Raw genomic sequence first — 57671 nt, forward strand, 5'->3', positions numbered from 1 at the left:
CGGGCAGGAATAAAACAGGAACATACAGGATCTGCTCTCCGCCCATATGCAGGAAGACCTAGCCAAGTACAGCGCAGGTGTGTCATACCTGTCTTGACTGTAGGGGCTCAATCTCGCTTAGGCAGTTGTTGTCGGCTTTGAGGATGGTTTAGCAATGAGAGCTGCTGGAGGACATGAGTAACAAGCTCCTCTTTGTCAGCTTCCGCATTAACCCGGAGCAAATGCTTTAAAGGTACTTCTTCCGGCTCCTGATACATATGCCGGAGCAAATCAAAGTTCTCCAGGCGTGCATCAGACACAACCTCTTTCTCTTTGTCTCTTTGCTTCAGCCTTTTTTTAATAGCCTCGTCTGAAGCTATCAGCTCCACGAAAAGGTAAGGGACACCTAATCTGGACAAGGCCTCCACAAAGTGCGTGCGGTGCCTGGCTTGCCCGAAGGTGGCATCCACCAGTACAGGCCGCTGGCTGCTTATTTGGGAAAGGGTGTTGCTGAGCAAAACCTGATAAACCTGGTCCGTGACCCGCTCGGTATATAGCCCTTGCCTTATCTCTGAAGGAGTGCGGTGGTATATGGGTAGTTGGAAGCTTTCTTTCCGGGTAAAATCGCTGTTTACATATTTCCACCCCAGTAGGTCGGCTAAGCTATGCGCCAGGGTGCTCTTACCGCTGCCGCTCCTGCCGCACAAAAGGAGGACAGCGGGGCCTGAGCCAAAGAGCGCATACTGCAACGCAAGGCGAAGGTATTTGCTTACCATTTCTTGGCTCTTAAGGCGCTCAGAAGCTGGCACTTCCCGCTCCTGGGACCTGATATATTCCACCTTGGCGCGTACACAAGCCCGGTAACACATATAGAAGTCAGCCAGCAGGTTCATATCAGGGTCCTGCAGCAAGGCAGCCATATGGCCCATGACAAAGGAAGCAAGGTCCGGGCGGCCATGAAATCCAAAATCCATAGCCAGAAAGGCAATGTCGGAGGCTACATCTATATACCGAAAACGGTCGTTGAACTCAACGCAGTCATAGATACAAATCTTGCCCTGTTGGACGTGTACGTGGTCCAGGCGAAGATCACCATGGCAATCCCGTATCTTTTGCTCCCGAACACGTCTCTGGAATAGATTCAGGCTTTGCTCAAGAAAAAGCCTGAAATAATTTTGAATAGCATCCAGCGCCGCCGCATGCGCTGCGTCACCAGCGTGTTGTCGCAAGACGGTTATATTATCCTCAATGCTCTCCCTTATTACCTCCAGACTTCCGTAAGAAGATACAAAAGGTTCTGGGGGATGCTTTTCATAAAACTCCTTTAGAATAGCCAGGATAGTATCCAGGGTTAAGGTTGTTACCTGATTGGCCTCCAGCAACTGGTCCAAAAAATAGCCATCCTGCAAACATTTCATTTTCAAAGCATACTCCACAATCACTCCATCTGCCCCAAAGGAGAGTTGGTCCTGCTTCTGCGCGATGGGCAAGACCTCCAGGTAAAGGTCAGGGCATAAGCGGCCGTTGAGTTGAAGCTCTTTTTCACAGTTGCTTTTTCTTTCTTCTAAGCAAGTAAAGTCCAGAAACCCCAGGTCCACATGCTTTTTAACTTTATAGACATACGGAGGCACGATGGCCAGCACAGAAGCATGCGTCTGGCGAATCTCCACTTCAGTCGGATGGTGGGGATAGGAAAGAGGGTGGCGCAAGAACGAGATAATCTTTTCCTGTAACGCTTTAGATGCTGCCATTCTTTGCCATTTAAGTAAGGCAGGGAGACTTAGACCCGGCGAAAACACTTAGCCGACACACTGCCGGAAACATGGCTAAGGCAATCAAAAAATGCATTGTTTTAATTTCGCATTTTTTGCAGTCGCTGCTTGTTGACGATCAGTATTTTACCATCCGCCATATCGATCAGCCGCTCTTTTTTGAAGTCGCTCAGGGTGCGAATCAGGGATTCTGTGGAGGCGCCAACTATGCCGGCTATGTCATGACGGCTGATTTGGATAGCGCCACTCCCTTCCCCTTCCGTCTTGTACTTAGCATCTAAAAAGAGCAAGGAATCCGCCGTACGTTTGCGCAGGGAATCGTAAGCCATGCCAGAAAGCAATTTCTCTCTTGCTGAGACGCTATTGGCAAGCATCTTAATCAAGCGTTTCGCCACATGACGATCCTGGTAAAGCAAAGCAAGGAACTCATTTTTAGGAATCACAACAATTTCAGAGTCTTCCATTGTTTCGGCTGTTTCCTGGTGCTCTGTTTCTTCAATCAAAGACAGGTAGCCAAAAAAATCTCCTTCCTTGCAAATCTCGGTGATCAGCTCCCTTCCTTCCTGGTTCGTGCGGTATATCTTCACCTTTCCTTTCTTCACATAGAACAACCTTGAAGACTCTACTCCCTCAAAATAAAGGACGTATTTACGCTTATAAAGGTAAACCTTCTTATCCTGTGTTAGATACTCCAATTCCTTGTACTGCCTGGCGGTTTCGATAAGTTCCTTCAGCCTTTCAATGGATGGAACAACATTCCTTTTCAAGGCACCTGCTTTGCCTAGTCGGTCGCTGATGGCGCTTACCAGCTCACTTTCCTGAAAAGGTTTAGTAATATACTCGTCTGCTCCGGATTCCATTTCTTTAGGTATAGCTGCGCGGTCTGCCAGAAAAATGAAAGGAACAGCCTCCAGCAGAGGGGTTCTACTAAAAGCATCCAGCACGCTGTACCCGTCTATGGCAGGCATCTGTATATCACAAATCACAATGTCAGGCTTTTGCTGTAAGGCTATCTCAACACCCTGCTTTCCGCTTCCTGCTTTGTAGACTTGATAATGCGATAACTCCAGCATCTCAGCCACGTTTTCCCGCAGCAGCTCATCATCTTCAATGACCAGAACTTTTTGCATAACCTAACCGGGCTTCTTGGTGAATACTTTGCGCTTGCCGTATTAGTTGGGACGCGGGCGGTATAAAGTTCCGCTAACGTGGTGACAGATATCTGGTAAGCGAAGGCTTGCTTCGGACAGTGGGGAGGACCAAGAAACAGACTACTGTGCCTGTGTGTTCATTTCTCCACTAATCATAGGGGCAACGGGCCTTTCTCTAGCAGCTAAATCCTGTTGCTGCCTGCGCCAATGTAGGCCATCTCCCTTGGATTCGATTCTCCTGCTTTCCATAGCATCGCCAACTCTATTGCGATGTAACCCCGGTTCAGAAGGATAAGAAGCGCCTCCGCAGGGAGTTGTTCACAGTATACATGCTTTCACCATGGAAAATATTGTATATTAACCAGTTAAACGCAAATCCTAAGGAGTAGTGATATGCATACACTAAAATTTAGACCTATTTCCCTATATTATTAGATTTATTTTACCAATTTCTGTTTTAGCTGCTGATAAATAAGCTACATTTCACTGAAAAGGACACAGGGGCTTTATCTGCTGCAAAAATTGGAATTTGCCTCTTTCAACATCAGAAGCATGTTCGTTTGATGTTCTTTTCAATGCAGAAAGGGGAATGGAAACTAAGTTTGCAGGCAGAGAGTTCAGATTTAAACTGAAGAGGCTATCATGGAAACAATTTTATGTCCTACCGATTTTTCCCAAAGCTCAGAAAATGCGATCCGCTATGCTGAGGAACTTGCCCAGCGCATGAACTCCCGCATCGAGCTGTTCCACAGTGTTGTCGAGCCAGACCCCTCCTCTACTGGCAGCCCTCAGGTTGCACCTGCCAGAGACCCTGCATACCACCAGGTGCAGAAAAACAAGCTGGACCTCCTAAAATGCAAATTAGAAGATGCCGAATGGGGAATCCCAATAGCCTATCATACCCAAGTAGGATATGGCTACCCCGGTGACACCATCCCGCTACAGGCCTCCGAGGTTCAGGCAGACCTGGTGATAATTGGAAACGAAAAGGCGAATGGGTCCGAGGAAACCTTTCTGAAATCAGTGGCGGCGGATGTAATAAAAAAAGCTCCTTGCCCTGTGCTGCTCATACCGCCAACAGCTGCTTTCAAACCAATCTATAAAATTGTGTTTGCCACTGACCTGCAGGGTGAACCGTATAGCGATATGTCCCTTGTATTTAAGCTGGCAGGCCTTTTCGAGGCGGAAATACTGTTCCTGCATGTATTAACAGACGAATTTACCGGCAGCCCGGATATAGCCAAAGCCGAGTATGAGCGGGAACACAAGCGCTTCTCTTACAAGAACACTTCCTTCCACACTGAACGCGGCACCAACCTCGAGGACAGTCTTAGCCAGTTCTGCCGCCGTCACAAAGCAAACTTTTTGGTGATGGGGTATCATCCCCAGCGCTTGTGGCAGCATCCGCATCGCCAAGATTACAGCCTAGAAATGGCTTACCATACACTCCTCCCGCTCCTGATCCTCCATTACCACCGTTAACTTCAGTTGCAGCACAAGCCACGGAGGCAAGCCTGCCGCTTACCATCTGTAAGTTCGCAATCTCCAGCCACCGCACCGCCCTTTGAGGTGCGTCGTCCCTGAAGGACATTAGCAATTATAAAGTTAATAGTACTTTGTCCTCAGCAGGCTTAACGCGGAATGCCTTCTTCTGGTGTTGTAGCTTTGCAGCCGACTGCCAGCAAGATGCATGAGCAGAAAGGCTTCAAGGTACTGCCCAGAAGGTGGGTGGTGGAGAGAACATTTGCCTGGACGCTACATGCAAGGCGCCTGAGCAAAGACTATGAGAAAAACAGAACAAACGCACAGAGTATGATCTATCTGGCCATGATCAGCATAATCTTAAAAAGGATTTAATTCATTTTAAAACAGTTTCTGAGGATGAAAAAAATTAATGTTAATGCTCGTGGTAGCTTTTGGTACAAGTGCTGCCGCCTTTACCCAAACGCATGTGCCGGAACATGTAAAACAGCTTCAACAGGGAGTATAACAATGCGAAGGGGGTAGAATGGAAAGAGAAGAACGGCGAGTATCATGCTAAGTTTAAAATGAATAACACCATGCATTGGGCAGAAAATAAGGCCGATGGAACTTTAACAAAGGAGGGCCATGACATACCGGTTAATAAATTGCCAGCTGCTGTTTCCTGCGCCAATAATGATTTCTGCCTGGAGCTGAAGGAATACTTGGCTTTCCATCCCCTACAAGCGGGGCTCTAGCCGCGCCATCTGGCTGGCCGCAAGCACGGCTTAAGTGAGAGCGAGGTGCTCACCCTCCTGGTGCTCTACCACATGTCGGGCTTTAAGTGCTTCCTGTACTACTACGAGTGCCTGGTCCTGGAGGAAATGAGAAGCTACTCCCCCGGGCCGTTTCCTACACCCATTTCCTGGAACTGGCCAGGCAGGCGCTGCTGCATGCTTTTCGCTTGGCCCACTACCGGGCAGGCCGCTCCCAGAGAAGCGGGCTCTATTACACCGACTCCAAGAAGCTGCCGGTGTGCGACAACCGCCGCATCCACTCCCACAGGATCTTCGGGGAGCTGTCCACCCGCGGCAGGGGCTCTACCGGCTGGTTCTTTGGCCTCAAGCTGCACCTGGTGACCAATGGGCACAGCTAACTGGTGCGCTTCCTGCTCACTCCGGTCAACGTGGCCGACAATAACCCGAAGGTGCTCTCCTTTCTGCTCTCCGGGCTCAAAGGCAAGTGTTATGGCGATAGAGGCTATCTCTCCTCCATTTATGAGGAACTACTGGAGGAGGGCCTGCACCTAATCACCAAGGTGCGGCGCAACATGAAAAACAGACTCCTTACCCTCTCTGACAAGGCCAACTTTCTCAAGCGTGGCAGTATCGAGGCAGTCAACGACATTCTGATGGCGGAATGTGATATCGATCAAACCCGCCACCGCAACCGAATGAACGCCTTGGCCCAGATTCTCTCCGGCCTTACCGCCTACACGTTTCTGGACCAGAACAATGGCTTCAGGCCTGCCAGAATTTATGCTTAATTGCCGAGTTCACGTTTACTTAAGAAATTCTCCATTTTCATCTGTTGTTACCTTAATGCGTTTATCTCCGTTCTCCAATAAAATTTTATATCTTTTTGTAGCCCCTGTTGATTCGTGGTAGTTTACCAAATACACATCTCTGGTGATCTTCCATTCCGGGAACCTTTTACTCACGGCTTGTCTCACTGCTGGCGGCAAGGCTGTATCCTTAAATTTCTCCGCAGTGCGCAAAAGTTTTCCGTCTTTATCATAGGAAGCCAGAATCTTGCCTTCGGGAATGTAAAAGGAAACAAAATAGTTATCATATTCATCTTCGTAAAATGATGCAGTTTTTATATCATAAGCTGCAGCTTCCCTTTCAAGGCGTTGCACAGGCATAGCCGTCTCCTTATCATTTACCGAGTTAAGGTATTTGTAGTTTACAGCGACTATTTTCACCTCGGGCAAGACGACATTCTGAGCGAAAGACTGGATGGTGAATCCAAAAATGAACACACCGAAACTTAACAAAAAACGCATGGAACTGTTCTTTTTCATGATTTCATAATTTAAAGTTATCAGATATGTAATATGTGATTTAAGATGGATTAACTTATATGATTGCATGCCCTATAAGAATAATTTTCCAAGCTGGAAGAGGTGAGAACCTGCATGGGGTGAGCACAAAGGCAAGGACAAATGGAATTTTAGACCCGGAGCGGTACTGAAGCAGCAAGGCGATCAGGGTTGCGAGGGCGGCGAGGGCCATGACCATGATAGCCACCTCCGCCTCCTCCTCATGCTCCTCTATCATGGCCTCCGACACGCCGGCCAAATGCTCCACCCGCTCCTCGGCCGGCTCGCCGGTCAGATATACCGGAACGGCCATGACAGCCATCGCCATGACGATGGCTGCTGCGATGGCTTTTATGCTTTTATCATCCCGCATGATCCACCATAGCATGACGGCAGCTCAGATAAGGGTGCCAATGATGGGATAATGGTTGAGCAGCAAGCGGATGTGGGTTGCGTCCATATTAATCGAGTCTGGCTGCCTTTGAGAGGGCTCCATACTCAATCCTCATGAACTCTTCCCCTTTGTGTTCAGGTTTTGGAGCCGGTTTTCCAGGGTCAGTGGCTATGGTGGAGCCAGTAAGAGAGCTGACATAGTAGTCCTGCTTTTTGTTCTTACCAAGGTTTTTCAGGGCATCCTTGAAAAGTTCCTCATGCTGCGCCTCCGCCTGCATGGCATAGGTAAAGGATTTCTCGGCCTGTGAAGCCTTCTCCTGTTTGGCTATTTTTACAAACTCCGGGTACAGCGCCTCGGTTTCCTGCTTTTCGCCTTTAATAGGCTCCTCCAGGTTATCACGGGTGGTTTCCACCTCTACTTCTTCATACTTTATTTTTGCGGGAGTGCCGCCCATTGCCTCGATCGCCCTTTTATGGTTCTGCATATGCACCGACTCCGACCTGGAGACTGCTTGGAAGAGATGGGCAATTTGCTTATGATTCTCCTCGGCTGCTTTCTTGGCAAACATTTCGTAGCGTCGTGAGGCGTTCGCCTCCGCCTGATAAGCCTTCTGCAGGTTATCCAAAGTCTGACTGTGTTTCTGAGATTGTGCACACGCCAAACTACCCAGAAGTAAAACAACCAATAAGATACTGAGTATTTTCATCTTTATAAAAATAGTTTAAGTTAACATTTTAATTATACAGGTTATATTACAAGGAGTTGTTGTATTGGATGTTATTCCGTCAACAAGCCGTTCTCTGCTGTGAAAGAGCCAGAGGAGTAGCGTATACAGGAATAGAACTTAATCCTACCCCTCTCATGCCTGAAGTAAAAATGCCTGAACAACGGATGTCCATCCAAGGGCTCAGCACAGAACAGGTGCTCGCCGCCAAGGAGAAGTATGGGCTGAACCGGCTGGAAGAGCGCAGGGAAATTCCGCTTTGGGCTGCCATTAAGCGCCTGGCTAAAGAGCCAATGCTGGTTTTGTTGCTGGTGGCTTCCCTGGTCTACTGTATCAGTGGCGACGTAGGCAACAGTATTTTCCTGGCTGCTGCTATTCTGATGGTGGCCGCCATATCCCTGTACCAGGACAACAGAAGCCGTAATGCACTGGAAAAGCTACGCAGCAACACGCAGCCAAACGGCAAGGTGATCCGCAACGGGCAGGTGGAGAAAATTAAAATCGGGGATGTGGTAATTGGTGATAAACTGATGGTAGAGAAGGGAGGTCTGGTGGCAGCAGATGGCAGTATCGTGCAGGCAAACGATTTCACTGTTGATGAGTCTATTCTGACCGGGAAGTCTCTGGCGGTGTTCAAAGACCAGCATCAGGAAGATCATTTTGTATACCAGGGCACTACAGTAGCCAGCGGCCTGCCCATTGCCACGGTGACAGCCATCGGCAACGGCACGAGGCTGAAGAGCATGGAAAGCATAGCGGAGGAGGTGACGCCTCTGGAACTACAGATCAACAGCTTTGTCAGGAGAATGGTATTGGGTCTTGTCCTGCTATAGGTTGACAGTTTTTCAAACGAACTATCCCTATGGAAGACCACAGTCGAGAACTACTTAACCGTTATCAGTATAGCGAGAAAGTCAAAGAGGCCGCTGCCTTTCGCGTACTTTTTGGCGGCGAAGATGCCAAGCAAATTATGCAGGAACTTGGCATTCAAAATGTCAAAACTATTCACCATTGGTGGCTGGCTACCAGCAAAAAATTGAGCAAGGGCTTATATCTTTACCTCCCGTTGTCAGCTCCCCAACTTTAGAACTACCCTGGAGTATATAATTCAACAGATTTAAATTCACTTCTGCTACCACCACTGTGAACACCCATCGCGTTTGCCCTGGCGTACTCCACCGGACTCATCCCTCCCAGGCTGTCATGGGGGCGGAGGTGGTTGTAGTCCCCCAGCCAGCCCTGGGCTGGCTGCCTGACCTGGTCCAGCGAGTCGAACAGATGCGCGTCCAGCACATGCTCTATGAAGGTGCCGTTGAAGCGCTCGATGAAGGCCTTCTGTGTCGGCTTGCCCGGCTAGATATAGACAAACCCGATGCCGTGCATGCGGCTCCACTCCTCCGTCAGCGAGGCAACAAAGTCCGGCCCGTTGTCCATCCTGATGCGCTTTGGCTTCTCCCCTCTCCTGATCAGGCGGTTCAGCACCCACACCACCCGGTTGCTCTTCAGGGAGAAGCCAACCTTGACGTGCAGCGCCTCCCGGTTATAGTCGTCCATCACGTGGAAAGAGCGGAATTTCACTCCGCTGGCCAGCGCGTCGCTCATAAAATCAACCGACCAGGTGTGGTTCACCTCCTCAGGCACCTGCAGGGGCTCCTTTACCCGCTCGGGCAGCCGCTTTTTGGCTTTCCTCCTGCTACTCAGCCCGATGTTCTTGTAGACCCGGTGCACGCGCTTGTGGTTCCAGGGCTTGCCTTCCTTGCGCAGCCGGTGGTAGGCTTTCCAGAAGCCCTCCCGCGGGTGCTGCTCGGCCTTCTGCCGCAGCGCCTCTTCCACGGCCGAGTCGTCCTTCTTGCTCTTGTAGTAGTAGACGCACTTGCTCAGTTTGAGCACACGGCACGCCCTGCTGATGCCTACCTCTGGCAAAGAGGCCACTTCCTGAGCTATCTGTCGCTTCTGGCAGGGCGTTAAAGCTTTTTTTTCGATAATCTCTTTGGCTACTTTCAGGTCCAGGGCCAGTTCGGCGTACATGGCCTTGGGGCGGCGGTTCTCCTCCTCCAGCTCCTTTAGCCGCTTTAGCTCTGTGGCATCCATGCCGTTGTAGCGAGAGCGCCACTTGTAGAAGGCCGCCTGGCTTACGCCATGCTCCCAGCTGATCTCTGCCGCGCTCTTGCCTGCTCGAACTCGTTGAGTATCCGGGCGATCTGCTGCGGGGGAAATGTTTTTCTCTTCATGAATAACTGTTCAAAGTTAAAGGTTTGACTCTACTTCAAAACAGTTCTGTTTGCTGTGGAGCTGACAAAAGTGAATAATGCCAGCAACAGACAGCCTGTGCTTTTGATCATGTTTTTCATGATTCTTCTTGTTTCATTCCCTTTGAAAAATATCGGGAAGGATCCTTAAATAACAAATACATCTAAAAAGATAGAGGCTATAAAACTATAGCTTATGTCTGAAAAGTAAGAAGGCTTTTGTTGACATGCTCAGGGATGCCCCGGCACGGCAACTCTATACTTGCCCAGGCTTCTGTCTTCATAGCCTCTAACCATGGGGCCAAGCGCTATCGCCTGCTTTGATCACCCTAATAGCCTGTATTCTGCTCTAAATTAGGATTCAGGGAGATTTCACCATCTGGGATCGGCAGATAATCATCCTTCTCACTGTTATAACCGCCGGGAAATTTCGTATTGATGAGTTCTCCTCCGTTTCCTCTGACTTCTATTGGATAGATATCTGGCCCAATATCCCACCTTCTTACATCAGCCCAATACAAGCCTTCTAAAGCAAGCTCTATGCGGCGCTCGTGCCTCATCTTTTCTCTCGCTTCATCTACGCTAAGATTCAAGGGGACAGGAGAAAGCTGCACATCAGTACGCTCTGTTCTGATCCGATTCAGTATAGTTAAAGCCTGGGCGACATCCGGCTCCCCCTTTTCAATTAATGCCTCCGCCTTTGACAACAGCACATCCGCATAACGCAGCACAATGAAATTAAGAGGAGACTGACCCGCCGTAATTTGCTGGTCTTCGATGGTATACTTCCGTATGCCGAATCCTACACGCTGGCCGGTGTGGTTCTGGATTTCATCAGGATACAGCTGCCCTTGAAAATAAGCACCCGGCCTTAGAATTGTAAACTCAAGCCGGGGATCACGGTTCTCATACGGGTTTGCCGGATCAACCGGTGAGCCATCAACTGTTTCGTAGGCGTCAACCAGATTCTGTATGGGGGCAACTGAATTAGAGCCAGGTATGCCGAACTTCAGGTTTTGCGGCTGCCAGTAGCGGTCAAATATACTGCCCTGTGAGAACGGGCCGCTCATAAACTGAACATCAAATATTACTTCTATGTTGTTTTCATTGGCAACCTGGAAAAGCCCTTGGTAGCTCGGGAAAAGATCATATACACCCAAATCAATCACCTTATCTGCATATTCCACTACTTTCTCCCATTCCGCTTGGTAAAGGTAGGCGCGCATTTTCATGGCTAAAGCAGCCCCTAGGGTAGCTCTTCCCGTTATGGCAGCACTTACGGGCAGCCTTTCGATTGCCTTGTCATAATCAGCATGAACCTGTGCCCAGGTTTCTTCTAATGATGCCCTTTCAAGTTGCTTGGATTCCTCAACGGATAAAGAGCTCGTGATAATGGGCACCCCTCCATAGCTATTGGCTAACAGGGAATAGAACACGCCTCTCAGAAAATACACCTCCCCCTTCATCACTTCCCTTTGCTCTTCAGCCATCTCCACCTTATCAATGTTCTCCAGGAAGAAGTTAGCGCGGTTTATACCTTTATAGGCTGCAGTCCACCTGCCTGTCACAATCCCGCCATCACCTGACTGAATGGTACCGTTGCCAACCTGCATGTGCATTCCTTCCCAGTGCGCCCACTGATGAGCGTTGGGGGAGGCAGCGTCCACACCGCCTCCATACCCATATATAAACCGGTCCTGTAGAACATTGTATACACCATATAAAGCCATGACGGCATCGTTCTCGCTCTGCCAGAAGGTATCCTGGACAATTCTGTCATCAGGTAGTACCTCCAAAAATTCTTCCTTGCAGGATGATATGCTCAACATTAGAGCGAACAGTACAGCTATCTGATATTTCATAATTGACACCCGGTTTAAAATTGAACATTAACACCCAGAGAAGTAGTCATTGGCACAGGATACAGACTGGCTCCTGAATCAAAAGTACTGCGCTCAGGGTCAAAACCTTCATATTGGCTTGATACAAACGAATGCAGGTTTTGGACGTTGATGTAGCATGTCGCTGATTTAACCAGTATGCCTTTCATCCAGGATGCTGGCAGATCATAGCTTAACTGGACATTTTTGATTTTGAAATAGGATAGGTCAGACATCCAGAAAGAAGACTGCTGGCGGTTCCAAGTGTCGTTGACCTTTATCATCGGTAAAGTGGTGCTCGGATTCTCCTTTGTCCAGGCGTCTCTCCACCTCTCCGTTACTGATCCACCTGAAATCCCCAAAGGCTCTGTCCACGCGTTTTGCGTATAGGCCGATACTCCCCCTATTCCTGTTGTCACTATATCCAGGCTGAGACTTTTATATGACACCCCTACGTTTAAACCATAGGTATATTTAGGAATAGTATTCCCAAGCACCTGCTTGTCCATAAAGTTTATTTTCCCGTCCCCGTTGACATCTTCATATTTTAGGTCGCCCGCCACAGGAGTATAGCTGTTGTTCGGGAGATGTTCAGAGGCCTCCTGATCGGTTTGATATACTCCAATTGCGTTTAATCCATATAGGGACCGGTAAGAATAGCCTTCACGAATCAGGTACAACTGATCAGGTGAGTTCTCGATGAATTTTACCACTTCATTTGTGACCACCGAAAAATTGCCGCCGACTCTATAGCTCCAGTCTTTATTATAGCTATCCGACTGATAGTTTACACTCAGCTCAACTCCGCTGTTGCTCATCTCTCCCACATTCTGCACAGGTGCGGAGACACCTCCGAGGATCAAAGGAATGGGCAGCCGCACCAGTATATCCTCTGTGTTCCTTTTGAAATAGTCGAACTCAAGATTAAGTCTGTTGTTCAAGACGCCCAACTCAAAACCGACGTCCACGGACTCTGTTGTCTCCCAAGAGATATCTTCATCCACAAGAGCAGTTACAGCCGCTCCAGGCACCAGTTGCCCGCCAACATTATAGCTTGTTCCATTATTCTGCGCGATAACTACCAAGTAGGGATAGTCTCCGGCGATTCCGCTGATATTCTGGTTGCCCAGCCTTCCCCAGGAGGCCCGCAGCTTCAGGTTATCAATAAAAGTGAAATCCTCCATGAAGGGCTCCTCACTCAAGCGCCATCCTGCTGAGAATGCAGGGAATACGCCCCATTTGTTCCCTGTCTTGAACCTGGACGAGGCATCTGCCCTAAGATTGGCCTCAAGCAGATACTTCTCATTAAAGTTATAGTTAATTCGCCCGAAATAGGACAGCATGCGCCAGGTTGTCTCATTTCCACTTGCTATTGCATTAGACGTTCCCGCGTCCACTTGGTGCAAACCTTCTTTCGGGGGATTTGATTTTTGCACCCCTGTAGTTTTGATCCGGCGCTCTTCCGTCTGCATACCTATTATCCCAGAAATAGTATGCCTGTCAGCAAAGGTCTTCTCATAATTGATAGTATTAAAATTAACCCAGTAAAATTCGTCAATGTTATTGCGAATGTTAGTTATGACTGAGGGATAGTCTAATGAAAGAGTCTCACGGCCTGCATCTGTGTAGGCGCGGTTTATCTCATTGTACCGATCCGACACATCATTGTTGAATTGCGCGTTATATGTTGTTCTAAAACTGAGGGAGGGAGCGATTTGAACAGTGGCGTTGACACTTGCATTCAGGTAATTGCTGGTATTTATGGTCCTGCCATTATACAGGTCGGGAAACGGATTCCGTGTGTCAACAATTGGGTCTCCTTTTCTATCCCCGTTTAAATACACGGCCTGGGTAGCACCAAACCTGCCGTCTCTGGTGTAAGGCGCACTGAATGGATGGCCGTTCATCATTAAGTACAGAACTCTATCTATGCCCTGGTAAGGGCTCTCGGAGTTCTTTCTCGTCGCCTGAACACGCCCACCTACTTCCAGCCAGTCATTCAGCTTGGAAGTCAGGCTTAGGTTAAGGCCAAAGCGCTCTGAGCTAGTCTCTTTCACAATACCGTCCTGATCCAAATAATTGAGAGACAGGTAATAGGATTGTTTTTCACTTCCGCCTCTTACCGAGATGTTGTGCTCCGTAATGGCAGCTGTCTCGAACACCTCATCAAAGTAGTTTGTATTAGGGTACAAATAAGGGTCCTGCCCGCTCCTGAAAGCCTCAATCACATCTGATGGGAAAAGGGGATCACCCCCATTATTGGTAACGGCAGCGTTCCATATTTCCATATATTCAGCACTGTTATCAATCAACTCGTACCTTCTGCCTAATTTCTGAAGGCCGTAGTAGCCATTATAGGAGAGCTGTGGGGGAGCATTGACACCCTTTTTGGTTGTGACTAACACCACGCCGTTGGCAGCCCTGGAACCATATATTGCTGCTGAAGCTGCATCTTTTAATACAGTCATCGACTCAATATCATTTGGATTGAGTTCTGACAAAGGACCCTCCACCCCATCTATCAACACTAGTGGGTCAGAGTTATTGAGTGTGCCAAATCCCCTTACCTTTAATGTTGCAGCGTCACTCCCCGGAGATCCGGAGTTTTGGCTTACCCAAACTCCAGAAACCTTCCCTGCCAGTGCCTGTGATGCATTGGTGATAGGCCTATTTTCGAGGGCCTCGTCAAACTCTACTGTGGATACAGCGCCTGTAAGATTAACCTTCTTCTGCGTCCCATAGCCAACTACCACAACCTCTTCAAGCGCTTCAGTGTCTTCCTGCAGCGACACAGCAATGGTTTTTCGGTCGCCGACGGCGACCTCCTGCCCTTCAAATCCAATAAAGGAAAAAACAAGCACAGGCTGTGTTACACCGTTCACATTGAGTGTGAAACTGCCATCGATACCAGTTACAGTACCGGTGTTCGTTCCCTTCAACAAGACAGAAACGCCAGGCAAAGGTTCACCATTAGCGTCTGTTACAACACCTGACACGGCTTCATCTTGATTCTTATTTGCAGGGGAGGCGGCAATTTCCAAATTAAGTTGCCCAATGCTCCCCGTGGCAGAGCTGCCAAACGGAGCAATTCCGAGCATGGCAAACAATAGCAGGGAGCATCTTCGGCGAGAGCCCCCATAGTTATTAGTAAGTAGAGTTTGATTCATAAAAAAATAAGAGTTGAGAGGTTATTATTTCCCTGTTTAAGAAGCTGAACTAATGTATCCGACCTGCACTGATATTGCTACCACTATGCATTGCTTGTCATCTTCAGCAGCTTCGTATGTTTATCTCTTTGTCATGTTTACAGCAGATTATGACTTCTACTAAGCCTGCTTCCCCTGTAGCTATAAAAGATTTTCTCATACCACCGTCTTTAAGATTGAAAACATTAATCGTTTAGCTTTCGCAGCAACTTTTTATTTTGATGCCAACTTGACAGAGGCAAATCTCCTGTTAAGCCTTCTCCGCTCCTATTGACATAAAGCCTTCCTCTATTCAGCAAATCACCCCTCCGCCACTTCCTCAATTCGTAACCAAGCCTACTGCTGTTTGCTTAGTCTTTTTCTGCGCTTGCCATAGTCCTTTAGCATTGGCTATATATTAAAAGCCTTACAGGAAAGAACTGCAATATCACCCAATTACTTTCTATATCTGTTCACTTTCAACGCCTTTATAACTGAAGGCAAGGCATGAAAAACTCTCCTGCTTAATACTCACCTTTCGAATCTAACAGCTAAATATTATAATCTAAGATTTTGTAGATAAACTCAAGGAGCAATTTTTTAATATTATACACAAGACTTTTTTAATTTTATTTAATAAATCAAATTCATTGATTTATATTTTTAGTTAACGAATTTGATTTAATTCTTCGAGGCTCAGTTTATGAATATTGATGCTTTCAGCACATCTTACTTACATTAATGGAGAGGCTAAGCCAGTAGCCGGGTAGTGCTGTATTGTGGTCATAGGGAGGCAAGGCATAGCTTAATGCTCCTCCCATGTACTTGTCTCCTGAAAAGCCTGGTGGCTTCGGGATAGTAAGCATTTTCCGCCAACCAACAGCAACATGTAGAAAAAAGTGTGGCAACAAAAGCCTGCTGTTGAATATGGTGAGCCGTGCTATTATGCGAGTTTAAGCAGGCTGTGCCACGGATAGCAGCAAGCATCAGGGGTTGCCCTTTCCCTGCTGCACATTGTTATGGCTGTACATCTTTCACTATTTTAACCTGCGGCGTTGGCAGCCCAGGCCCTGCCCCGCCTCGAGGGACGGCCTAATCCTAAAAGGGAACCTGCTGCTTCACTTTTTGGATTAGCACAGGCCAATTTCATGTTTCGTGCAGCTAAAACGCATGTTTTAAATACATGGTAGTGACAGGCAATGTTAGAGAATTGTCTGAGCAACAGCCTATGACACCGAAACAACAAGAAAGGATTAAAAGCAAAATTCGGCTGATCAAACATGCTCTTGCGGCTGACAAAAAAGGTGGGACGGTGCTTATGACGCCAGCGGGGTCTTCGCTATCTGCCACTCGCGCTTTACATAGAGTTTGACGATTTCCCGATCTGGCTTCGTCACCTCAACTGGTTCAACAAAACTTCCTGGATGAGAGCGGCTTTCCGGACTTTTTGTTTGGGAGGGCGATTATACTTTCCCAGGCTGGCAGGCGGAAGGAAGCCGAGAAGAAGGCGTTTCAGGCTTTCTGCCACGACACATACCTGTTCGACAAGTTTATCGGCAGGCCCGTAGTGTCGGTTTCCAATTAGGAAAGCTCTAGCCTTGAGTCCTCATGCTTCGCCATCAACCACTTTGACTACTAAAGCAAACAAGGAAATCTATCAGACTTTGCAGCATGGCTGAACAAGCTCACCCAAGCAGAAAAATTCTGCCGCCTAAGCGAGAAGCACATCACCATCCACTGGCGACTGAAAAACTTAAGCGACACCGAAACAAGGCACTGCTTATACAAACACGCGGACCAACTGGAAGACGAACTGCAGTAACCGGCAAGAGAAAGACTCAGCCCCCAGATAGGCGCAAAATACTGTGATAAAAATAACAGAATCAGAATAGTATTGATAATCTTGGTTTTTCCGCTGACAGTTCCTGCAACCGCTCAAGTTGGTGTTTTATTGATCTGGAAAGGGGACCACAGTGGCCGGATGACCTTGCTCTACAGACTCTCCTGCTAACCGTTGCTTTCGCTATGGAGATCCTTATGGAGGACTCGGAAGATCACTTCTTTGGTCTTTAGCGAAGCCACTCGATTAATGATGGGCGGCACTGTTTTTACAGGCACCAAGGTTTTGCCATTTTGAGCGTTGAGATCAATTAGCTTCAAGTCAGCTAAAATAAAGTAGTCTTTGTTAAATTACACCATGAAATATATTACACCTTATTTCTCACCCAGCTTCTCTGCTATACATGAAAGCCCACTGTTCTTCCCTCAAGCAATTCATTGTCCGGAAATTAGGTTTATCGAACAAAGACGCTGTCCATTATATTCTTTCAGGCAGGGTACTGGTGAATGGCAAGCAGGGGGCGTTAAGTCAGGTGCTGCTGCCGGAAGATGAGGTTCAGGCGGACGGGCAGTTCATCAAGGAGGCGAATAAGAAAGTATACCTGGCTTACCATAAGCCACGCGGCATAGAGTCCACGATGAATGCCCGAATAGAGAATAATCTCTTACAGGCTTTAGGCTTTGCCCAAAGGGTGTATCCTGTGGGAAGGCTGGATAAAGAATCGGAAGGGCTTATGCTGCTCACGGATGATGGGGCACTCCTGTACAATATACTCCACACGGAGAGGCACCAGGAAAAGGAATACCTGGTAACCGTGGATAGTCCCTTGACACAGCGGGCAGTTGATAATCTTGCCGAAGGAATAGTTATTATGGGTAAAAAAACACGGCCCGCCGTCGTTAGGCAGGTGGATGAGAAAACTTTTAACATCATCCTGACACAGGGGCTCAACCGACAGATCAGAAGAATGTGTTACAAACTGGGGTATCAGGTGCAGAAACTCTTGCGCGTCCGCATCATCACCCTTGATCTGGGAAACCTGCCGCTTGGGGAATGGCGCTACCTTAACCAATCAGAAATCGATGATTTAAAGCAGAGGGTTTCTACTTGAGCAAGTGTATGCCTGAATCCGTAAGCTCTAATGAGTTATTAGGAACCCAAGCGTATAGTCATTCCTCAAAATACACCCTTAAGCCCCTAAATTCCTGTGGATCAGGTTCGATAATTCACTCCTTCGGTCTACTACAGCAAAAAAGCCGCTCCACATTCTATGGAGCGGCTTTTTTGGTTCGATGATTTCCCCTTTGGTTGTGCTATTCAACATCAAGAACCAAAGGAAACTTTAATATTTGTGCAATAGGTTCGCGGGCAGATCAAATAGTTGTTGGTAAAAAGGAAGACAAAGCCAGTGTACAGTATTAAAACCTTGTATCGAGCCTATTTTGCTTCCCATGCTAACCTTTTACAGAAATTAGCGGTTGTACTCAATTCGCTAAAAAATACTTTAATAACACGAAGTTGTAAAGGTACAACGATACAAGGGAACAGGTTTTAAAGTTCCAGGATGCTTAATCTAACTACGACCTGATAGATAAGAAATGAGACGCCTGCCATACGGACAAGCGCCTCTTCTGATTCAGGACTAGATCAGAACTTAATGCTATCTTTCTGTTTCAAGCCAAAGCTAGCAAACTATAGTTTCAGCTTACTTGCCGCCGGCTCTGTTTACTTCATCCAGGTTTATACTTTTCTTGCCGGCTTTAAACTCGCTGCCCTTGCTGAACCGGTAACGAAGACTGAGATTAAAGCTTTGTGTGCCCCTGTACTGATCGGCTGTAATGGTGTTGCCGTCTATGTTTATAGCTCCTGCCATGCGTTTGGTTTTGAAGATGTCTGTCACGCTCATAGTTACGTCCAGCTTATCATGCATAAAAGAACGCTTCAAGCCAGCATCTACTCCCCAGTTAGCATTAACCCGGTATAAACCGTAGGCTACAGGTCCTTGATAAGCAGCATTCAGTTCAAGGCGTACATCTTTTGGCATCTGCACCGTGTTGTTTGACTGCAGCATAAAAGAAACCCGCTCGTTTGCCAGCACCCGCTGCTCCCGTTCTGCTGTAAACTTTTGGTATATCACCGTCGCTGTGTTATTGATTTGCCATACTGGTAAAATTTGAAGCGGCACTACAACTGTCGCATCCATGCTTTCCATCTTGTCCAGGTTCTGCTGCTGAAAATACGTGGTCTTATCTTCGGCATCCTGTTCCGGCACTTCTGCTATAAAGTCTTTCGTTTTAGCATAACCCACTACGACATTGTAGCGCTGATGTATAGTTTGTGTAATGCTAAGAGCGTTTGTGTACTGCGGCTTTAAATATGGATTGCCCACCACCCAAGAATAAGGATCAATGTAGAATATGAAAGGGTTCAAGGCGCTATACTGCGGTCTGTTAACCCGGCGGCTATAGGAATAACGAACCTGGTAGTTGTCACTTACCGCATGCTGCACAAACAAGGTTGGGAACAGGTTAAAGTAATTCATATCTGTTTTCTGCTCCATAGTTACGGAATTACCTTCTGCAAACGTCTGCTCGACACGGAGACCAGCCTGTATACTTAGCTTTTTGCCAATAGCAGTAGCGTAAGAAGCGTAAGCTGCCAAGATGCTTTCTTTATAGATGAAGTGATTGCTGCGCTTTGCATCCGGATACATGGCACCATCTGTTTCCTCATAAAACTTCAATTCATTATCCGAGGTCACGCGGCTTACCTTTGCCCCTGCTTCCAGTTTGCCTGCTTTGCCTATCGTTTTCGTGAGATCTGCTTTTGCAGCATAGATGTCGTAGTTGTTTGGGTTATCATATAGCAACCTGTTAACAGATACTCCGGCAGGTACACCAAGACTATCTAAACGGTTCACGAACATGGCATCGTCCTGACTGTAGAGTCGCACATAATTCAGGTCTGCCGAGAGCGTAGTGCCCAGCGTATCAAGTTTGCCCAGGTAATGCAGGTTTAAGGTGCTGTTTTGCTTTTCACCGTTTCCAATATTCAGCGCATCAATCAGCAGGTCGTTTTCAGAGTTGCCATCAACCAGCTTCGCAAGTGCTTTGATGTTGTTTTCTGTGTTGTAAACAGATATATCTGCCATAAAACCAAGGCTGTGTCGCTGGTTTAACTCCAGGTCAGTGCCTATTCTAAGAGTAGGTACTGTTCTTGTTCCTTCTTCTCTCAGGTTCTGGTTAAGTTTGCTGTCCTGCTGGTTCCGTAAGGTGCGCTGCATTTTGTTTGTTCTGAGATTGGCACGCTCGGCAAAATCAAAGCCTGCAAATGAGTTCCAGGGACCTTTTTTATAGTTTACTTCAGCACCGGCAGTATAGCTGTTCAGTTCGTTGTACTGATAACTGCCATGCAAGCTGCCATGTAAGCCGGTGTCTTTGTTCTGCTTTAGGTTAATGTTGATGATGCCTGACGCACCTTCCGCATCGTATCTGGCAGATGGGTTGGTGATGATCTCCAGGTCTTTGATGTTTTCGCCCGACACATTCTGAAGCAGGTTCTGCAGTTCCTTACCGTTCAGGTATAACAGTTTGTTGTTGATCATCACTTTCACACCTGCTTTGCCATTCAGCTTCAAGTCTCCGTTCTGGTCAATCCACACACCTGGCGATTTTGTTAATACTTCATACGCACTGCTGCCGCCCGACATGGCGGTGCCTTCCACGTTCACTACCATTTTATCGGCATAGGCTACTACAGTTGGGCGTATACCCTGCACCACTACTTCCTGCAACACCTGGGCATTTTCTTTTAAGGTGGTGCTCCCGAAGTCTTTTGTAAAATCTTCGCCGGTTACGTCAAAAGGCTTAGAATCAAGCTGCACATACCCCAAGAAATTGAAGCGCAGCAAGTAGGTGCCTTTTGCCGGAGATTTGATCTGGAATCTGCCATCAGCGTCTGCAGCAGTGCCATTTACAATAGCAGAATCAGCAGCTTTTAAAAGTGCTACATTGGCGAAACCCACCAGTTGCCCCTGCTCGTTTTTTACTGTTCCTGTTAAAAAACCATTTACCTGGCTAAAGCCTGCCTGCGGTAAAATTAGTATCAGCAGCAGGATGAAGTAGTGTTGTAAATTTTTCATTTTCATTAAGTTTTATTTGTCCTGAAATCAATTAGTTGATCCAAAGATGTGACATCAGACTAAGGTTAGAAACCCGTTTCTGATGAAGCGGGACATGAACCGAATGAAATGGGATATGGGGTAGTTGAAATGGAAAGCCCTATAGTTGAAATGGGCAAAACAGGTAATGAAATGGATGTAGTAAGGAACTATATATGCTCTTATGCCCAAAACATGCTCTTGTTTTTGAGCAGCAAAAAGAGTTACTTCGGTCACGAAACAGCTGTTACACTTACCTACCCTTCAGCTGATTCCAAGGACTAATTTTAAAGATGCGCACCAAGTATAAACCCTTCCTGCAACAGGTTGCCATTGCTGCCCTGACGACAGTGCTTTTATACTATGCGCTGGTATTCGTACACCAGGGTACCATCTGGCTTTTTGACACAGGCATTTTAGTAGAACTTGTTGTTGCCTTCTTTTTTCTGCTGGCCATTTTTGTTGCAAACGGTTTTATTTCCAGGGCCTTTACATGGGGGCCACTGAATCGCATCCAGGGTATCTGGAAAGCGGTTTTGGAAGGCATCACGGTAGTAGCCAGCAGCGTTACCCTTTGCTTCCTGCTTTATTATGTTCCTTACAGGCTTATCTACTATGTGGCTGATACAGAAGTAAACCTGTTGCCTGAACGGGTTCGCCTGGCCTATGTCATCAGTAGCGTGGCGGCGCTTTTCTTTTATTATTTTGTAGAACGTGAGCGGAAGGTAAAGGAGCTACAGGCTGAGCATTTACGCGCTGAACAGTTGCAGAAAGAAAACTTCAGGGCACAGCTGGAAGCGCTGAAGAACCAGGTCAACCCGCATTTCCTGTTCAACAGCTTAAACGTACTCAGTTCGCTTATCTATGTTGATCCGGACCAAGCAGCTACATTTCTGAGCCAGCTTTCGGAAGTATACCGGGCGCTGCTAGATAGTGGAGACAAGCAACTGGTTCCGCTCGCTAAAGAACTGGAACTGGCCAACGCCTACATCTACCTGATGCAGACCCGCTTTGGCGGAAACATGCAATTTACAGTAGACGTGCCAGCTAACTTCCTGCACTTGCAGTTGCCTCCTACTTCTGTGCAGATGCTGCTTGAAAATGCGATAAAACATAACGGCTCTACTACAACTAAACCGCTGCACATCTCCGTGTTTGTAAAAGATACTAAACTGGTCGTTGAAAACAATCTGCAGCCCCGCCTTGAGGAAGTAGTCTCCACGAAGGTAGGCTTGAAGAACATCAGCAGCAGATATAAATACTTTACTGATGGGAAAGTGGAAGTGGCGCAAAATGAGCAGACTTTTAGGGTAGCTTTACCTTTACTTGATGTAGCCCGTTATGAAAGTAGTTATAGTTGAGGATGAGCAATTGGCGGCCGATGCTTTGGCCGTTATCGTGAAAAGGCTTCGGCCACAGACAGAAGTTCTCTCCAGGATCGGATCTGTGGAGGAGGCTGTGCAATGGTTTAACCTGCACCAGGCCCCGGACTTGATTTTCTGCGACATTCATCTCTCGGACGGCAACAGTTTTGAGATCTTCAGGCAGGTAACAGTTAATTGCCCGGTCATCTTCACGACGGCCTACAACCAATATGCCATAGAAGCCTTTAAGGTAAACAGCATAGATTACCTGCTAAAACCGATCAAGCCGGAGGATGTGGCGCTTGCTTTAAAGAAGTATGAAAACCAGCACCGCTCTATACCACTAGATATATACAACCTAAACCAGTTACTACAGGCGCAACAGCCTCAGCAGCATGTAAAATCCAGGTTTCTGGTGAAGCAGGGCCAGGGGATTAAGGCAATTCCCGTGAAAGAAGTGGCTTACTTTTGGGCAGAGGAAGGCATCGTGTTTCTGGTAACAAAGCAAGGCAAACGCTTCATCATCAGCTATACTTTGGACCAGTTAGAGGAGCAGCTTGACAGTGCTATCTTTTTCAGGGCAAACAGGCAACTGATAGTTCACATTGATGCCGTGCAAGAGGTACGCCCCTACTTCAAAGGCAGACTATCGTTACTGCTACAACCCGCCGTGGCGGAAGATGCTATTATTAGCAGCAGCAAAGCATCAGACTTTAAAGTTTGGCTGGATATGTAGTAAATTATATTAAAAAAGGATGGCATAGTTAGCTGCTCTCCTGCAAATAATCTACTAAGTTAGCCAAATCCCTGTGGATAAAGTTCGATAATTCACTCCTTCGGTCTACACGAAAGGCTATCAGAAGCGTCTGGTGGCCTTTTTTATTGATCCGCGGACACTATTCGGACACTAAAATCAGCTCCTCATCAATTTTCCGGGTTCCAACCAGTCTTTCCAAAGGCTGTTTAGGAGATTTTAGAAGCAGTAGAGGGATAGCTGTGGCGGTTGCCCTTTCCCTACTCTTTGCGTCCGGATGCGTAAATAGCTTGGCGCTTATCCTCTCCAACCATCGCTTCTCTTCATCTCACTTACACATATCAAGAATCAAATCCCCCTTCTGATTGGTGAGACGGCAATTCGGGACACCGGAGGAACTGTTTGCCTGACCCGTCCTGGAAAAGTTGACGATTTTGAGTTGATAATAAATTTAAAGAATTAATACGGCTATAGCTTGTCAACTGTATTGATTTTGTCTTCGAATGTCTAGTTGAGTACTCAACTAGCTTGACGCTTTTTTATTCGGCAACCACTGTTATCGTAGCAGTGGACTTGTGGGTAACTCTGCAGGCGTTACCCACAAGTCCACTGCTTTTTTAGCTTATATGGCATCCCCCTCACTCACGGAAGACTTATTCTTCCACTGCTTCGCCAAAGGCTCTTCCTCCTGGTGAGCTTGTGAGGGAGTCAAGCAACTACAGCTCATGTGAGGGCGAAGCGTGTTGTAATTGCGGATACCCTTTTCTACAGCCCATAGAGCCTCCACATGTGTCTTGAACACCTGGTTGACCCTGGACTCATGCTTTAAGATACCATTCACCCTTTCGGCTATCTGATCCTCGTGCGCCTCTCCACTGTCTGTCATGCTGATGGCAATATCTGCTGCTTTTAGCTTCTTCACATATCCAAAGCTGCAGTACTGCACGCCCCGGTCAGAGTGGTGAATAAGCTTGCCGCCTTGTTTCCTGCGTGTGGCGAGCGCCATTTCTAAAGCTTTCAGACAACCTTCTGTGCTTAGAAACTGATGCAGGCAGTAGCCTACGATCTTCTTGGAATAAGCATCAGAACCAGAGACAGGTAGTTGAAGTCAAAGCCCGCATAGATGTAGGTCATGTCACACACCCAGACTTGCTCGGTCTCCAGAACTGGAAGCTGTTTGATCAGGTTAGGATACTCTCTTAAACGATGGTTAGAATGTGTGGTCTTGGGCGCAGATCTTTTATGGCGGATGAGCAGACGGTGTCCCCGGAGCAACTCATGCAGCCGGTCCCTGCCCATGGCAATCCCGCTTTTCTGCAGGGGTTCCCGCAGCAGTAGACACAGCCTCTTTGTCCCCAGCCCAGGAATCTCCCTCCTGATGGCAGTGACCAGATCCAACGCCAGCATAGCCTGGGCTGCGCGTTGATCCAGGAATACCCTTCGCTGATGAAACGCTTGACGGCTTTTACCAAACAGTCGGCAAAGGTTACCGACACCTACCTTTGCTGTTCCCTTATACTGTAGGGTCAGGACCGTTTGGCGCCAGGCTTTTTTCGAATCGAAATCTTGGGGCCCTTTTCCGCCACCCCAATCATCGTGTGCAGGGCCAAAATCATGAGATTAGCCTCCTCCAGGGCTTTCTCCAGCTGTTTGTTTCGCTGCTTTAGGGCTTCCAGGTTTTGCCTTTGCTTCTCAGTCATGGGAGGTAAAGATATAAGCCCCTGCTCAATTTTTTGCTGGTAGCCAGCCACCCAATGATGGATAGTTTTGACACTGTCAATGCCAAGTTCCTGCATAATTTGCCTGGCATCTTCGCCGCCGAAAAGCACGCGAAAGGCAGCGGCCTCTTTGACTTCCTCGCCATACTGATAGCGGTAAAGTAGTTCTCGACTGTGTTCTTCCATAGGGATAGTTCGTTTGAAAAACTGTCAACCTATAGCAGGACAAGACCCTGTAAGGGTGTGGGATATTCTTTTACTCTAATTGTCAACACGGCCTAAATTACATTTTTCAGACACCGCCTAATTGTGCCGTTGGTATCTCGCCTGTTGGCCAATGTTACCTGATTATTTCTCTATGCCGCAGCCCTGAAACAAAATACGACCTTTTTATGTACTTAAATAATATACGATATTATTTAACAGTTCCGAAAGGCATTGTTTGTATCAATCTTGCGCTATAATCCTTGTTGTAACTCCACCTTATCGACCGGAACACCTTAGCCCCCATTCCCGTAGTCGCTCGCATTTCCGATCAGTCCCGTTAAGATCTGCTTATTTAAATACTCTTGGGTAAAATCTCTCATGTTAAATATATGGAAAAGCAATTTGAAGGCAAAGTGGCAATCGTGACCGGGGGAAGCTTTGGGATTGGCAAAGCCACGGCTGTGATGTTTGCACAACGAGGCGCCAAAGTAGCTGTTGTAGATTGGAAAGAGGGCATGGAAACAGTCAATGCTATTAAATCAACCGGTGGTGAAGCTATTTTTATAAAATGCGATGTATCAAAACCTGCCGAGGTACAGGTTATGGTTGAGCAAACAACCAGCACTTTTGGCCGGCTCGATTATGCTTTTAACAATGCCGGTATAGAAGGCGCCTCTGCCCCTACTCACGAAGTAACGGAAGAGAATTTTGATAAGGTCATCGGCGTAAACGTGAAGGGCGTGTGGCTTTGCATGAAGTATGAGATACCGCACATGCTCCGTCAGGGTAAAGGTGCTATTGTAAACTGCTCGTCTATCGCGGGGGTAATCGGTTTCCCGGGGATACCTATTTATACCGCTTCCAAACACGCAGTGATCGGGCTTACTAAAGCCGCCTCCTTAGAATATGCTACCCAAGGTATTCGAGTAAATGCCGTATGCCCCGGCGCCATCCAGACCGCAATGATCGACCGGTTCATCGAGAAAAATAACACGACCAAAGAAGCTATGGTTGCCGGAGAACCTATAGGCCGATTTGGTGCACCGGAAGAAATTGCGGAAGCTGCTATATGGCTCTGTTCAGATGCCTCTTCGTTTACCACAGGCCATGCGCTGTTAGCAGATGGTGGCTGGGTGGCAAGGTGATTTAGAATGAATAATAAATCATAAATCATTAAATGTGATCGCGCCAAACCTTACCGATTATAGTTCAGTTGACGGCTCTTTTAGTTGGGAGAAGGAACAGGCCGGGCTGAGCTGTTTGCCAAACGGGCAGGGACTGAACATTGCGTACGAGGCTATAGACCGGCATGCACAGGGTAAATTGCGCGACCATACAGCTTTTCGTTTCATCAAAAAAGACATGTCGGTGATGGCCTGCACATACCATGATTTTATGGAGCTGACCAACCGTTTTGCCAATGTGCTGCAGAAACTGGGCGTAGCAAAAGGAGACAGGGTTTTCTCTTTCCTGGGGCGCATTCCCGAACTATACCTAGCAGCGTTGGGAACCCTTAAAACGACGGCTGTCTTCTGCCCACTGTTCAATGTGTTTGGCCCTGAGCCGGTGTTTCAGCGCCTGAACCGCGGCGATGCAAAAGTGCTGGTAACCACCAAAGACCTGTTCGAGAAAAAAATACGACAACTACTGGACCGCCTCCCAGAACTGAACTATATACTGCTGACCGATACCGATAAAGACGAAAACGAACAGATCCGCTCGCTGCCAGGCCTAATGGAACAAGCCTCTGACGAATACACTATACCTCCTACCGACCCTGAAGACCCGGCCCTGCTGCATTTTACAAGCGGCACCACCGGCCTACCCAAAGGCGCGCTGCATGTTCACAAAGCCGTGCTGGTGCATTACGTAACAGGCAAGTATGTTCTCGATTTTCACCCCGATGATATTTACTGGTGCACTGCCGACCCGGGCTGGGTTACGGGTACCTCTTATGGCATAATAGCCCCGCTCGTAAATGGCGTTACTAACCTTGTGGATGAAGAAGAATTTGATGCCGTGCGCTGGTATACCATACTGCAGGAGCAAAAAGTAAATATCTGGTACACCGCCCCGACTGGCATACGCCGCCTGATGCGCATGAACATCATCCCGAAAGACAACTATAACCTGGACAACCTGCGGCTGGTGCTGAGTGTGGGCGAGCCATTACACGCCGAGGCTGTGGTGTGGGGTGAAAAAGCTTTTGGCATGCCGATACTCGATAACTGGTGGCAAACCGAAACCGGCGGTATCATGATTGCAAACTATAGAGCCATGCAGGTAAGGCCGGGCTCAATGGGCAAACCATTACCCGGCGTGGAAGCTGCCATTGCCGAGGTGACGGATGATAGTTTCACAATAATAGACGAACCTGACAAAGAAGGACACCTGGTACTGAAACGCGGCTGGCCCTCTATGTTCCGTGCCTATTTGCACGACGAGGAGCGCTACACCAAAAGCTTCAGGGGAGACTGGTACCTGACCGGAGACCTGGCCAAACGTGATAAGGACGGCTACTTCTGGTTTGTAGGCCGGGCAGACGATATCATTAAAACATCCGGGCACATGGTAGGCCCTTTTGAGGTGGAGAGCGCCCTGATGGAGCACCCGGCCATATCGGAAGCAGCAGTTATCGGTAAACCTGACCAGCTGATAGGAGAACTGGTGAAAGCCTTTATAGTTCTGAAGCCCGCCCAGCAACCCGACGAAACCACTAAAATGGACATCACAGCATTTGCCCGTAAACGGCTTGGCCCGGCAGTATCGCCCAAAGAGATCAGCTTTATAGAGAACCTGCCCAAAACAAAAAGTGGTAAAATATTGCGCAGACTACTAAAGGCACGTGAACTGGGTTTGCCGGAAGGTGATCTGTCTACGCTGGAGCAGCCGTAACTATATCAGTATATGCCCCTCGCTCGCCTCTGGCGAGTGTGCGCTATTCAGTGGCGTCCCGCCACTTATACCGAAGGCACAAACTATAGCGGCCAGAGCCCGCAGGTAACACACATCCCGAAAGCTTTCAGGGCGAGGGCAAATTTAAATGCTGTCGCGGGTTTGTACCCCGTGTCTTACTACAATATTGAGTCTGTGACTCGACTGGGCCAGAGGCCCAACTATAGCCGGCACGAGCGATAACGCTCGCGCCATGATTAAGTGAACTATGGAACAGCAACCTGAACAAACTATAAACCTCAGCAAAGAGCAAGCGCAAAAACTGCTTTACCAGATGATCCTTATCCGGAAGTTTGAGGAAAAGTCGGCGGAGATGTATACCAAAGAAAAGATTCGGGGCTTTCTGCATTTATATGTTGGTGAAGAGGCTGTCGCTGTTGGGGTTTTGCAGGCGCTCTCTCCTGAGGATAACGTACTATGCACGTATCGCGAGCACGGTCATGCACTGGTTCGTGGGTTGGAGCCGGGCGTGATCATGGCCGAAATGTATGGCAAACAGGAAGGCTGCAGTGGGGGCCGCGGAGGCTCTATGCATTTGTTTGATGCGAAAACTAAGTTCTATGGTGGCAATGCTATAGTTGCCGGGCACCTGGCAATGGCCGTCGGGTTGGCTTTGGCCGATAGAAAAATGAAGCGCGACCAGGTAACCTGCTGCTTTTTCGGGGAGGGGGCTATGGCAGAAGGGGCTTTTCATGAGGCTATGAACCTGGCCGCTTTGTGGCAGGTGCCGGTGCTTTTTGTATGCGAAAATAACCTCTATGCCATGGGCACAGCCCTGCGCTACACCCACGCCCAGACCAAACTCGAAATTAAAGGGGCTGCTTACGGCATTACATCCGCATCAGTAGACGGCATGGACCTGCTACAGGTAATGGATGCCGCGAACAAAGCCGTGCAAACTATACGCGAAACCGGTCATCCTTATTTCCTGGTCTGTAACACCTACCGTTTCAGGGCGCACTCCATGTTTGATGCCGAACTGTACCGCGAAAAAAGCGAGGTAGACCAATGGAAGCAACGAGACCCGATACCAGCTTTTACCCGGTATCTGAAAGAACAGCAATTACTGACTGATACGGACCTGCATGAAATAGAAAGCCGTGTGGAAGTGGAGGTACAGCAAGCTGTAGACTTTGCCGAAACCTGCAGCTTTGAACCTGTGGAAGAGCTCCTGAAATATACTTACAGCGAAAAACAGAACTGATGGCCGGCGACCGCATCACATATCGCGAGTGCATAAAACAGGCCATCAGGGAAGCCATGCTGGCTGATGAGCGCGTGTTTATGATGGGCGAAGACGTTGGCCACTATGGCGGTGCCTTTGCCGTGAGCAAGAACCTGCTGCAGGAATTTGGTCCCAAACGAATCATGGATACACCTTTGTCGGAAGCCGGTTTTGTGGGTGCCGGTATAGGGGCTGCGCTTGGCGGCATGCTGCCTATAGTTGAGATCATGACCGTAAACTTTAGTCTGCTGGCCCTGGACCAGATAGCGAACAATGCGGCAACGTTGCTGCACATGTCGGGTGGACAGTTTAACGTGCCGCTTGTGATACGCATGAGTACTGGCATTGGCCGGCAACTGGCTGCGCAGCACTCGCATAGCTGGGAGCCAATTTTTGCACACATCCCGGGATTGCGTATTTTGTCTGCCGGCACACACGAAGATGCCCGCTATATGCTTGCTCCTGCCCTTGCAGACCCCGATCCGGTTATCATCTTTGAATATACCTCTATGCTTAACATAGAAAGAGGACTCCCGGAAACAAAGACCGGCGTGGACATCAGCAAAGCAAAAGTAAGGCGAGAGGGGCGAGATATTACCATTATTACCTATGGTACTGGCGTGTACAAAGCCCTGGAATCAGCCTCCGAACTGGCCGCAGCCGGCATTGAAGCCGAAGTAGTAGACCTGCGCGTGCTGCGCCCGCTTGATGAAGAAACTATAGTTGCATCAGTAGCTAAAACAAGCCGGGCGTTTATAGTAGAGGATGCAAGCAGGTCGGTTAGTGTATCGTCGGAGGTGAGCGCCCGCATTATGGAAAAATGCTTTTACGACCTTGATGCGCCGGTGCAACGGCTGTGCGGAGCCGAAGTGCCAATTCCGTATCCAAAACATTTAGAAGATGCCTCGGTGCCGCAACCAGCTCAGATCGTAACTGCCATCAAGAAAATACTGCAACATGATCGCGTATAAAATGCCCAGCCTTGGTGCCGACATGGAGAGCGGTTTTCTACGGGAATGGCGTGTGCAACCCGGCGACAGGATAAACAAAGGCGACATTATTGCCGAAGTGGAGACCCAGAAAGGTATCATCGAGATAGAGGTTTTTGAAGAAGGGATTATTGGCGAACTGCTTGTAAAGATAGACGACCAGGTACCTGTAGGCACAACTATGGCAACTATACTAACCGATGAAGAAGCAAGATCCGGCATAAAACAGGTCCCAACTGAAGCTCGAAAGGAAACTATAGTCGCACTACCTGTTTCAGAAACCATAAAAGAACAGCAAACTATAGCGCAGCCGCATCGCATCAGGGCTTCGCCGCTGGCAAAAAGGATAGCCGCCGAAAAAGGCATTGATATTACCACCGTACACGGCACCGGTCCCGAAGGAGCCATTACCCGTGAAGATGTGGAACATGCCCAGGCAGCTCAAGTCGCCCCGCAAGCTCAACCTGAAAAGTCAACTATAGCACCTCAGCCTGCTCAACCACAGAAACCAACTATAATTAAAGCCAAACCAGCTGAGCCAGTTAACCCGGAAGAGATCATTACAGAGAAACCTGCGGCACCACCTGCCACTGCTGCTGAAACCATACGCATGGCCGTGGCTGCCGCCATGAGCAAATCTAATCGCGAAATTCCGCATTATTACCTCGAAACGAAGATTGACATGAGCAAGGCACTGACCTGGCTGACAGAAACAAATAAGCGAAGGCCTGTAAAGGAACGGTTGCTGCCGGCTGTGTTGCTGATAAAAGCCGTAGCCAAAGCCCTGAACGATATGCCCGACCTGAATGCATGGTGGGAGGACAGCCTGCAGCGCAAGGAAACTATAAATGTAGGCTACGTGGTGGCGCTCCGTATAGGAGGCATTATGGTACCAACTATTCACGACGCAGACACTAAAACTCTGGAAGACCTGATGCTGGCATTGAATGACCTGATACCGCGTGCCCGGGCGCTACGGCTGCGCAGCTCCGAACTTGCCGACTCAACTATAACCGTTACCAGCCTGGGCGAAGGCGGCGTGGAAACGGTTTACGGGGTTATATATCCGCCGCAGGTGGCGCTGGTTGGTTTTGGCGGCATAACAGACCAACCCTGGGCCGAGAACGGCATGCTGACCGTTCGCCCTGTACTTACCGCCACCCTTGCCGCCGACCACCGGGCATCTGACGGCAGCACCGGCAGCAAATTCCTGACAGCCATTAAAAACTACTTACAACAACCCGACAAACTATGACACCGGAAGAAATAAAACAGGCACTGGTACAACGCCTCAAAACTATAGCCCCTGACACCGAACCCGCGCAACTGCAACCCGACGACAACATCCGACAAACTTTGGGCATCGACTCGTTTGATTACCTTCAGTTTATAGTTGCCATAGATGAACAGTTTGGAATAGAAACTCCGGAGGAAGACTACGGAACGATACAGACCATGCAGGAACTGACAGATTATGTGGCCGCCCGTGTGAAGAGTGATCCAAACAAATCCCGGTAAAAAAGTTCCTGGTACTGAACAGGGCCTGCTTCAGGAAGTTAATGCAGCTGTAGAGGGACAGCTGTAGCGGTTGCTCCTTTCCTACTCATGTGTCCGGAGATGTAAATAGCTGTGGGGTTTTCCGCTCCAACCATTGCTTCTCTTCATCTCACTTACTCATCTCATGAATCAAAACCTCTTTTTGATTCGTGAGACGGCAAATTGGGACACTGGGAGAGCAATTTTCCAAAACAGCTTCCTCAAATCGAAAATACGGAGGTATTCTTGCATTGAACGGATCCACCTGCCCTGTCCCATGCATTCCTGTTGCTGGCTGTTGCTCTTTGTTGCGCTGACGTTGCTTCTTATTGTTGGTCGTTACTAACCAGTTGCCCGTCGCGCTTCAGGATCGTTTCCAGTAGGCGGCAAGCAGCTTGAATGCCTGAGAAAGCACTTTTCCTCCTGATGTTTTAGTATTCTCCACTCCAAGCCTGGCGCTCTGTCCCCGTGGCCGCAGCGGTTCAGCAACACAAAAGCAACAGATGCGCAACGTTTCGGCAACGCCAGCGCAACAGGAAATCAACGCTGGAGCAACGACCAGCAACAAGAAGCAACAAGGGGTAACAGCTGCTTTTTGCCCGGCTCCTCCTGCAGTAGGTTGATATAAAAACAGGTTGAAAGTCTCCCCTCTCCCCCGTTTCTGGGGTAGGAACAAGCGGCAGATGCCCAAAGGATCAGCCTTTTAGGAGAGCTCCCCTCAGACAGCATTTTTACGTCCCGAGAACTTGCCGTTTTCTGATACGCCGCCGAGGCGTCTGGCCCCATCTGTATATGGACAGCATGTTCGTGACAGGCTCTTTTTTTTGTCTGAACTTCACAGGCTAGCGGCCTCTTTGACTTCCTCGCTATACTGATAGCGGTTGACTAGTTCTCGAATTTGGTCATCCAAAGGGATAGGTTGTTTAAAAACTGTCACCCTATAGCAGGAGAAGACCAGGTGTCAACTTTTTTCAGGACGAGGCACAGCCTATTCTGTATGCTAAGCCCGTTTTCTTGTATTTATCACTTTGGCCAACACATTACCTCTCTTGTCAAAATTGACGTATAAAACATTGTTTAAGTGCAAAATAAGCTTCCACGTTATATCCTGAGTATGTAATTAAAGAGTATCATTGTTTTCGTGTACTAATATGAAGAGAAGACAACGGGTTTTAGTCACCGGGAGTGCGGGATTTATCGGCCATCACCTGGCGCTGGCGCTGCAACATCACCATTATGAGGTGGTGGGACTGGACAGCATCAATGATTACTACCATACCGAACTGAAGTACGGGCGCCTGGCCGAACAGGGATTTGAACGTATGCAGATTAAACATGGCGCCTGTATCGAGAGTAAGCTCAAAGAAAGGCTTTTCTTTATCCGCCTCGACCTGACCGATGAGCATGCCATGAACAGGCTTTTTGAGGAACAACGGTTTGACGTTGTGGTCAACCTGGCGGCACAGGCTGGCGTGCGCTACAGCATGGACCATCCGCAGTCCTATGTGTCCAGCAATCTGGTAGGCTTTGCCAACGTGCTGGAGAGTTGCCGCCGGCATCATATAAAGCACCTGCTGTTTGCCTCCTCCAGCTCCGTATACGGCTTAAACAAGGAGACGCCCTTCAAGACCAGCATGAAGACCGACCAGCCGATCTCGTTTTACGCCGCCACCAAGAAGGCGAACGAAGTGATGGCCTACAGTTACGCGCATCTCTATCAACTGCCGGTTATGGGGCTCCGCTTCTTCACCGTGTACGGCCCCTGGGGCAGGCCCGATATGGCCTACTACAGCTTCACCAAAGCCATTGCGGCAGGCACTCCGATCAGGGTTTTCAACCACGGGGAGATGCACCGCGACTTTACCTATATAGATGATGTAGTGCAAAGCATCGCCAAGCTGTTGGATATGCTGCCGGAGTCCGATCCCACTGCGCCCTACAAACTCTACAACATTGGCAACAGCAAACCGGAGCACCTCCTCGAACTCATCGCCATCTTAGAAAGGCTGTTGGGCCGCAAAGCCTTACTGGACATGCAACCCATGCAGCCCGGCGACGTGCCCGCAACCTTTGCCGATGTAACGGACCTCCAGGCCGCTGTAGATTACCGGCCCGGCACACCCCTGGAAGAAGGCTTGAGCAAGTTTGTGAGCTGGTATAAAGCCTACCACTGCAAACAGGAACTGGAGCCTTTGGCAGAGTCGGCCTGAAGCAGCTTTTGTTAGAAGGATATATAAACCTTATTTTCACCCTATATCAGGTATCTAATTAAACGATCGTCACTATATATGATGGCACCCACTGCCCCCACGCTTACCGTCATCGTACCCGTGTATAACGAGGAAGGCTGCCTGGCCCGCTTCTGCGATGCTATGGACGCGTTTCTGCAGCAGGCGCCCATCCCGACGCAGGTGCTTTTTGTGAACGACGGCTCCACGGACAGCAGCCTGAACCTGATACGCGAGATCTGCCACGGCAAGCCCGGCTACAGCTTCCTCTCCCTGGACCGCAACCGGGGCCTGAGCACCGCCATCAAAGCGGGCATCGACCATATACAGACCACCTATATCGGCTACATCGACTCAGACCTGCAAACATCACCGCTGGATTTCCTGCTGTTCTTCGAGTTTCTGCCCGAGTACCAGATGGTGAACGGCATCCGGGCCAGGCGCAAGGACTCGTTCGTGAAAAAAATGTCGTCCAAGATCGCCAACGGCTTCCGGAGGTATATGATCAACGACGGCATCCAGGACACCGGCTGTCCGCTCAAGATCGTGGATGCAGCCTACGCCAAACGCGTTCCTTTTTTTGACGGCATGCACCGTTTCCTGCCCGCGCTGATACAGCTGCAGGGCGGCAAGGTAAAGCAGCTGCCCGTGCAGCATTTCGAGCGCTTTGCCGGCTACTCCAAATACCACCTTTTCAACCGCCTGTGGGGCCCCCTCACTGACACATTCGCCTTCCGGTGGATGCGCAAGCGATACATCCGCTATGCCGTTGCCGAGCAGTACGTCAACCAAAACGCCAGCCGTCATGAGCAGGTCTGAGCCCTGGATCTATGGCCTGGGCTTTTTAGCGCAGGTGCTTTTCTCCGCCCGCATTTTGGTGCAGTGGGTTAAGTCTGAGCGGGCAGGGCGGGTGCTCTCCCCCACTTCGCTCTGGACTTTCAGCCTGCTGGCGTCGTTTCTCCTGATGGCCTACGGTGCGCTGCGTAACGACCTGGTCATTATATTCGGTCAGGTGATCTCTTACTTCATTTACATGCGCAACCTGCACTTCAGAGATGCGTGGCGGGAGCTGCCCGCAGGGGTACAGTGGTTGTCGGTGCTGTTTCCCTGCATGGCCGTTGCCTGGTTACTCTTCGGCGATACCTATAGCCTGCACTACATCTGGGAACACAGCAAACTTTCGGGGGCTCTTGTCGCCTGGGGAGGTGCGGGGCAAATGGTCTTCACGCTGCGCTTTGTGTACCAATGGTACTTCTCCGAACAGGCACAGGAATCGGTTCTGCCTAACGGCTTTTGGGTGATCAGCTTAGTGGGCAGCTTAATGATCGTTTCATACGCCCTGCTGCGGCTGGACCCGGTACTTCTCCTGGGGCAGGTGGTGGGGGTGGTGGCCTATAGCCGGAACCTATACCTGGGTTTGCGCCCGAAAACAGCCCGACAGGCAAGCTAAAGGCGCGCAGTTGGCAGGGTTTAAAATAGTTCGCGGATGCGTGAAACGAAGGAAAGCTGATGTATACAGGTAAGGCGCTTACAGCGGAGTCGGAGCGCGCAAATCTTTTACTCAAGACCAGCGTGCAATCAGGATTGCTTGGATTTATCGTCGTGCTTACATTCTTCCTGAATTTGGGTAAGGCGGAACCAAGCATCATGGAAGCCCGGAATTTCATTACAGTAAGGGAAATCACACAAAACGATTCCTGGCTGATCCCTACCATGAATGGGTATGCGCGGCTGGCAAAGCCGCCGCTCCCTACCTGGATCACGGCACTGGCCGGTTTAGGGGCCGGAAATATAGAGAATCTTGCCGCTTTGCGCCTTCCTTCCTCTGTAATGGCCGGTCTCGCTGTCTTTTTCCTGCTTTTTCTTGCCCGCCAGCTCACGGCCGATCGGCTTGTTCCCTTTCTTGCCGCTCTGGTGCTCGCTTCCTCTTTTATGTTCATCAATACCGGTCGCCAGGCCACTTGGGATATTTACTGCCATAGCTTTGCGTTGGGCGCTATCTGGCTCTTGGTATCCGCGCTGCGCAAACCCGGCTCAGGCTACTTTATGTTTTCAGCGAGTGGCGCGCTTTTAGGCTGTTCCTTTCTTAGCAAGGGACCGGTGGCTTTCTATGCCCTGCTGCTTCCCTTCCTGCTGGCCTACGGCTTTGCCTATCCGCTGCGGGTTGTAAGAGAAAAACGCAGCGGGATAGTGCTGATGCTGTCGGTGTGCCTGCTCGTGGGTTTCCCTTGGCCATTGTATGTATACCTAATGGAACCGGCCGGTTTGGCGCACAACGTCTTGCAGGAAAGCACGGCCTGGATGAACAGGCATGTCAAGCCCCCCTGGTACTATTGGGGCTTTTTCGTGCAGTCCGGCATCTGGACGCCCTTTGTCATTGCTGCCCTGGCTGTGCCGTATGCAAGCCGTAGGATCGGTCAGTATGGGAATTACAGATTCCTGCTCTCCTGGGTGCTGATCACTATTGTTCTATTATCCGTCATACCGGAAAAAAAGGAGCGCTACCTGCTGCCTGTGCTGATGCCTATGGCGCTGCTCACGGCGCATTACCTGCGATACCTGATTTATGCCTTCTCCGAAAACCTGTTCAACCGCTGGGAAAAAGTTATGCTGCTTGCAAGCGGTTTCCTTTTCTCAATGGCGGCCTTTGCCGCGCCTGTCTACATGTTCTTTGCCGCCCATAAATTACAGGCTGTGTCGGGAGGGCGACAGGTTGTCGTGACATTGTTGTTTTTGTTGCTTGGTACAGCTATTATAGTACTGACAAGAAGGTATAAGGTAATCTGCTTGTTTGTTGCCGCCTCCCTGCTTAATGCGTTGGTGTTTGTGTTCGTAATGCCGCTTTACCAGGAAGGGAAAGGGCTGAGCGCCAGGCAGGGAGGGGTGCCCGAACTGGAAGAGGTAAGAAAAAGAGCTGAGCTGAGATCGATGAAGTTTTATGCGGTAAGCGGCATGCGCCCTGAAAGTATCTGGGAAGTGGGCAAAGAAGTGGATACGCTTAGAATCGTCAGGGGGCACCTGCAACTTCCTGAGGGGCTTCCTGCCGTTGTTTTTTCGCTTTCGCCTTTGCGCCAGGCAGAACTTGCTGAAGAAGGGGCCTCTTTACATTTCGTCAGCCAGTATCAGCACACGGATGGTGCGGCTGCCGAAAAATATTACATGTATATCCTTTCCAGAGGCACGCCGAAAAGCAAACCACCAGAAACTGAGAGTCCGGAAACAGCGGCTCCTGATTAACCCACAACCGGGCACGAAGTCCGGGGGCGTGAGTGCCACAATGTTTTACTGGCAGGCACATCGCGAATGAAGGGGCCACAGTTTTCTTTCTGCGGGCCCGCCGGTAGGAAGACGGAGCGGCTAAGCAACATTTGCTTCATGGCTTTTCGGTTGATTTCATCATGCAACAGGAATCTCAGGAATTCAAAGAAAAGACGTTTCCTGTATTGTAAGCGCCCTTTATACCTGGAAAGATGGATGATTTCAATCTGCCGAAGCAGGTATAAAGAAAGCACCAACCACAGCGATCAAATGATATAGCCTGCTGCCACATCCGTGGCGTAGTGCACCTTCAGGTAAATTCGGCTTAGCCCTACGAGCAGCACAACCAGCGTGAGAAATCCCGATAGCACCCAACGCCAGGTCCTGTTTTCGACAGTAGTCCATATGATGTAAATGAGCAGTCCGTGGAAGACGCCCCCGATCATGGTATGGCCACTCGGAAAACTGAACCCAGCCATGTCAACCAGGGCGGGAGCCGGTCTGGGCCGCTCAAAACAAGCCTTCAGGAATCAGTTGAGCAAAGAAGCGGTAAAGGAAATGATTAGGACCCGCAACCCATTCCAGCGTATGCCCCGGTAAAAGGAGAACACCAGCGCCAGCGCGGCAGGCACGATGATGAGGTAGCGGACAGAGCCCAAAAAGGGAATTACCCTCATGGCCCGTGTTAAGCTGCTAAGAAAATGGCAGAGGGCATGAATAACCAGCCGGTAGTATTTTGTACGAGCGCAGCCCGTACAATCACAGACTCATTTGCAGTTATTCGAGAACTACAACAAATCTTCGGACGCCGCTTGAAGGCCTTACCGAATCTATTTCCTAATATATTAGCTATGTAAAGCAACAATATCCTTCAGGCTTCTGCACATTCAAGCATTTTATTGAACATAACAGGCGTTATAGAGCAACCGAGGCTTCTAGTGAGGAACCCTGCTTGTTTTTAGTTCATCAGCTACACAGAGTCCAGTAGAAAGCTAACAGACTTGCGCAGACGAAGCCTAAAATTCGAGACGAGCACCCAAAATAGATTCAATAAAGCGAGTAAAGTTTATATCTTTCAGTCATTTATCCCAATATGTAATATAAACTCTAATTTAAGCCTTCCAATGAAAACCTCCCCCTTCACCCGACTCCACAAATTATTCCTTTACTTCCTCCTGGTAAGCGCGGTAGCCGCCTCCCAGGCCTGCTCCTCCCAGACCGGCGTGGGTACAAAGGCCCCCGATGAGGCGGAAGTCTTCTTTGACGGCTCCCGCGAAATGCTGGACCAGAAGTGGACTTACTGGCAAGGACCCCGGCTTTCCGCCGAAATGCCCATCAAGTGGCAGATCGTGAAAGACCCGGTGGATGGCGGAATGGCCATGAGCAGCAACGACCCGGCTTCGGCGGGAGGTAAATACGGAGCCGCCGATATCGTGACGAAGAAAGAGTTCCGGGATTTCCGGGCCCACGTGGAGTTCCTGATCCCCGAGGCGGGCGGCAACAGCGGCGTCTACCTCCAGAACCGCTACGAGATCCAGGTGCTCGACGGCGACACCACCTCGCACGGCATGGCCGCCATCATCAACGAAACCCCCTCCCCCTACCACGCCTACAACGGCCTGGGCAGGTGGAACGCCTACGACATTATTTTCCGGGCGGCCCGTTTCGAGAACGGAAAGAAGGTAGAGCCAGCCTTGGCGACAGTGTACTTCAACGGCCAGAAGGTACACACAAACCAACCGATTAGCCAAGTGTGGGGCGGGCCGAACTCCGGCATCGACGGCGGCAACGACGGAGGCAAAGGTATCACGGACACCCCCGGCGGCCTAAAGCTGCAGGCCGAGGGCCACAACGTCCTGTACCGCAACATCTGGATCCAAGAGCTGGACCTGAAGGAGCCGAGAACAGATATATAGAGGTTATGGCCTATCATGTGTGGTTGCTATAATAGAAATCAGGCTTCATGGCGTTGTAGTGATGCTGCCCTTTTTTAAGGCTGCTATCCCCATTTAGTTTGAAGATGAAAAGGTGCGTATAGTCAGTTGGCAGTAGTATATGGAGAAGTAACCTGGAGGTGGAGCACCTCTGACGCCTCCTATGGATTAGGAAATATTTGTGAACAAAGAAGTCGAAGACGCGAATGCTACTCCTCTCCCACATGCAAAAACTTACCCACAGCCTCAAAATCTTTGTGGATGTGGTTCAATAATTTGCACCTTCGGTCTACACGAACATGAGTCATCCCGGAGTTTGCAGGGATAGATAGAGTAGATTCCAGAGGTTGGCCAGTGCCAGCCGGATACGGTAAAGCGGTGTAGGAGTTTTCCTGCACCGCTTTCCTGTTCTATGGCAGCCCTGCCTAAGGAGATGGGAGACCGCCTCCCGCAGCTCTTTATCCAGCAGCGAGAGCAGAAAAGCATACACCAGGGTGACCACCTGCAAGAGCTTCATGCGGCTCGACCAGAACCAAAGCCGGCACGACTCCATGCCCATTTCTGATTTGTTGAAGCGGAAGGCCTGCTCCACCTGCCACCTTCTGGCGTAAGCAAAGACCAGGCGCCAGGCCTGGCGATCACTCCTGACTTCTTCACTGGTGAGCAAATACCAGGGTTGGCGGCCTTTCTTACCTGGCCGGCAGATCAGGAGCGTGAGCGGCTGGTCATAGTCCGGGTGCAGGCAGGGCTGCCACAAGAGGCTGCGCCGGTAAGTGATCTTTCGGACCATGTCCCTTACTACTCTTGAGGAGGTGGCTTTGCGGCCGACCGAAAAGCGGTAGGCATTCTTTAGAAGCCCACGCCCATCCACGAGCTTATACCTGGAGGGCCAGCGCAAGAGGAAGCGGTCGTGGCGGCCTAAAAGCAGCCCCAGCCACTTAGAGGAGGCATAGCCGCGGTCAAAGACGTGCAGCACGGCCTGGCCGAAGGTCTGGCGGGCCCACAAGAGCAGCGTGAGCTTCACCTGCTCCAGGGAGGTGGCCTCTTTGCCCCGGCTACTCCACCAGGCAAAGCGGGCGATGCGTGGAGCCTGCCACAGGCCGCAGCACAAGAGGCCCACCCACCGAAAGCCTGGCACGTGCACCGGCTCCCGGGTGGGGGGATCATAATAGCCCTTCTTGATTCTGAGTTGCCGTTTAGCTTTGACGCTGCGCACGGCGCATAAGCCCTCGCTTTGGAGGCTTTCGCACTTTTCCTGCACGCTCTCGTCCCACAAAAGCAGGGGCAGCTCACGTTCCGCTTCCAGCAGCTGCTCTACGTATGTTTGGGCCTCTTGACTCAGGTAGTCGGTGATGAGTTGGGCAGACCACTTCTTACTGCGCAGCAGGTTAGACAGGCGCTTGGTGCCCGCCGGGGCTTTGTCGGGCGAGAGCACAACCCCACCCAGCTCGCTTAGAAGCAGACCGGTGGAGCGGCTGCGGTGGCGCACCAGCGCCCGGCATAGGTTCTGGAAAGTGTAGACCAGGCGGCGGTCCAGCAGCTCATCGAGCCTGGCAAGGAAAGGAGAAAGAAATCCTTCGAGGCGGTAGGAGAAAAACAGAGCCTGGGAGAGAACCTCGGCTTGGCGTGCTGCGTTTTTGAAAGTAGTAAACATAAGAACCTCCCGTCTTTGGTGATACATAGACTGTACCACTAAAACAGGAGGTTCTCCTTTTTTATCCCAGTCCTAAACTCCGGGATGACTCATGTTTTTTATGACATTCGGACACTAAAGAAGCCTCTCTTTTCTTTTCTTCACCTTAATGGATATACTCGAAAAGTACTGCAGCCTCATGTTTTGCGCCACCGGTGCCTGCAACAGCTTCATGAGTTGAGCATATCCAGTGTGGTCAGCATCACCATGATGCGTAGGTCTGTGTGAAGCATGCGCTGCGCCTCCCGTCTCATGTCCATGACGACATCGGCATGGCTGCTGTGTTCATGGAACTTGTCAAAAACTACAATGTCTATACCTGTCATTGAGTGGTCGCTGTGGATCATAAGACTAAGCTGCCTTCCATGACAACCTCAATGCGGATGCACTCATAGATGCTTTTCTCGAAACGGATGCAGTAGCCGCCTCTCTGGTCTACCGCCTCACCCAGTAGATGCGCCAGCGATCGGCAATCATTTTATTAGCCAGGCGTCGGGGCTCCACTATTAAAATCTTCTGGCCCTTGAGCCAGACCTCATCCAGCAAAGCCAGCGGCAGCAAGGTACCCTATCGATCAACATGTTCTGCACCGCCAAATATTCTTCTCTTGCTTGCAAATCCCGACTTCAGCTTGGCAGCGGAACTTGCCAATGCAGTTCTGGATTCGGCCATGGCACTAAAGTACCGCCAAGTCTAACCTTTACTGATTGCAGCGCCTAATATCGTCAAGTTGTGCAGTTATACTCCTGCTATAGTGTCAATTCAGCGTGCTTCTTCCAGTACTTTGGCTATTGCTGAGAGTTCCATTCTGCGGGCATGCTGCAGGGCTGTAACACCGTCCTTGTCAGGAATGCTGGTATCACAGCCGGCATCTACCAATGCCTGTACCACCTCTACATAGTTGTTACTGCCATCACCCAACACTACGGCCTCCATCAGCGCTGTCCAACCCAGTCGGTTTACATGATTTATAGGGAAACCCTTGGTATTGGCAAGCAGTTTCACCACCTCCAGGTGTCCTCTCTCGCAGGCCGGAATCAGGGCGCTGCCGTTGTAGCGGTTAAACACATCAAAGCGAGCGCCGCTTTCCAGGTATAGTTTCACCAGGTCAGTATATCCTGATGCGCCAGCATATAAGAAAGGGCTGTCTTTTATCTCGTCCTGTTGGTTTACATCAGCACCGTGCTTAACCAGTAGCTGTGCCATTTCCAGGTTGTTTTGGTGCGTGGCTAAGAGTAACAGCGACCTTTTCTGACTGTCTGTCGTGTTCACGTCTGCTCCGTTTTTTAGGGCAGCTGCTACCTCGTCTAATCTTTTATTTATAACGGCTTCAACTATGGAGCTTTGTGTGGCAGGTGTATGCATAAGAGTTTCTGTTTGGCAGGAAGCAAGCATTAAAATCGAAAATAGTAACAGCAGCGTGCTCATAGGTTTGGTATTTGGTACACAATATTTCCTTTATGAAGCAATGTTCTCACGGGAGAGATGCGCGAGACTGCTTCTGCCGAGCAACTGGCCTCTATTAGTACCACGTCGGCTACATCACCTACCTGCGGCCATTGCCTGTTTCCCTTGTCGTCCAGTGGCAGAATGTTATGCGTAGCCAGTTTCAGGCATCTGGAGAGATCAAATTCAGTAGAGTAACCGTAGAGTTGCGCCATGAAGTTAGCTTTCTGCAGAATACTGCCCGAACCAAAGGTGTTCCAGTGGTCGATGATAGAATCGTTACCGGTGCGCACGTCTACGCCATGCTTGTAAAGTGTCGGGATTGGCATGATCAGGTTCCCAAACGGGATGGTAGAAATGATACCCACGTTGGCGCTGGCCAGCTTCTCTGCTATTCCTTCCAGTTTTTGCTCTTCAAGCCTGGCAAGTACAAAACTATGGCTAATAAAGGTTTTACCTTTCAGTATGGGGTTCTCGTTTACACGATCGATCAGGTATTCCACTGTTCTCAGGCCTGATGCACCGCCTTCGTGCAGGTGAATGTCGATGCCCTTGTTGTGGTCCAGCGCCAGTTGCACCACAAAGTCCATGCTTTTCTCCATATCACCGTCAATAGAACCCGGGTCTAACCCGCCTATAAAATCAATGCCCATGGTGGCAGCCTCCTTCATCAGCTGTTCTGATTTTGAATGCAGTATACCATGTTGCGGAAAGGCTACCAACTCTGCATCAAAACTGTTCTTTTTATGCTCCAGGGCCTGCTGTAGATTCTTAAGAGAGTCAAGTTTGGAGGTAGGCTCGATGTTGACGTGGCTTCTGGCAAAGTTTGCTCCATGCGACTGCAGCAACTCGATCAGTTTTTCTGCCCGATGGGTCGATGTCTGCAACATTTCCGGGAGTACCTGTTGCTCGTAGGCAATCATATCCTGCACCGTTCTGTTCTTTTTGCGACGCGCCTGCCACGGACCACCATAAAAGGTTTTATCCAGGTGAATGTGCATATCCTTAAAGGCAGGAAGCAGCAGGAGGCCTTTGGCATCTACAGCTTTGGCATTGGGGTTATTGGGCGAAATAGCTTTTATGGTACCATTGCTGACCTCAAGGTTAAACAGCTCTGTTTTGGTACCAATTACTTCACCTTCCTCGTACTCGAATCCGGTTTCCAGTCTAACGTTTTTAAACGCATGTGTCTTGTAGGTTGTCATGTTACTGTCTTGCTTGTTAGCCTCCGGTTGTGCTGTAGCCAGCATACCGGTACAGGAGGCCAGGCTGCTGCCAGCAAGTAGAATAGTAGAACTTCTGATGAAATCTTTGCGCGTAATAAGCTTTGGAGCCATAGTACTATCCTTTTAGAAGATACAAAGGTAGCCTCTCTTATAGTCAGAATAGATGCGTGGTTTCTGCCAAAACTTGCAGATTTTATAACTGACTCCGGAAAGAACGCGGCGAAGCCCCTGTTTTGTTCTTGAAAAAGTTGGAGAAATGGGCAAGGTCGTTGAAGCCAAGTTCAAAAGCTATTTCCTTGATGGGCATTTCAGAGGCATGCAGCAATCGCTTGGCTTCCAAGGTCGCCCGGTTCTGTATGAGAAACATGGCAGGCACCTGGAGGTGCCTTTTACAAAGTATGTTCAGGTAATTTGGCGAGATGTGCAGCTGGTCGGCATAGAAGGCCACTGTCTTCTGCTCTTTAAAGTATACATCTACCAGGTTATGATATTTCAGCAGCGCCGGCACAGTGCGGTATACCTTTAAGTAATCATACTTATTCCCGGCCTCTCGGTGCACCAGCTGGGTGATCAGCCGGTTTCTTAAGTTTACGATGTCCCAGTGAACAGGCACTGTCTTCAGCTCGGCTTGTATGGCCTGAAACTCATACTGCAGTTTACGGAAAGTTTCGGAGGAAAGGTGAAGGACCGGATGCTTCTGATACAGTACAAAAGTAACCTCCATTGAGGAAGAAAACATGTCGAAAACAGGCCGGCTGATCATGAGCTGGAACGCTATCGTTTTTTCACCCAAAGCCCAGCTATGTACCTGACCGGGGAAGAGCAGGTGCAACTGAAGTTCACTTACCTCATACTCTTTAAAGTCTATCGTATGGGTTCCGCTCCCTTTCTCGAACAGAAGCAGCATATAGAAGTCATGTTTATGTGGCTTCTCAATGTGCTGCTCTCCTTGTATCTGATGAAACTGCAGACCATTGTCTTGTTGCAGGTCAGGCTGAAATTCCTGAATGCCAAGTACCGGAAAATTATCTTTAGGTTTCACGGCTTTAAGTTACGCAAACTATTCTAAATCAAGCGACTAAACCATAAGCAACCAGAGTATCATGTTTAAGTGCCTGGGTAGAATCTTCTTGGTTTACCTTCAGTTGCGATAATGCATGACAAACAATATACCCGTTACGGCAACTGAGTACAGAGCTATGATTAATTTAGCTTACATGGTTAGGAGGATGCACTATTTGTAAACCCTTGGTTATATATTTTTTTCACCTGCCATCAAAGCGTCGCTATTTCCGCTTTGGTGCACCTGTAAGTAGACAGGCGGATTTGTAACCCTGCTGCACCAAAATGCTTAAACTTTAAAGCCTGCATCCGGTTTTCCAGCAAACACTGACTGAAATCAAGAAGCTGACGATCTGTCTCTTTGAGTGAAATGAGCACTAACCAACACCATGTACAGCCTACTAAAAGCTTTTCTTAAAAGCAGAACAAGTATAAATGACGCCTCCCTGGACATAATCTGCGCTCACTTTGAGCCGGTGAAAACCAAACGGAACGAACTTTTGCTGAGCTACAGTGACATATGCCAGCACTATTATTTCGTGAACAAAGGCTGCATCCGGCTTTACACGATCAACAAAGAAGGGGTCGAGACAACAAGGTTCTTTGCCTTTGAAGGCGGGTTCGGTACCGCCCTGCCCAGCCTGATCGAACAGAAACCCGCCTGCGAATACATGCAGACCATCGAAAAATCCGAGCTGCTCAGAATTTCCAGAGCTCATTTTTACCACCTGGTGGATACCGTGCCACCATTCGCATTCATCTACAGGCAGATTCTGGAACTGGGTTTTATCACCGCCCAGAAGCGGATATACGGTTTTCAGGGGTTTGACGCGCTGGGAAAAGTAAAATGGGTCATCCAGCACCAGCCAGATTTTTTGTCGCGCGTTTCGAATAAAATGGCCGCATCCTACCTGGGCCTCTCCCCCTCCACTTTAAGCAGAGTAAAAGCCAGACTTTGAAAACGTTGACATAGGGCAATGCTTTTCACAAGAAGCACCGGTAGCTTTGTAAAAATAAAAATCATGTTCTACAAACTGCAGCTGCTTTTGCTTCTATTCATCCCGATGCTTTCTTTGGCACAGAACAGCAAGCAGGAGAGAAAAAAACAAAACGCCGGTAATTACCAGGTTCAGACAGCGTATATAGCTGACTCGCATCAGCTTACGCTGGAGGCAGCTTTGGAACTGACAAACCGGGCCAGGGCAGCTGCAAAATCACTGAAAAAAGAAGTGAGCATTGCCATTTTAGATGCCTCAGGGCAGGTAATTATGATGTCACGGGGCAATGGCGTGGGGCCACACAACACCGAAGCCGCCAGAAGAAAAGCCTACACCTCTTTATCCATCAAAACACCTACCCTGCTGCTGGCCCGTAATGCCAAAGCAAATGCTGACACCCAAAACCTGGCCCACCTACCGGAGCTGTTGCTGCTGGGCGGTGGCTGCCCCATCTGGTACAACGGACAAGTGATCGGAGGCATTGGGGTAGCCGGCGGGGGCGGACCGGAAAACGACGACGCCATCGCAAAAGCTGCTGCCATACAAGCTGCAGCCATACTCATACATTAACTTTATACTTACAATGAAAAACCTATCTTTTATAATATTGTTTATGCTGGCAACCACCGTTGCTTTCGCACAGACCACCACCTACCAGTTATCGAGCCATATCCTGGATGTGTCTACTGGCCAGCCGGCCAGAGGAGTTCCGGTTAAGCTGGAGAAACTGGACGAAAAGACGCAGTTGTGGAAGCAGGTGGAAGAAAAGACCACCGACGAAAACGGGCGCATCAAAGAATTCTTGTCTACTCAAAACGCGATCCCAACGAACAAAGGCGTTTACAGGCTCCGGTTTCTAATAGCCGATTATTTCAGAAGCAGAAAAACAGAAAGCTTTTACCCTTTCATTGAGGTAGTTTTTCAGATCAAGGACAACGAGCACTACCACGTTCCCATCACCCTGTCACCTTACGGTTATTCCACATACAGAGGGAACTGACAACTCCTCCGGACTAATATACTGAGCAGAGGGCCTTACAACTCCGATGAAACGCTCTCCCCTATCCCATTGCGCCTCCTCCTTTAGGAGGGAAGGCATTGGCTTGCCTTTCCCTGCCGCACGTGTTTACCGTTACTTCATAGCCACGGCAGGCAGACAGTCCTGCTGCCAATTGCAGGATATAAATTTTCATAATTATCTTTAAGTACACACTTATGCTGACAAAAAACCTCCCACTCCTCGTGCTCCTTTTCGTGAGCCTGATAGCGGTATCCTGCAAGGCCAAAGGCGAAACCGGGCAGAACCCCCTCGACAACAGACTGCTGGGCAAATGGCACGTGCGCTCGAAGACAGACACAGACACGATCGGGAGCCAGGAAATTGAACGGGAACAGGAACTTTACGACAAAGGCGAAAAGACGTACGAGTTTACCGGCAACAACACGCTTATTATTGGAGGCAAGGGACAGCCCCAGACGACGCTATTGGTGTGGATGGACGGCGGGAAGCTGTTCTTTGGTCAGAACCACCCGGACAAAACGCCTTACACGGTGACCTTCTCCGGAAACAGGGCCCTACTTGTGAAAGTGGAACAAGATAAAAAAGACGGCCAGGTGGTGACGGAAACTGAAGAGGTAGTGATAGAAAGATAGTCAAGAACTACAAAGGGCGGGAGATCCGCATGACTCTAAAAATAAGAAGAACAAAATAATAAAATCCAGCCCTGCCTCGCCCTGAAATCAGCACCTATCGGAAGGCGGCAGAGTGGGGCGAGCGAGGGGATGTGCCCGGACAGGGAGGCCTGCTGGAGCAGTGAGGCGAGGCTGAAGGCCCCGCAAAGGCTTGGGAAGAAGGGACCTATTGCGTGAGCCACCGCAGGGCCTCTATCCTTTTGGGAAGAACCTGAAGTCCAGCGGCGGGTCAATGGCCGCCGCTATTTCCCGGAAAGCCAATGTGATGCGCCGCTTCCGGTCGAGCATATTGCCAGTGAAGTTGTGCATGGGGTAGCGTTTGGTAGAGTTCAGCAAAGGTGGCAATTAGTTCGACTTTTCCAACAATTCATTTTGCATATATAAGAATACCGGCATATAGCCGCATGCCCGCCGCTCGGGAACGCACCTTCATCCGGCCCCCGGCGTTGTTGAACAGGATCATGGTGGTTTCGGCTAAGGTGTCCGTCCCCTGCCGGCAGCCGCTGCCGTCCATCGCGCCCGTGGAAACCGCATACAGAGTTTGCAGTGCATGGGAAGCCGACTCACCCTGTAAGCTTACCTGATTTTAGGCCATCGTAAAGTTGGTATTTCAAGTTGCTGATTTCCTCCAGTAATTCCACTGGTGTTCGGAACTTCAGTGCCTGGTGAGGGCGGTGGTGGTTGTAATCCTCCATCCATTCCCCGGCCTTCTGGCGCACCACTGACAGGGTCCTGAACACGTAAGCGTTCAGCTGTTCTTTCCTGATACTGCCGTTACAGCGCTCGACATAGGCATTCTGCGTCGGTTTTCCGGGTTGAATGAACACCAGCCTCACCTTGTTCTCCCTGCACCAGTCCTCCAGTTTCTGGGAGATGAACCCCGGCCCGTTGTCCACCCGGATCATCTCCGGCAGGCCCCTGAACTCCTTCAGATACTCCAGCACCCTTACCAGGCGCAGGGCAGGGATAGAAAGATCCGCTTTACCCGCTTCCCTCCGTCAATCCCCCTGCTAATGTCTGCTCATGTCAGTTGCAGCACATCCACATACGCCAACCCTGTAAAGCAGCTGAAAAGAAAAATGTCCCGCACCTGCTAGAGACGCTCCATCTCAAACTGCTTCGCCGCCATGGCCTCTAACTCCTCCTCTGAGAGGTAAACCCGATCCACCTTCTTCACCTTCGCCTTGTAATTAACAAAGGGGCTGGCAGATACGAATAATCTTGCCGAAGTTCTTGATGTACTTGACGACTGTATTGTTGGAGCACTTGCGGATGCTCCGCAGGAAGAACTCGTACTCGGTGATGAAGGCTTGGTCTATTTTTCTGATGTCGATGTCTTGGACCTGAAACTTCCACTGCAAGAAATCTGCGGTATGCCTCAAAGAGGTAGTGTAACGCTCCAGCGTGCCCGGTGCAAACTCATCCCCCACCAGGGCTTCCATCCTGCGATTGTGGTCCTGGAAGACCTCCAGCAGCATGACTCCTTTCTCTTCCTTTCCAATAACCCTGTTCTTGATAGCCGTTGCCGTGACTAGTCCTGAGGCCTCCACCAACTGGCGTTGGGCTTCATACACCTTCACCTGGAGGCTGTCCAGGTAAGCGTTCAGGGTTTTGGAGGATGCCTTTGTACCGGCGGCACGACCGGCGGGGGCATTCCAGCGGTCTGGTTCGCACCCCCTTCCTGTGGCCATTTCAGCGCGCTGCCCGGCAACAGTGATGCGCAGGTAGACAGGAGCTGGACCCATGCGGTAGTTCTCTTGCTTCTTGAGATAAAAGAGAAGGCTGAAGTTAACACTGATGACGGTGACTTTAAAAGTTAAACAAATGTAGCTTTGCAGTCAACCGTAATCAAGATGCACAGCTTTTGTACATATTGTACATCAGGCAGTTATGTAAAATTTGGTAAGTAAACTACTCCCCCAAATGAACTCACCGGATTACGCACTTTCTTTATGCGAAAAATTGAATAATCTGGTACAGTTCTAAAAGCAAAAAAGCCTGCAAACAAAGTGTTTGCAGGCTTTTATATAATTTTAGTATCGCTACCGGCAGAGAGAGCGGGATTCGAACCCGCGATACCCTTTTGAGGTATACACACTTTCCAGGCGTGCTCCTTCAACCACTCGGACACCTCTCTGTTTGTACTGCAAATATACAGCAATTGTCGGGACAGTTGCAAGCGCAGCAAATATTCTAGCGCGAATAGTTACAGTGTTATCTCGCCGCTGAGGTCCCGCATGAGCAATTCCTTTGTTTCAGCATCTGGCAGTTGCTGCCCCAGCACAAACATCATTTTGGTGATGGCGGCCTCGGTCGTAATGTCGGCCCCGCCGATGACGCCCATCTCCAGCAGGTAACGGCTTGTTTCGTACCGTCCCTGCTCCACATAGCCCTCATCGCACTGCGACACGTTCAGGATAAGAATGCCCCGTGCTATGGCCTCGCGGAGCAAATCCAGCAGCCAGGGGCTGGTGGGGGCGTTTCCGGCCCCGTAGGTTTCCAGCACCACGCCCCGCAACTCCGGCGACGACAGGACGCTTTTCACCACGTAAGGCGTTATGCCAGGGAAAAGCTTCAGGATGGCCACGCGGTAATCCATATCATAGTGCGCCCTGAATGGAAGGTTTTCGCAGGGCCTGATGGCGGTCCAGTAGTAGTCGATGTTAACGCCGGCTTTAGCCAGTATCGGGTGGTTCTCCGACTTGAAGGCGCTGAATTGCGTGCTCTCCACTTTCTTGGCCCGGTTGCCGCGCAGCAGCAGGTTGTGGAAGTAGATGCAAACCTCCGGCACTGTGCTCCTGCCGTCTACCTTGGTGGCTGCAATCTGCAGCGCCGTAATCAGGTTTTCGCGGGCATCCGTCCGCACGCGACCGATGGGCACCTGCGCCCCCGTAAAGATAACCGGCTTCTGCAGGTTTTCGAGCATATAGCTGAGGGCGGAGGCGCTGTAGGCCATGGTGTCGGTGCCATGCAAGATCACAAATCCGTCATAAGCCTCGTAGTTTTCCTCTATCAGCCGCACCATCATCATCCAGTCGGCAATGGTGACGTTCGAGGAATCAATAGCCGGCTCGATGCTCATCACCGTGAGCAGGTACTTAAACTGCTTCAGTTCCGGCACTTTCTGCAGTATCTGGCTGAAGTTGAAGGGCACCAGGTGCGTGTGCTCCTCGTCAAATACCATCCCGATGGTGCCACCGGTATATATAATAAGGATGGACGCCTCCGGGTTTTTCGGCGTGGCGGTGTCGATATTGATTTTGGTGACGCGCATCGTTACAGCTTAAAGAGGTTCAAGGCGTTTTCGGTTGTTTTTTCGGCCACTGTTTCTACTGGCTGTTGCAGCAACTCCGCCACACGGTTTGCGATCAAAGGCAGGTACACCGGTTCATTGCGCTTGCCCCGGTGCGGCGTGGGCGCCAGGTAAGGGCAATCGGTTTCAAGCACCAGGTCCTCCAGTTGCACCTGCGGCAGCACCTTGTCCAGACCGCCGTTTTTGAAGGTGGCCACCCCGCCGATGCCCATCAGGAAGCCAAGTTCTTTTACTTTCTGCGCCTCTTCCGGGGTGCCGGAAAAGCAATGGAAGATACCGCGCAGCGTGCCGTCCTGCGCGGCCGCCAGAATCTCGTAGGTTTCGCTGAATGAGTCGCGGGAGTGGAGCACAATGGGGAGTTGGTGCTTTTTGGCGAGTTCTACCTGCACTTTCAGCGCCTCCTGCTGCTGCGGCAGAAATGATTTGTCCCAGTACAGGTCTGTGCCGCACTCCCCTAACGCAGCAAATTTACGCTTGCCCAGCCACTCCTCCACTATATATAGCTCCCGCTCAAAATCTTTACCCACGGAAGTGGGGTGCAGGCCCATCATCGGCAGGCACACGCCCGGGTACTTTTCCTCCGCCTCCAGCATGGCGTCGATGGAGGTATGGTCGATGTTGGGCATATAGATGCGTTTTACGCCCTTCTCCTGCGCCCTTGCCACGGCATCGGCGCGGTCTTCATCAAATTTTTCAGAGTATATATGTGCGTGCGAGTCAATTAAAGTCATTTGTCATTTATCATTTATCAATCGCTAATGCTATGCTGCTCCTGTTTAAGACCACACAAGGTAGGAATTTAATCTTTGACGGATTTTACTTGTTGATGGCTGATGGGTTAAATTGTTGATTGCTGTATTGTTGATTGTTCACTCTTTAACTTTCTGATTCTCTAACCCTTAATACTTACGCTCTTTCCAGGTGATGCGGAGCGGCAGAAAGAAATAGAAGATGAGCACGATAGACGACACCAGGAGGTAAATCTCGAATGCGATATAAAACCACCACGGCACCGACTGCCCCAGGCGGCGGAGGCATATAAACACATATAGGCTCTGCAGCAGCAGCTTATAAGCAAAGATTGCCCCCATTGCTCCCACCGAGGTGTAGGCGAAAAACGGCAGCAGCACCGGGTAGTATGCCGAGTGGACGATAAAGATGATTGCCATATAGAGAGGCAGTTGCAGAGAGCCGCGCATCCAGCGCCTGCGCTGCTGCAGGTACGCCGCGATGCTTTCGGCGGGAGTTGAGAGCGCCAGCACCGCCCGGCTATATATGTTCCGGAAGCCCCAGCCCTTCCGGATGATGGCGTTGAAGATGGCCACGTCCTCGGTGACGGAGAATTTTACCCCCTCAAACCCTCCCGTCTGCTCATATGCCTGCCGGCGCAGCAGCATGTTGTTGCCCATCGTCGAGACAGGCAGTTTCAGGTCCGAAATCACCTGCATCAGCCCCAGCGCGTAAAGCCAGTCCACGGCCTGCAGCCTCGCCCAGAACCCTTCTCCCGCTATGGATGTAATGCCCGTCACTACGCCTACCCCCTCCCGCATCTCCGAAAGCATGCCCCGCACCCACTGCGGCGGCACGGCAATATCGGCATCCGTGAAAAAGAAGAAGTCGGTGGTGGCGTGCTTTGCCAGATGAGCCAGCACGTTTGCTTTGCCTTTGGTGACGCCCGCGCTTTGCGGAATCGGGATACAGGTATAATTGGGCAGGTGTTGTATATAGGCTTGCACCACGGCGCGCGTGGCGTCTGTAGAGGCATCGTCGCCTATCAGCACTTCTATTCTATCCGGGGGGTAGTCGAGCGCCGCGATGGCCCGCAGGCAGCGCAGGATGGTGTGTTCCTCATTTCGGGCGGCGATGAGGATGCTGACGCGCGGCTGCTGGGTAACGAGCAAGCCGTAAGATTTGCGGTTGAGCACCAGCAGGGCCAGCAATACCAGGAAAAGCAGGAAATAAAGTATGAAATAAACTACCGATACAATCATAAAGTCTCGAACGAATAGCCCAGGCTGGAGAAATGCTCCAGGAAGCGCGGCAAAGCGTATTGCATGTTCCGCTGCGCTTTCAGGCTGTCGTGGAATACGATGATGCTGCCGCTTTGGGTATGCGCTATGGCTTTCCGGAGGCATTTTTCGGGCGGAAGGGTGGCATCGTAGTCGTTGGTGAGCATGTCCCACATAATCAGCTCGTGCGTTTTCCGCAGGGCCGCCGCCTGGGCAGCCGTAATGCGCCCGTACGGAGGTCGGAACAGATTCACTTTCCTGCCCGGCTGCAGCGCATCCAGTTCTGCCTGGCACAGCGCGGCATTTTCTATATAGGCCTCCAACGGCGTCTGCCAGCCCTTCAGGTGGTGGAAAGTGTGGTTGCCCAGCACATGCCCCTGCGCCAGCGCCTGCCGCGCCACCTCCGGGTGCTTTGCCAGGTTATCGCCCACACAGAAGAACGTGGCCTTTGCGTTATATATGGCCAACTGCTCCAGCACCCAGGGCGTCACCTCCGGAATAGGGCCGTCGTCGAAGGTGAGGAACAGCTTTTTCGCCACGTCGTCCCGGCGCCATATATAGCCGGGCATCAGTTTCCGGAGTAGGTAAGGCGTTTTATAGAAGCGGATCAAGGTTGAGTTGCTGGTATTGATTGTTGGTCGGTGGCGGAATGGTTAAATGGTAGGATGGTTAAATGGCTATATGGTTAAATGGTTGTAGAAGGTCATCAAATATTATAACAGTCTTGCTGAACCAACAATCAAACAACTCAGCCATTTAACCATTAAAACTTTAACAACCAACAATCACTTAAACCGGCAGGAGAGCAGCGTGATGTCGTCGTTGAAGCTTTTTTCCTCGCTGTACAGCTTTATCTCGCGGAGCAGCTGCAGGTGCAGCACCTTGGAGCTCAGGAAGCGGTTGCGCTTCAGGAACTCGATGGTGCCCTCGATGCCGAACTCCGCCTCCTCTTCGTCAAACACCTCTGTCAGGCCGTCGGTGTAGCAGAGCAGCACAGCGCTTTTGGGCACTGACACCCTGCCCACCGACAAGAACGGCAGCACGTCAAACACTCCCAGCATGGTGCAGCCCTCGTTCAGGAGCAGGTGGGTGTTGTTCTCGTACAGCAGGATAGGCGAGTTGTGGCCCGCGTTCACGTAGATGAGCTCCCGCGTCCGGCGGTTATATATGGCCACAAAGGTGGTGATGAATTTCTCGGCTATCGCGTTGCGGTAAATCAGGTTGTTGAGTTCGGCCACCACAGTGCCCAGATCCGTAGTCTGGCGCAGGATGGTGCGGAGACCTGCCTGGAAGTTCGACATCAGCAGGGAGGCGGGAACGCCTTTCCCCGACACATCGGCCACGCAGAACAGAAACTGGTCCTCGTCAATCTCGATGAAATCGTAGTAGTCGCCGCCAATGGAGGAGTGGGGTATATAGCTGGCGTGCATCACCACGTTGCTGTCGTTGGGCAGCGACTTCGGGAACAGCATTGTCTGCACCTCACGGGCAATCTCAATCTCCCGCCTGATGGACTCCTGCTCCAGCCGCTGCCGCACCATCTTGTGGTTTTCGATCGCCACCAGCATGATGTTACTCACCGTCTGCACAAACCCGAGCGCCCCTATGTTCTGGTAATACGGCTGTATCTTCCCGATCATGACAAAGGCCAGCACTTTGCCGTTGTGCAGAATCGGTATGACGATGTCGAAGGTGCGCCACTTCTTGTCTACCGGCAACTTCGCCACCTTAGATATCTCTTTGAGCGACGTGATGCCTTCCGGCAGCCGCTGCCTGGTGAAGTCCTGCTCGGTGCCGAAGCATACCTTGCACTCCCAGGCGTCGTCGTGTACGAACAGCACCAGGCGGCTGATCTGCAGCTGGGCCAGCAGCGTGAAGCGGTATATCTTGTACAGGGCAGCCTCCGGCAGGTTATCATTGATTGCCTGCGTAATCTCAAGCAGAGCCGAAAGTTCCAGCTTCTTCAGGTTCAGTTCCTGCTGTGTATTTGGTGTGATGATATCAGGCATTCGGAATCATGGTTTTGGTCGCATCCCCATATAGGCCACTCCCCGACAGTGCTGGGCCAGCGCCGGGACACGAGCGCACAAGTTAGGTAAAACTACTAAAAAATCATTAGCAAGCGCAGCTAACTGTGTTAAACCTTCGATCAACGCCGCCTCTCCCGCAAGGCTGAAAGAAAGACGCCTGACGGCCCGGCACAACACATAACATCCTGATCATCTGTTGCAACACCCGGCATTTATAAGCATTTATTTCACTATATATACTATTCATCCCTGATAATCAGCTTATTCATTAGTAATATATAAAGTATTGATTTTATATATGCATCTTCCCGGAAGCCTTGCCAGGAGGATGCGCCACAGGTATGACTGGCTGCAGTATGGGCCGCCGGAAGAAAAAGAATGACAGGAGAAAAGCAGCCTAGATGGAGTTATGCACAACAAGGCCCGCCTTGGTGGCAAGAAAATAATACTCGCGGCAGTGCTGCCCGAAACTGCTCTCCTCGTATGCATGCTCTGTGTCCTGGTCGGGGTAGAGTATTTTCACATAGCCCTGCCGGATAAGCGACTGCAGGGCCGCGCACAGCTCCTCATCATCCAGGGAGAGGGTACTTTTGAGATCAGGGTAAGCCGTGACGAAGTACAGTTCGTCCAGCAGGTCAAATTCATTGTCGCTCATGTGTTGCGGATAATTCTCCCTTTCCAGCGGTAGCGGCCCAGCAGGCCGCAGGTACCGGTAAATACCACGTAGGGGACGTAAACGAGTTGCAGCGGCAGCATGTACCAGAGGTAGCTTCGCCTGCCCAGGAAACCCAGCACCTGCCTTAAAAATAGGAAATCCACGGCAAACTTCGAAGCGTAGGCGGCTGTAAATATCCAGAGGGGAAGGCTGCCGGACAGCAGCAGGGCAATTGCCAGGAACAGCAGGAAGTTGACCAGAAAAACAACGACGGCGACCAGCTGCACCTGCAGGCTCTGGTAAGACTTCCACTTGCTGGCCCACCTTACCCGCTGATACATAAACGAAATCAGCGTTTTGCATGCTGTTGTATAAACAATAGCTTTACTGCTTTTCAGGAACACTACCTTGCCCGGATACTGCTGGTGTACCTTGTGCAACAGAAACTCGTCGTCGCCGCTGGCGATGCCCTCGTTGCCAGCAAAGCCCGCCACGCTGGTAAAAACATCTTTCCGGTAAGCGATGTTGGCCCCGTTGCACATGTTGGGTCTCCCCAGCCCAATCGAAGCGCCGCCAATCCCGATCAGGCTTGCGAACTCCACCAGCTGCATTTTCTCGAAAAGGGTGTCTGTGTGATGAAAACAGACGGGACCGCTGATAAAGTACGGCTGCTGCAGCCGGTACAGGTAAGCGTATTGCCGCAGCCACTCCTGCCCCACCCGGCAGTCGCCGTCGGTGAACACCAGCAGCTCGCCCTGCGCCAGTTCTACCCCTTTCTGCACCGCGGCTTTCTTCAGCTGCATGGCTGGGTAATCCTTCAGATGCAACAACCTCAAAATCATTGTGGAACCTGCCCTGTATTCATTCACCAGTTCAACCGTCCTGTCCTCCGAATGGTCGTCTACCACCAGCACCTCCAGCAGTTCTTTCGGGTACTGCTGCCGCTCCAGGTCCTGCAACAGCAGCAGGATGTTCTCCGCCTCGTTCCGAACCGGGATGATGACAGAAAGCCGCACGTCCGGTATATAGCCTGCGGGGGCATCAGAGGCAGGGAGATCCTGCCAGGCGGCGCGGCGGCGCAGGATAAGCCAGGCATAGGCCAGCAGCGTGAGGGAGAGCAGCCAGATCACGTGGTGACTCCTTTCCGGGCGAACCGCAGGCGCAGCACGAAGAACAGGCCAACGGCGCTGGGCACCGCTATATTGAGCAGCCAGAGGCTCAGGCTCGCGCTCAGCACCTGCAGGCGCTCCTGCCCCAGCAAGCCAAAGAGGTACATGGCCGACAACTCCCGCATGCCCAAATCCGAGAGCAGGCTGACGGAAGGCACCACCGATTTGAGGAAGAACGTGCCGGACACGCCGCATATATACTCCACCGCGCTCAGTTGCACCCCAAACAGGATCAGCAGCAGGATAAACTGCAGCAGAAACACGCAGTAGCGGCTCAGCGACAGCAGCAGGAGGCGGGTGAGTTCAGGGGAAGCGTAGGCGGCCATGACGGCTATATAGGGCACAAACTGCCGCAGCGGCTTTATACCGGCCACCACTGCCACCATGGCGCGGGCGTTGTAAAGCAGCAGCAACACGATCAAATTCAGGGCAAGCAGCAGGAATATAAGGCTAAGGCAGACAGACGGATACAGGTGCCAGTAAAAGCGGAGGATGAAGTAAGCCAAACCCACAGAACCCGCCAGCACCGTGGCCACCAGCTGGCAGAACCGCCCCAGGAATATAGCCCCGATTGCCTCCAGCCGCTGCTGGCTCTTCAGTTCCAGCACACGGCCAGCATAGTCGCCGAGGCGGTTGGGGGTGATGAAACCGAGGGTAAGGCCCACCATTACGGCCCGGTACGCCTGCCTGAAAGACAGCCGTTCAATTTTCTGCCCCAGCAGCCGCCACTTCAGCGCCTCGAAACCCCAGTTGACGGGAATGAGCGCTGCCGTGACCAGCAACAGCGGGCGCAGCGGGCTTTGCCAGGCCTCTTGCAGAATGCCTCCCCAGCTCAGGAAAGCGTCTGGTGCCTTGAAGACGGCCTTGTAGAGCAGGTACAACGTGAGCAACACCACCAGCGCTTTGCCAGCGGCCAAAAGGAATTTTCTGCTGCGGTTAATGTTCAAGATAATATGTCTATTTTTGCAATCCTATGGCGCACTCTCCGGCACTCCCACCCAATAAATTCATCCTCGGCATCGACCCCGGCACACAGGTGATGGGCTATGCCTTGATCGAGGTGACGGGCACAAAGGTACAGGTAGTGCAGTACGGCGTTATCCACCTAAAGAGCTACAGCAACCACGCCATCAAGTTAAAGAAAATTTTCGACCGCATGATTCAGCTCATCGACGAGTACCTCCCCGACGAGCTGGCCATCGAGTCGCCCTTTTACGGGACCAACGTGCAAAGCATGCTGAAACTGGGCCGGGCGCAGGGCGTGGCCATCGCCGCCGCCCTCTCCCGCGACATCCCCTATGTGGAGTACGCCCCC

Annotated in this window: 50 protein-coding genes, 1 tRNA gene and 4 pseudogenes (2 of these 55 only partly in view); 25 read left to right on the forward strand and 30 right to left on the reverse strand. The window is 50.3% G+C overall.

The window, feature by feature from the left end; translation table 11 throughout:
* On the forward strand, positions 1-13 hold the 3' end of the coding sequence (locus GSQ62_RS03765) for an SRPBCC family protein (protein WP_161888269.1). The gene continues 1139 nt to the left of window position 1, outside the view; the window shows 13 of its 1152 coding nt (coding positions 1140-1152); its start codon lies beyond the left edge, outside the window; its stop codon occupies positions 11-13.
* A 94-nt stretch (positions 14-107) separates the two neighbouring features.
* On the opposite strand, the gene GSQ62_RS03770 is transcribed toward GSQ62_RS03765, so the two are convergent.
* Together GSQ62_RS03770 and GSQ62_RS03775 are read right to left on the reverse strand one after the other, a co-directional pair.
* Positions 108-1730: a bifunctional aminoglycoside phosphotransferase/ATP-binding protein gene (locus GSQ62_RS03770; RefSeq protein WP_161888270.1), complete on the reverse strand. Its 1623-nt coding sequence runs from the start codon at positions 1728-1730 to the stop codon at positions 108-110.
* A gap of 101 nt (positions 1731-1831) precedes the next feature.
* Positions 1832-2881 (reverse strand): response regulator, encoded by a 1050-nt coding sequence (locus GSQ62_RS03775; protein ID WP_161888271.1) that lies wholly within the window; start codon positions 2879-2881, stop codon positions 1832-1834.
* 663 nt (positions 2882-3544) lie between these two features.
* Here GSQ62_RS03775 and GSQ62_RS03780 point away from each other — a divergent pair.
* From GSQ62_RS03780 to GSQ62_RS21220, 3 genes and pseudogenes are all read left to right on the forward strand, one after another.
* Positions 3545-4384: a universal stress protein gene (locus GSQ62_RS03780; RefSeq protein ID WP_161888272.1), complete on the forward strand. Its 840-nt coding sequence runs from the start codon at positions 3545-3547 to the stop codon at positions 4382-4384.
* Between the two features lie 216 nt (positions 4385-4600).
* Positions 4601-4759: pseudogene (locus GSQ62_RS03785) on the forward strand (transposase); the annotation flags it as partial.
* Positions 4760-5016: 257 nt separating this feature from the next.
* Positions 5017-5909, forward strand: a pseudogene (locus tag GSQ62_RS21220) (IS982 family transposase).
* Between the two features lie 15 nt (positions 5910-5924).
* Here GSQ62_RS21220 and GSQ62_RS03800 read toward each other — a convergent pair.
* From GSQ62_RS03800 to GSQ62_RS03810, 3 genes are all read right to left on the reverse strand, one after another.
* Entirely contained in the window at positions 5925-6446 is a 522-nt protein-coding gene (locus tag GSQ62_RS03800; protein ID WP_161888276.1) for a nicotinate-nucleotide adenylyltransferase, read from the reverse strand.
* 55 nt (positions 6447-6501) lie between these two features.
* Positions 6502-6852 carry a hypothetical protein gene (locus GSQ62_RS03805; protein WP_161888277.1) on the reverse strand — a complete coding sequence of 117 codons (351 nt, stop codon included), beginning with the start codon at positions 6850-6852 and terminating at the stop codon, positions 6502-6504.
* A gap of 73 nt (positions 6853-6925) precedes the next feature.
* Positions 6926-7564 (reverse strand): rubrerythrin family protein, encoded by a 639-nt coding sequence (locus GSQ62_RS03810; RefSeq protein ID WP_161888278.1) that lies wholly within the window; start codon positions 7562-7564, stop codon positions 6926-6928.
* A 155-nt stretch (positions 7565-7719) separates the two neighbouring features.
* On the opposite strand from GSQ62_RS03810, the gene GSQ62_RS03815 reads away from it, so the two are divergent.
* Positions 7720-8415: a P-type ATPase gene (locus tag GSQ62_RS03815; protein ID WP_202621835.1), complete on the forward strand. Its 696-nt coding sequence runs from the start codon at positions 7720-7722 to the stop codon at positions 8413-8415.
* A gap of 29 nt (positions 8416-8444) precedes the next feature.
* A complete protein-coding gene (locus GSQ62_RS03820) occupies positions 8445-8669 on the forward strand; it encodes a hypothetical protein (protein ID WP_161888279.1) in 225 nt (74 codons plus the stop codon).
* A gap of 2 nt (positions 8670-8671) precedes the next feature.
* On the opposite strand, the pseudogene GSQ62_RS03825 reads toward GSQ62_RS03820, so the two are convergent.
* From GSQ62_RS03825 to GSQ62_RS03835, 3 genes and pseudogenes are all read right to left on the reverse strand, one after another.
* Positions 8672-9813: pseudogene (locus GSQ62_RS03825) on the reverse strand (IS3 family transposase).
* A gap of 347 nt (positions 9814-10160) precedes the next feature.
* Complete coding sequence (locus GSQ62_RS03830; protein WP_161888280.1) at positions 10161-11693, reverse strand: RagB/SusD family nutrient uptake outer membrane protein; 1533 nt, start codon at positions 11691-11693, stop codon at positions 10161-10163.
* A gap of 14 nt (positions 11694-11707) precedes the next feature.
* Positions 11708-14809: a SusC/RagA family TonB-linked outer membrane protein gene (locus GSQ62_RS03835; protein WP_161888281.1), complete on the reverse strand. Its 3102-nt coding sequence runs from the start codon at positions 14807-14809 to the stop codon at positions 11708-11710.
* 2330 nt (positions 14810-17139) lie between these two features.
* Here GSQ62_RS03835 and GSQ62_RS03840 point away from each other — a divergent pair.
* On the forward strand, positions 17140-17847 hold the full coding sequence (locus tag GSQ62_RS03840) for a pseudouridine synthase (protein WP_161888282.1): 708 nt from the start codon (positions 17140-17142) through the stop codon (positions 17845-17847).
* A 594-nt stretch (positions 17848-18441) separates the two neighbouring features.
* Here GSQ62_RS03840 and GSQ62_RS03845 read toward each other — a convergent pair.
* Positions 18442-20877 carry an outer membrane beta-barrel family protein gene (locus GSQ62_RS03845; RefSeq protein WP_161888283.1) on the reverse strand — a complete coding sequence of 812 codons (2436 nt, stop codon included), beginning with the start codon at positions 20875-20877 and terminating at the stop codon, positions 18442-18444.
* A 311-nt stretch (positions 20878-21188) separates the two neighbouring features.
* On the opposite strand from GSQ62_RS03845, the gene GSQ62_RS03850 reads away from it, so the two are divergent.
* Both GSQ62_RS03850 and GSQ62_RS03855 read left to right on the forward strand, forming a co-directional pair.
* Complete coding sequence (locus GSQ62_RS03850; protein ID WP_161888284.1) at positions 21189-22256, forward strand: sensor histidine kinase; 1068 nt, start codon at positions 21189-21191, stop codon at positions 22254-22256.
* The gene (locus tag GSQ62_RS03855) at positions 22237-22995 is read left to right on the forward strand and encodes a LytR/AlgR family response regulator transcription factor (RefSeq protein WP_161888285.1); all 759 of its coding nucleotides are present in this window, start codon (positions 22237-22239) and stop codon (positions 22993-22995) included. Before GSQ62_RS03850 ends, GSQ62_RS03855 begins: the two co-directional genes overlap by 20 nt.
* Positions 22996-23635: 640 nt before the next feature.
* On the opposite strand, the pseudogene GSQ62_RS03860 reads toward GSQ62_RS03855, so the two are convergent.
* Positions 23636-24085, reverse strand: a pseudogene (locus GSQ62_RS03860) (transposase); the annotation flags it as partial.
* A 454-nt stretch (positions 24086-24539) separates the two neighbouring features.
* Positions 24540-24917: a hypothetical protein gene (locus GSQ62_RS03865; RefSeq protein ID WP_161888286.1), complete on the reverse strand. Its 378-nt coding sequence runs from the start codon at positions 24915-24917 to the stop codon at positions 24540-24542.
* A gap of 410 nt (positions 24918-25327) precedes the next feature.
* Here GSQ62_RS03865 and GSQ62_RS03870 point away from each other — a divergent pair, with 410 nt between their 5' ends.
* From GSQ62_RS03870 to GSQ62_RS03915, 10 genes are all read left to right on the forward strand, one after another.
* Positions 25328-26083: an SDR family oxidoreductase gene (locus GSQ62_RS03870; RefSeq protein ID WP_161888287.1), complete on the forward strand. Its 756-nt coding sequence runs from the start codon at positions 25328-25330 to the stop codon at positions 26081-26083.
* 34 nt (positions 26084-26117) lie between these two features.
* Positions 26118-27833: an acetate--CoA ligase gene (acsA, locus tag GSQ62_RS03875; RefSeq protein ID WP_237586959.1), complete on the forward strand. Its 1716-nt coding sequence runs from the start codon at positions 26118-26120 to the stop codon at positions 27831-27833.
* A 268-nt stretch (positions 27834-28101) separates the two neighbouring features.
* Positions 28102-29097: a pyruvate dehydrogenase (acetyl-transferring) E1 component subunit alpha gene (pdhA, locus tag GSQ62_RS03880; RefSeq protein ID WP_161888288.1), complete on the forward strand. Its 996-nt coding sequence runs from the start codon at positions 28102-28104 to the stop codon at positions 29095-29097.
* The gene (locus tag GSQ62_RS03885; RefSeq protein WP_161888289.1) at positions 29097-30089 is read left to right on the forward strand and encodes an alpha-ketoacid dehydrogenase subunit beta; all 993 of its coding nucleotides are present in this window, start codon (positions 29097-29099) and stop codon (positions 30087-30089) included. The genes pdhA and GSQ62_RS03885 overlap by 1 nt, the downstream gene beginning before the upstream one ends.
* Positions 30076-31362, forward strand: coding sequence for a dihydrolipoamide acetyltransferase family protein (locus GSQ62_RS03890; protein ID WP_161888290.1), 1287 nt, complete (start codon positions 30076-30078; stop codon positions 31360-31362). The genes GSQ62_RS03885 and GSQ62_RS03890 overlap by 14 nt, the downstream gene beginning before the upstream one ends.
* Entirely contained in the window at positions 31359-31625 is a 267-nt protein-coding gene (locus tag GSQ62_RS03895) for an acyl carrier protein (RefSeq protein WP_161888291.1), read from the forward strand. The genes GSQ62_RS03890 and GSQ62_RS03895 overlap by 4 nt, the downstream gene beginning before the upstream one ends.
* 1169 nt (positions 31626-32794) lie before the next feature.
* Positions 32795-33853: an NAD-dependent epimerase/dehydratase family protein gene (locus tag GSQ62_RS03900; RefSeq protein WP_161888292.1), complete on the forward strand. Its 1059-nt coding sequence runs from the start codon at positions 32795-32797 to the stop codon at positions 33851-33853.
* A 78-nt stretch (positions 33854-33931) separates the two neighbouring features.
* The gene (locus GSQ62_RS03905) at positions 33932-34690 is read left to right on the forward strand and encodes a glycosyltransferase (RefSeq protein ID WP_237586960.1); all 759 of its coding nucleotides are present in this window, start codon (positions 33932-33934) and stop codon (positions 34688-34690) included.
* On the forward strand, positions 34677-35321 hold the full coding sequence (locus GSQ62_RS03910) for a lipid-A-disaccharide synthase N-terminal domain-containing protein (RefSeq protein ID WP_161888293.1): 645 nt from the start codon (positions 34677-34679) through the stop codon (positions 35319-35321). The genes GSQ62_RS03905 and GSQ62_RS03910 overlap by 14 nt, the downstream gene beginning before the upstream one ends.
* 59 nt (positions 35322-35380) lie before the next feature.
* Positions 35381-37108 (forward strand): ArnT family glycosyltransferase, encoded by a 1728-nt coding sequence (locus GSQ62_RS03915; protein WP_161888294.1) that lies wholly within the window; start codon positions 35381-35383, stop codon positions 37106-37108.
* Positions 37109-37395: 287 nt separating this feature from the next.
* Here the strand turns inward: GSQ62_RS03915 and GSQ62_RS03920 are convergent, their stop codons facing one another.
* Together GSQ62_RS03920 and GSQ62_RS03925 are read right to left on the reverse strand one after the other, a co-directional pair.
* Complete coding sequence (locus tag GSQ62_RS03920) at positions 37396-37608, reverse strand: phosphatase PAP2 family protein (protein WP_161888295.1); 213 nt, start codon at positions 37606-37608, stop codon at positions 37396-37398.
* Positions 37609-37659: 51 nt separating this feature from the next.
* On the reverse strand, positions 37660-37806 hold the full coding sequence (locus GSQ62_RS03925; protein ID WP_161888296.1) for a hypothetical protein: 147 nt from the start codon (positions 37804-37806) through the stop codon (positions 37660-37662).
* A gap of 447 nt (positions 37807-38253) precedes the next feature.
* Between GSQ62_RS03925 and GSQ62_RS03930 the strand changes: the two genes are divergently transcribed.
* Positions 38254-39045, forward strand: coding sequence for a 3-keto-disaccharide hydrolase (locus GSQ62_RS03930; RefSeq protein ID WP_161888297.1), 792 nt, complete (start codon positions 38254-38256; stop codon positions 39043-39045).
* A gap of 322 nt (positions 39046-39367) precedes the next feature.
* Here GSQ62_RS03930 and GSQ62_RS03935 read toward each other — a convergent pair whose 3' ends face one another.
* The 5 genes from GSQ62_RS03935 to GSQ62_RS03955 form a co-directional block, all read right to left on the reverse strand.
* The gene (locus tag GSQ62_RS03935) at positions 39368-40717 is read right to left on the reverse strand and encodes a transposase (RefSeq protein WP_161888298.1); all 1350 of its coding nucleotides are present in this window, start codon (positions 40715-40717) and stop codon (positions 39368-39370) included.
* Positions 40718-40926: 209 nt separating this feature from the next.
* A complete protein-coding gene (locus tag GSQ62_RS03940) occupies positions 40927-41103 on the reverse strand; it encodes a DEAD/DEAH box helicase family protein (protein ID WP_161888299.1) in 177 nt (58 codons plus the stop codon).
* Positions 41104-41518: 415 nt separating this feature from the next.
* Complete coding sequence (locus GSQ62_RS03945; protein WP_161888300.1) at positions 41519-42184, reverse strand: ankyrin repeat domain-containing protein; 666 nt, start codon at positions 42182-42184, stop codon at positions 41519-41521.
* On the reverse strand, positions 42181-43539 hold the full coding sequence (locus tag GSQ62_RS03950) for an amidohydrolase family protein (protein ID WP_161888301.1): 1359 nt from the start codon (positions 43537-43539) through the stop codon (positions 42181-42183). The genes GSQ62_RS03945 and GSQ62_RS03950 overlap by 4 nt, the downstream gene beginning before the upstream one ends.
* Positions 43540-43621: 82 nt before the next feature.
* On the reverse strand, positions 43622-44470 hold the full coding sequence (locus GSQ62_RS03955) for an AraC family transcriptional regulator (RefSeq protein WP_161888302.1): 849 nt from the start codon (positions 44468-44470) through the stop codon (positions 43622-43624).
* 409 nt (positions 44471-44879) lie between these two features.
* Between GSQ62_RS03955 and GSQ62_RS03960 the strand changes: the two genes are divergently transcribed.
* The 4 genes from GSQ62_RS03960 (at position 44880) to GSQ62_RS03975 (ending at position 47141) form a co-directional block, all read left to right on the forward strand.
* Positions 44880-45449, forward strand: coding sequence for a Crp/Fnr family transcriptional regulator (locus GSQ62_RS03960; RefSeq protein ID WP_161888303.1), 570 nt, complete (start codon positions 44880-44882; stop codon positions 45447-45449).
* A gap of 63 nt (positions 45450-45512) precedes the next feature.
* A complete protein-coding gene (locus tag GSQ62_RS03965; protein ID WP_161888304.1) occupies positions 45513-46058 on the forward strand; it encodes a heme-binding protein in 546 nt (181 codons plus the stop codon).
* A 13-nt stretch (positions 46059-46071) separates the two neighbouring features.
* Complete coding sequence (gene uraH / locus GSQ62_RS03970) at positions 46072-46488, forward strand: hydroxyisourate hydrolase (RefSeq protein WP_161888305.1); 417 nt, start codon at positions 46072-46074, stop codon at positions 46486-46488.
* A gap of 215 nt (positions 46489-46703) precedes the next feature.
* Entirely contained in the window at positions 46704-47141 is a 438-nt protein-coding gene (locus GSQ62_RS03975; RefSeq protein WP_161888306.1) for a hypothetical protein, read from the forward strand.
* Positions 47142-47372: 231 nt separating this feature from the next.
* Here GSQ62_RS03975 and GSQ62_RS03980 read toward each other — a convergent pair whose 3' ends face one another.
* The 12 genes from GSQ62_RS03980 to GSQ62_RS04035 all read right to left on the reverse strand — a co-directional run bounded on the left by GSQ62_RS03980 (position 47373) and on the right by GSQ62_RS04035 (position 57303).
* Positions 47373-47516 carry a hypothetical protein gene (locus tag GSQ62_RS03980; RefSeq protein WP_161888307.1) on the reverse strand — a complete coding sequence of 48 codons (144 nt, stop codon included), beginning with the start codon at positions 47514-47516 and terminating at the stop codon, positions 47373-47375.
* 227 nt (positions 47517-47743) lie between these two features.
* Positions 47744-48124 (reverse strand): integrase core domain-containing protein, encoded by a 381-nt coding sequence (locus GSQ62_RS03985; protein WP_161888308.1) that lies wholly within the window; start codon positions 48122-48124, stop codon positions 47744-47746.
* Positions 48125-48370: 246 nt separating this feature from the next.
* Positions 48371-49018, reverse strand: coding sequence for a phage integrase SAM-like domain and Arm DNA-binding domain-containing protein (locus GSQ62_RS03990; RefSeq protein ID WP_317164400.1), 648 nt, complete (start codon positions 49016-49018; stop codon positions 48371-48373).
* A gap of 211 nt (positions 49019-49229) precedes the next feature.
* A tRNA-Ser gene (locus GSQ62_RS03995) sits at positions 49230-49317 on the reverse strand.
* Between the two features lie 69 nt (positions 49318-49386).
* Positions 49387-50454: an asparaginase gene (locus GSQ62_RS04000; RefSeq protein ID WP_161888310.1), complete on the reverse strand. Its 1068-nt coding sequence runs from the start codon at positions 50452-50454 to the stop codon at positions 49387-49389.
* Between the two features lie 2 nt (positions 50455-50456).
* Complete coding sequence (locus GSQ62_RS04005; RefSeq protein ID WP_161888311.1) at positions 50457-51224, reverse strand: TatD family hydrolase; 768 nt, start codon at positions 51222-51224, stop codon at positions 50457-50459.
* A 168-nt stretch (positions 51225-51392) separates the two neighbouring features.
* Complete coding sequence (locus GSQ62_RS04010; RefSeq protein WP_161888312.1) at positions 51393-52484, reverse strand: glycosyltransferase; 1092 nt, start codon at positions 52482-52484, stop codon at positions 51393-51395.
* On the reverse strand, positions 52481-53113 hold the full coding sequence (locus GSQ62_RS04015; protein ID WP_161888313.1) for a polysaccharide deacetylase family protein: 633 nt from the start codon (positions 53111-53113) through the stop codon (positions 52481-52483). Before GSQ62_RS04015 ends, GSQ62_RS04010 begins: the two co-directional genes overlap by 4 nt.
* Positions 53114-53287: 174 nt before the next feature.
* Positions 53288-54511, reverse strand: a complete 1224-nt coding sequence (locus GSQ62_RS04020) for a PP2C family protein-serine/threonine phosphatase (protein ID WP_161888314.1) — start codon at positions 54509-54511, stop codon at positions 53288-53290.
* Between the two features lie 418 nt (positions 54512-54929).
* A complete protein-coding gene (locus tag GSQ62_RS04025; protein ID WP_161888315.1) occupies positions 54930-55187 on the reverse strand; it encodes a hypothetical protein in 258 nt (85 codons plus the stop codon).
* Positions 55184-56317, reverse strand: coding sequence for a glycosyltransferase (locus GSQ62_RS04030; protein WP_161888316.1), 1134 nt, complete (start codon positions 56315-56317; stop codon positions 55184-55186). The genes GSQ62_RS04025 and GSQ62_RS04030 overlap by 4 nt, the downstream gene beginning before the upstream one ends.
* Positions 56314-57303, reverse strand: coding sequence for a lysylphosphatidylglycerol synthase domain-containing protein (locus GSQ62_RS04035; RefSeq protein WP_161888317.1), 990 nt, complete (start codon positions 57301-57303; stop codon positions 56314-56316). The genes GSQ62_RS04030 and GSQ62_RS04035 overlap by 4 nt, the downstream gene beginning before the upstream one ends.
* 26 nt (positions 57304-57329) lie before the next feature.
* Here GSQ62_RS04035 and ruvC point away from each other — a divergent pair, with 26 nt between their 5' ends.
* Positions 57330-57671, forward strand: partial view of a crossover junction endodeoxyribonuclease RuvC gene (gene ruvC / locus GSQ62_RS04040; RefSeq protein WP_161888318.1) — the 5' portion only. The gene runs 231 nt beyond the window's last position; only the first 342 of its 573 coding nucleotides appear in the window; it begins with the start codon at positions 57330-57332; its stop codon lies beyond the right edge, outside the window.

Source organism: Pontibacter russatus, assembly GCF_009931655.1.
GTDB lineage: Bacteria > Bacteroidota > Bacteroidia > Cytophagales > Hymenobacteraceae > Pontibacter > Pontibacter russatus.

Bases quoted from the DNA above. Each gene is read 5' to 3' on its own strand.
- GSQ62_RS03800 (WP_161888276.1), bottom strand. From the start codon at position 6,446: ATGAAAAAGAACAGTTCCATGCGTTTTTTGTTAAGTTTCGGTGTGTTC.
- GSQ62_RS03775 (WP_161888271.1), bottom strand. From the start codon at position 2,881: ATGCAAAAAGTTCTGGTCATTGAAGATGATGAGCTGCTGCGGGAAAAC.
- GSQ62_RS03770 (WP_161888270.1), bottom strand. From the start codon at position 1,730: ATGGCAGCATCTAAAGCGTTACAGGAAAAGATTATCTCGTTCTTGCGC.
- GSQ62_RS03895 (WP_161888291.1), top strand. From the start codon at position 31,359: ATGACACCGGAAGAAATAAAACAGGCACTGGTACAACGCCTCAAAACT.
- GSQ62_RS03920 (WP_161888295.1), bottom strand. From the start codon at position 37,608: ATGGCTGGGTTCAGTTTTCCGAGTGGCCATACCATGATCGGGGGCGTC.
- GSQ62_RS03820 (WP_161888279.1), top strand. From the start codon at position 8,445: ATGGAAGACCACAGTCGAGAACTACTTAACCGTTATCAGTATAGCGAG.
- GSQ62_RS03845 (WP_161888283.1), bottom strand. From the start codon at position 20,877: ATGAAAAATTTACAACACTACTTCATCCTGCTGCTGATACTAATTTTA.
- GSQ62_RS03835 (WP_161888281.1), bottom strand. From the start codon at position 14,809: ATGCTCGGAATTGCTCCGTTTGGCAGCTCTGCCACGGGGAGCATTGGG.
- GSQ62_RS04000 (WP_161888310.1), bottom strand. From the start codon at position 50,454: ATGCGCGTCACCAAAATCAATATCGACACCGCCACGCCGAAAAACCCG.
- GSQ62_RS04025 (WP_161888315.1), bottom strand. From the start codon at position 55,187: ATGAGCGACAATGAATTTGACCTGCTGGACGAACTGTACTTCGTCACG.
- GSQ62_RS04010 (WP_161888312.1), bottom strand. From the start codon at position 52,484: ATGATTGTATCGGTAGTTTATTTCATACTTTATTTCCTGCTTTTCCTG.
- GSQ62_RS03850 (WP_161888284.1), top strand. From the start codon at position 21,189: ATGCGCACCAAGTATAAACCCTTCCTGCAACAGGTTGCCATTGCTGCC.
- uraH (WP_161888305.1), top strand. From the start codon at position 46,072: ATGAAAAACCTATCTTTTATAATATTGTTTATGCTGGCAACCACCGTT.
- GSQ62_RS03815 (WP_202621835.1), top strand. From the start codon at position 7,720: ATGCCTGAAGTAAAAATGCCTGAACAACGGATGTCCATCCAAGGGCTC.
- GSQ62_RS03905 (WP_237586960.1), top strand. From the start codon at position 33,932: ATGATGGCACCCACTGCCCCCACGCTTACCGTCATCGTACCCGTGTAT.
- GSQ62_RS03840 (WP_161888282.1), top strand. From the start codon at position 17,140: ATGAAAGCCCACTGTTCTTCCCTCAAGCAATTCATTGTCCGGAAATTA.
- GSQ62_RS03940 (WP_161888299.1), bottom strand. From the start codon at position 41,103: ATGATCCACAGCGACCACTCAATGACAGGTATAGACATTGTAGTTTTT.
- GSQ62_RS03935 (WP_161888298.1), bottom strand. From the start codon at position 40,717: ATGTTTACTACTTTCAAAAACGCAGCACGCCAAGCCGAGGTTCTCTCC.
- GSQ62_RS03925 (WP_161888296.1), bottom strand. From the start codon at position 37,806: ATGAGGGTAATTCCCTTTTTGGGCTCTGTCCGCTACCTCATCATCGTG.
- GSQ62_RS03870 (WP_161888287.1), top strand. From the start codon at position 25,328: ATGGAAAAGCAATTTGAAGGCAAAGTGGCAATCGTGACCGGGGGAAGC.
- GSQ62_RS03915 (WP_161888294.1), top strand. From the start codon at position 35,381: ATGTATACAGGTAAGGCGCTTACAGCGGAGTCGGAGCGCGCAAATCTT.
- GSQ62_RS03950 (WP_161888301.1), bottom strand. From the start codon at position 43,539: ATGGCTCCAAAGCTTATTACGCGCAAAGATTTCATCAGAAGTTCTACT.
- GSQ62_RS03890 (WP_161888290.1), top strand. From the start codon at position 30,076: ATGATCGCGTATAAAATGCCCAGCCTTGGTGCCGACATGGAGAGCGGT.
- GSQ62_RS03865 (WP_161888286.1), bottom strand. From the start codon at position 24,917: ATGGAAGAACACAGTCGAGAACTACTTTACCGCTATCAGTATGGCGAG.
- GSQ62_RS03900 (WP_161888292.1), top strand. From the start codon at position 32,795: ATGAAGAGAAGACAACGGGTTTTAGTCACCGGGAGTGCGGGATTTATC.
- GSQ62_RS04020 (WP_161888314.1), bottom strand. From the start codon at position 54,511: ATGCCTGATATCATCACACCAAATACACAGCAGGAACTGAACCTGAAG.
- GSQ62_RS03780 (WP_161888272.1), top strand. From the start codon at position 3,545: ATGGAAACAATTTTATGTCCTACCGATTTTTCCCAAAGCTCAGAAAAT.
- GSQ62_RS03965 (WP_161888304.1), top strand. From the start codon at position 45,513: ATGTTCTACAAACTGCAGCTGCTTTTGCTTCTATTCATCCCGATGCTT.
- pdhA (WP_161888288.1), top strand. From the start codon at position 28,102: ATGGAACAGCAACCTGAACAAACTATAAACCTCAGCAAAGAGCAAGCG.
- GSQ62_RS03975 (WP_161888306.1), top strand. From the start codon at position 46,704: ATGCTGACAAAAAACCTCCCACTCCTCGTGCTCCTTTTCGTGAGCCTG.
- GSQ62_RS03810 (WP_161888278.1), bottom strand. From the start codon at position 7,564: ATGAAAATACTCAGTATCTTATTGGTTGTTTTACTTCTGGGTAGTTTG.
- GSQ62_RS03960 (WP_161888303.1), top strand. From the start codon at position 44,880: ATGTACAGCCTACTAAAAGCTTTTCTTAAAAGCAGAACAAGTATAAAT.
- GSQ62_RS04005 (WP_161888311.1), bottom strand. From the start codon at position 51,224: ATGACTTTAATTGACTCGCACGCACATATATACTCTGAAAAATTTGAT.
- GSQ62_RS03945 (WP_161888300.1), bottom strand. From the start codon at position 42,184: ATGAGCACGCTGCTGTTACTATTTTCGATTTTAATGCTTGCTTCCTGC.
- GSQ62_RS03885 (WP_161888289.1), top strand. From the start codon at position 29,097: ATGGCCGGCGACCGCATCACATATCGCGAGTGCATAAAACAGGCCATC.
- GSQ62_RS03805 (WP_161888277.1), bottom strand. From the start codon at position 6,852: ATGCTATGGTGGATCATGCGGGATGATAAAAGCATAAAAGCCATCGCA.
- GSQ62_RS03830 (WP_161888280.1), bottom strand. From the start codon at position 11,693: ATGAAATATCAGATAGCTGTACTGTTCGCTCTAATGTTGAGCATATCA.
- GSQ62_RS03855 (WP_161888285.1), top strand. From the start codon at position 22,237: ATGAAAGTAGTTATAGTTGAGGATGAGCAATTGGCGGCCGATGCTTTG.
- GSQ62_RS03930 (WP_161888297.1), top strand. From the start codon at position 38,254: ATGAAAACCTCCCCCTTCACCCGACTCCACAAATTATTCCTTTACTTC.
- GSQ62_RS03910 (WP_161888293.1), top strand. From the start codon at position 34,677: ATGAGCAGGTCTGAGCCCTGGATCTATGGCCTGGGCTTTTTAGCGCAG.